The following is a 53,747-nucleotide window of genomic DNA, read 5'->3' as shown; positions in this document are numbered from 1 at the left end:
CACGCTTGCCTCGATCACCTGGCCGAAGGCAGGCATTTCCACGCTGATAACCAGCGCCTGCATGGCTGTATAGGTATAGAGCCGTTCTCCGAACATGATCTGCTTGGCACCATCGATGATGATGCAGAGCGCCGGCCGGTAGATCGCAGGCTTTGGCATGGTCAGCGTGGAAGAACGCATCAGGTAGAAGCCGGGCAGGGCAGTTGCAAACAGCCCGTCGCCGCCACCGTGGCTGTCCATGTACTGGTTGAGTACAGTCTTGATTTCATTGGACATCGTCATTCTCCGGGTAGCGGCCTTTGCCCGCTATCCTACTCCGTAGACCGGAGGCGACAACCTATCTGGAGGAATAGGCAAGAAGTTCGAGGCTTTCGGCATTCAAGAAAAGGGGTGTCAGGACCTAGATTCCAGTCATCCGAACAAGGAGTAACTGAGATGACCGATCAGAACACGAATTCGAAAATCGCAATCGTCACCGGCGGCAGCCGCGGCCTCGGCCGCAACACCGTCGTCAGCCTCGTCCGTGATGGCGTCGACGTGATCTTCACCTATAATTCCAACCGCGCCGAGGCCGACAAGGTCGTCGCCGAGATCGAAGCGCTCGGCCGCAAGGCCGCCGCCCTGCAGCTCGATACCGGCAATGTCGCCACCTTCGATGCTTTCGTGGACAATGTCCGCTCGGTGCTGAAGGGCTGGGGCCGCGAGCACTTCAACTTTCTCGTCAACAATGCCGGAACCAGCTACCATGCCTCGATCCTGGAGACGACCGAAGAGGAAATGGACAGGCTCTACAACATCCATTTCAAGGGCGTCTTCTTCCTGACCCAGAAGCTCCTGCCCGTAATCGCCGACGGCGGCCGCATCGTCAATCTTTCCAGCGGCCTTGCCCGCGTCGCCGTGCCGGGTTCCTCGGCCTACGGCTCGCTCAAGGGCGCCGTCGAGGTGCTGACGCGCTACATGGCCAACGAACTCGGCGCCCGCGGCATCGCCGTCAACACGGTCGCACCCGGCGCCATCGCCACCGATTTCAGCGGCGGCATGGTGCGCGATAATCCGGAAATCAACCGCAGGGTCGCTTCGATGACGGCACTTGGCCGTGCCGGCGTGCCCGATGATATCGGCCCCATGATCGCCTCGCTGCTGACGGAAGCCAACCGCTGGGTCAACGCCCAGCGCATCGAGGTCTCCGGCGGCATGGCGCTCTGAGTTCTTGCTGGATGGAGGGTTGGCGGGCTTGGCTCACGCATTGGCCGCCAGCGGCTTTTCCGTCCAGCTCTCGGTCCACAGCGCGCGCAGACCGTCGCCTTCACCCTTGAAGAAGACGTCGGCTTCGGCACAGGCCTCCACCCGGTCGCCGCGGAAATTGCGGATCGCTTGCCTGAGTTCGCACCAGGCAACGATATTGGCGGTTTGGGAATAATAGATCAGCGCGATCGGGCGGATCATCCGCTCGGTCGTGCGTCCCATTTCGTCGCGATAGTTGAGCGTGAGTTTGCGTTCGTCGCGGATCGCACGGCGCACAATGGCAAGGTCGACGCCTGCAGGCGCCTGGGCGACCGTGCCCCAGGCAAACAGCGCCTTGTTCTCCATCGCCTGGCGCAGCGGTGCGGGTACTGCGCCGGCAAGCTTCTGGTTGACGCGCCGGGCGGCAAGCTTCAGCTCTTCGTCGCCGGTGCGCTCCAGGAGCGCCAGGGACAGCACGATCGCTTCCGTCTCTTCGATCGAAAACATCAAAGGCGGCAGATCGAAGCCCGGCCGCATGATATAGCCAATGCCGCGCCCGCCCTCGATCGGCACGCGCATCGCCTGTAGCGCAGCGATGTCGCGGTAGATCGAGCGCACCGTCACCTCCAGCCTCTCGGCCATGACGGCTGCGGTCATCGGCTTCTTCGCCAGCCGCAATATCTGGATGATCTCGAAAAGCCTGGAGGCCTTGCGCATTTGTCGCCCTTTCTCCAACGCTCCTGACAATACACTGTCAGTTGGCTTCCCGTATAGAGCCATCTATCGGATTGAAATTGATGAATTTCCTGAAAAATCGCACGAAAATACAGGATGGACAACTGACATGAATTACCACGAAAGCCTCTGGCTCTACTTCACCCTTCTCTTCGGCATCATCATCGTGCCCGGCATGGACATGCTCTTCGTGCTCGCCAACTCGCTGACCGGCGGCACCAAGCGCGGGCTGGCCGCCACCAGCGGCATCATGCTCGGCGGGGCCGTGCATTCGGCCTATGGTGCGGCGGGCGTCGGCATTCTCGTCGCCATGCTGCCGCAGACCTTCAACGTGCTGCTCTTTGCCGGCGTCGCCTATATGATCTGGATTGGCATTTCGCTGATGCGCAGCTCGATCAAGGTCGAGGCGGTCGGCCCCGGCACGGCGCGTTCCACCTGGAAGGCGTTCCGGCAGGGCGCGGTCACCTGCCTCGTCAATCCCAAGGCCTATATCTTCGTGCTCGCCGTCTATCCGCAATTCATAAAGCCGGAATATGGGCCGATCTGGCTGCAGGGGTTGATAATGGGCATCATGACCGTGCTCACGCAGCTCGCCGTCTACGGAACGCTCGCGATGACGGCCGGCCGCAGCCGCGATCTCCTGGTTTCCAACCCGAAGACGACTGCCGTCATCGGCCGTCTCGCCGGCCTGCTGCTGGTCGTCATCTCCGCGATCAGCCTCTGGCAAGGGTGGAAGACAGCCTGATCTTGCCTATTTTTATCACATTGTTTTTATGAGGATCCGGCTAAACGTGACTATGCGAGCACATGGATTTTGTCATGATCCCGGTGCAAATTGCCCTCGACCGGCTTCGCCGGTGGAACAATGGAGAGAGAATCATGAATTGGAAAACAGTTGCGGCGGCTGTTGCGTTCGCCGGCATTGCCCTCGGTTCGGCCATGGCCGTCGACGGCACGCATGACGCACGTATTGGAATGATGAAGCAGATCGGTGGCGCAGCAGGCGCGCTGTCCGCCATCGCCAAGGGCACCAAGCCGTATGATGCGGATGCCGTGAAGACGGCGCTGACGACGATCGCCACCACGGCGAAGGCCTTCCCGGACCAGTTCAAGCCGGGCACCGAGACGGGCGACGAGGAAGCAAGCCCGAAGATCTGGGAAAACATGGATGACTTCAAGGCACGCGCCGCGAAGCTGTCTGCCGACGCCGAAACCGTGCTCGCCCAGCTTCCGGCTGATGCCGCCGGCGTCGGCGCTGCGCTGAACACGCTCGGCGGCAATTGCGGTGGCTGTCATCAGCTCTATCGCATCAAGAAGGACTAGGCGATAGAGCTATTCCCGTATGATCTCGCGATCCGCATCGGCCCTTGCCGCCGGTGCGGATCGCCTTATTCTCCCCGGCAGCGGGGCCGGGGCCGGCAAACCCGGGAATGTCCCTTGATATCGACAGTAAGGAGAGGCGGCGCATGGTCCGCAGGTTCATCCGCTTTGTGCTCTGTCTCATCGGCATCGTCGTGATCGGCGGCGCAGCCTTCTACTTTATCACCGCGCCCGATCCGCTGCCGGAAAGCCATTGGGCCAATCTCGGCGCGCCCGACGTTGCGAATGGCGAGAAGGTGTTCTGGGCCGGCGGCTGCGTCAGCTGTCATGCCGCGCCCGGTGCGAAAGACGATGCGAAGCTGACGCTGACCGGCGGTCTCGCCCTGACGAGCCCCTTCGGCACCTTCCATGTGCCCAACATTTCTCCGGATGAACAGGCCGGGATCGGCCGCTGGACGCTGGCCCAGTTCGGCAATGCCATGAAGCGCGGCGTCGGCCCCAATGGGCAGCATCTCTACCCGTCCTTCCCCTACGGCTCCTATACGCGCATGAGCGACAAGGACGTCAACGATCTCTTCGCCTATCTGAAAACGCTGCCGAAGAGCAGCAACGTCGCACCGCCACATGAACTGCCGTTCCCGTTCAACATCCGCCTGGCGCTCGGTGGCTGGAAACTCCTCTATTTCAACGACCAGCCGCGCGTCGTGCTCGCCAATGCCGACGACAAGCTCAAGCGCGGCCAGTATCTGGTCGAGGGCCTCGGCCATTGCGGCGAATGCCACACCCCACGCGATTTCCTCGGCGGCTTCGTCCGCGATCAGTGGCTCGCCGGCGCGCCGAACCCGGAAGGCAAGGGCCGCATACCCGATATCACGCCGGGCTCGAAGAGCGTCGGCTCCTGGAGCGAGGCCGACATAACCAACTACCTTCAGACTGGCTTCACCCCGGATTTCGACTCCGCCGGTGGCCAGATGGTCGACGTGCAGCAGAACATCGCCCATCTGCCGCAGTCCGATATCGAAGCGATCGCAGCCTATTTGAAGGCCGTGCCGAGCAAGTAGCGTCTGCCTGGGGCAAGCGCCGCAAGCCACACTGCCACCATGAAGCACCCGACCCTTGAGGAAACAGACGCTGCGATTGCTCGCATGCAGGACCGGCTTGCCGCGCGCAATGCCGTTCTTGCGCGCTGGTTTTCCGACACACTTGCTGTCATGGAAGCAAAAATCGCGAGCCGCCTCGATGATCCCGGCGATCTGGCGCAGGCAAGGGCTGCGGCCTTTTTGTTTGTAAAGAGGGCGCTTCACCAATGGGCGAGCCGCCCGGTGCATGAGGTGGCGCCCGGAGACAGCCTCCCGAAAGAGGCTCGACGGCTCAAATGATTGGCATGCTTGCTAGCGCTCAGGCCGCCTTCGGCTGATGCTCCGCACCAAAGATCTGCACATAGGTGTCGAGCTCTTCGCTGCCGAAGCCGAGTGCCCGGTAGATCTCTGCCGTAAAGGTAATCGGCGCCGAACCCGGCGCAGTGACGATCATGCCGGAGCGAACTGCCTGCGGTCCCTCACGGTAATGCGCTTGGCCATGATAGCCCTCGGCGCCGGCGAGGAGATCGGGGGCGTTGCTGGTATGGGCAACCTGGTCGAGAGCACCGGCACGCGCCAACGCCAGCGTCCCGCCGCAGATCGCAGCGGTGAGCTTGCCGCGTGCGATGAAGTCGTTGATCACGGGCGAAAGGTCGGGCGTCTTTTCTGTCTCCCAGATGGTGCCGCCGCAGATGACCAGCGCATCGAAGGCGTCGCCATGCAGGTTCTCGGCTACCGCATCGGGTGCCACTCGCATGCCGCCCATGGAGCGCACTTCCGCGCCGCCGGGACTTGCCGTCACCACATCGAAACCGAAATGGGTGCGGGCGGAGGCAGCAAGCTGCCCCACTTCCCAGTCCGCGAAGCCTTCGGTCAGAACCACCGCCAGTCGGGTCATGCTTTCCTCCCTTGCAAGATGGCCGAGCGGCTGTAGCCACTTACGACAAAGCCTGCATATAGCGCATGCCGGTGACCGGGCGAGGGGTGAAATCCATCTGTTCGTAGAATCGGTGCGCCTTGAGATTGCCGGTCGCAGCGCTGACGGAGAGGTAATCGCAGCCCGCAATACGTGCCGTTTCGCGGGCGCGGTCGACGAGAAGCTGGCCTGTGCCATGGCCGCGATGGCCATCGCGTACGAAGAGGTGATGCAGATCCATGCCGCGCTTGCCCTCCTGCGCCCTGTAGAGTGGAACGAGGATGGCGTAGCCGATCAGCCCGTCGCTACCATCAGCGACGAGGGCCGAAATCCACGGCGTCGGGCCGAAGAGATCGCGTTCGAGCTGTGCAGGTGTGGAAGCCGAGATGTCGCCGTGATGGGCGGCAAGCAGGCCGATCATTTGGTGGAGTTCGGATATGTCGCGGGGTTTGGCGGCGCGGATCGTCACGACCGGCGGTCGCATGAGCGATATTTCGCTGTCTTCGATTTCAAGCATGGTCTTCGCGTCCTTTTTGAGTTTATGCCGCCAGGACGCTGCTGATACAACAAAGCCGCCTGACGGCGGCTTGTTGACATTATGATCTGTCTCGGCCGCCCTTTACAGGTACAGCCAAAAATACGAGCGGTTATGGTGCGCGTTCTTGATCATGCGCCATACATTCTCCGAAACCGCCCGTTTGTCAATGGCAGATGCAGGCCAATCAGGCCGCACTGGCGGGTATGGCACAGACACCTGCCGCGCAGCCTTCAGCCTTGTCACTGGGCGCCGCCGCTGGAATGGGTGCCGCCAGCGCCATGCCGATGCGCGTGCCGAGAGCGATATCGTCTTCGACCCCGAAGGCATGATGCAGGATAGCACCATCGCGGCCGATCAGGACCGAGGAGGGCGTTCCCCTGAAACCATAGCGGCGCATCGTCACCGGTATGTCGGAACGCCCGTCCGCCTGATCGACACCGATTGGCGCGGTCAGCCGATATTCATGGATGAAAGCCCTGAGCACGGTTGGTGTCATCGCTTCGTGATGCTCGAAGACCGTGTGCAAGCCGATGACTTGAAGATCCGTGTTGGCGAAGATGCGCTCGATGCGGCGCACTTGCGGCAGGCTTTCGGCCACGCAGCCGGGGCAGAGCAGCTGGAAGCTGTGCAGGTAAATCACCTTGCCACGCAATCCGGCGATGGAGAGCGGTTGAGGCGTGTTGAACCATTCGCTGACGGAAAGTTCCGGTGCGAGTGTCAGATCGGACATGTCGAAATCCTTGGTCGTTGGGCAGGCCTTCGCATCATCAGTTGCATCCGGGGCGCAATGGGATAATCCTGCCTGGCGTTTTCTTTCTCTATTTGCCTGGAGAGAGGAAAGAGCCGGTCCGGCGATGGCAGTCGACGGACCGGGCACGCGGGTTGTGAAAATCGCCTTGTCGCCCTTGGTGACAATCTGCGTTTCAATGATGTCGAACGAGGCCCTCACGCTCTTCGACGGCTCGGCCGTGACGGGATGGGCCACGGCTGAGCCGAGCCAAAGCGACAGCGTTCCGGCGATGGCTGCGCCGGTGATCAACTGCCTTAACATTTTGGACTTCCTTCTCTTTCTAGGTTGCCTGGAGAGTGCGCCTATCCTTTTTCAAAGGCGTCCCAGGTGGCAGCCCGGGTTGCCGGATCGGCGGTTTCATGGTCACGGCAGTCGATGCGCAGTTCATTCCTGCCGAAGGCCGCGTTCACGAAATTGCAGTGGTGCGGTTTGGCAGCACCAGAATGCTGGTAGGGGCGGAAGTAGCGACAGCTCGTGCACATCCGCTGGATCGGTATGGCGTTTGCCTCCTGCAGATGCCGGATCATCTTGACGAGTGACAGCAGCAGGCTCTCCTGTTCGCTCGCGGAGAGCGAACGGGCGGCCTCCATCGCCGCCGTTTCGATCGGCGAAACGGAGCCGAGCGCTGCCGTTCCCTCGACCGTGATGCGGATCGCGGTGGCGCGCTTGTCGTCGGGAGCGCTCGCCTTGGCGACGAGCCCCTTGCGCTCCAGTGCCGCAATCGAATCCGTCGCCGTCGGCTGCGAGACGCCGAGATGCGCCGCAATCTCCTTCACCCGTGCGCCATTGCGACCGGCGAGAAATTCGAGGATCGCAAGCTGCGTCGGCTTCAGCCCGGCCTTTTCGGCCTTCGACCATTCGTCGCTGCGCATTGCGATTGCGATGCGCGACAGGCCTTCGCTGATGCGGTTGTCGATCGATGTGGGGTCTTTAGGCGTTTCCATGCACGTAATATATAGGAGTCCTATGTAATTTCAAGGACAATTGCGCTGTATTGCCGCTTTCGTTTTTCGGGAGGGTAATATAGGGTACCCCCCTATCCTACATTAGAGACTGCCATGTCCCATACGACCCATCAGAAGAAGAAACTCATCGCCCGTGTCAGTCGCATCCGTGGCCAGCTCGAGGCGGTCGAGCGCGCGCTGGAGGGCGAGCGTCCCTGTGGCGAGATCCTCCAGCTTCTCGCCTCCGTGCGCGGCGCGCTGACGGGGCTGACGGGCGAGGTGCTGGACGACCATTTGCACGAACATGTGCTGCATGCCGCCGACGAGAAGGCGAGGGCGGAGGCAGTCGAAGAAATATCGGAAGTCTTGCGAACCTATATCCGCTGAACCGGATCGATAAGGAGCTGGCGATGAGTGCCGGAACGAATACCCATGGACATGAGCATATCTTCCTGGGGCAGGACCATGCCCGGAACGAACACCGCATCTGGCTGGTGATCGCGCTGACGGCGGTCATGATGGTCGTCGAAATCGGCGCCGGCACCATTTACGGCTCGATGGCCCTGGTGGCCGATGGCTGGCATATGTCCACCCATGCCAGTGCGCTGCTCATCTCTGCGCTCGCCTATCTCTTCGCCCGCAAGCAGGCCCGCAACCCGCGCTTCACGTTCGGCACCGGCAAGCTCGGCGATCTAGCCGGTTTCGCGAGTGCCATCATTCTGGCAATGATCGCGCTGCTGATGGGGTGGGAAAGTTTCCTGCGCATCACATCGCCCGTGCCGATCAGCTTCAGCCAGGCGATTGCCGTCGCCGTCATCGGCCTTGCCGTCAACCTCGTCAGTGCCTGGCTCCTCAGCGGTGGCGGCCACGACCACCACCATCACGGTCACGGGCATGATCACCATCACGATCATCATCATGCCCATGGCCATGATCACCATGGTCATGCGGATAACAATATCCGCTCCGCCTATATGCACGTCATCGCCGACGCGCTGACCTCGGTGCTCGCCATCGCCGCGCTCACCTTCGGTAGCCTTTATGGCTGGCTCTGGCTCGATCCTCTGATGGGCATTGTCGGCGCTCTCATCATTGCGCAATGGTCCTGGGGTCTGATGAAATCGTCCGGAGCTGTGCTGCTTGATGTGCTCTCCGAGGGTGAGACGCTGCCGGATGAGATCCGCGGCGCAATCGAAGGAGACGGCGACAGCATCACCGATCTGCATGTCTGGCAGGTCGGTCCCGGCCACCATGCAGCGATCGTCGCCGTAATGACACCACAGCTGCGCGACACCGCTTTCTACAAGGAGAGGCTCGCGAGCCTGGACGAGTTGTCGCATGTGACGGTGGAGGTCACGCACGCTGCCTGATCCCGCCAAAAAGCCGAGATGCCGCCGCAATCGGGCCTTACGCCTGTGATCCTGATTCCCCGGAGGTCTTCATGAATCACAGCCTCACCCGCCGCAGCTTCATGGGCTCCGCCTTGCTGCTGCCTGCATTGGGCTTTGCCCCTCTCGCACGCGCTGAGCAGCARGACGCCGATATCGACAAGCGGCTTGCAGCACTGGAAGCGCGCATTGGCGGGCGTCTCGGGGTCTCCGTTCTCGACAGCGACACGAATGTTTCCTTCGGCTATCGCGGCAGCGAGCCCTTCGCCATGTGCAGCACCTTCAAGGTTCTGGCCGCCGGCCTCGTTCTTGCCCGTGTCGACAAGGGCGATGAGAGCCTCGACCGGCCCGTCAAATACGGCAAGGAAAAGCTTGTCACCTATTCCCCCGAGACCGAAAAGCATGCGGGCGGCGACGGCATGACGATGGCCGAGATCTGCAAGGCCGGCATTACACTGAGCGACAACACTGCCGGTAATCTGATGCTGGAAAGTTTCGGCGGCCCGGCTGCACTTACCGACTGGCTGCGCTCGATCGGCGACGGCACGACAAGACTCGACCGCATGGAAACCGCACTGAACGAGGCCGCGAAAGGCGATCCGCGCGACACCACGACGCCGGATGCAATGCTCGATTCACTCGGCAATATCGCTCTCGGCTCGGTTCTGGCAGAAACCTCTGCAAATCAGCTGGTCGACTGGATGATTGCAAACACGACCGGCGGCGCGCGCCTGCGCGCAGGCCTGCCCAGCGACTGGAAGATCGGCGACAAGACTGGAACAGGCGACAACGGTTCGGCCGGTGATATCGCCATCATCTGGCCGCCGAAGCGCGGCCCCATCGTCGCCGCCGTCTATATGGCGGAAACGACGGTCAAGATGGACGAATTCAATCCCGTCTTCGCCGAAATCGGCAAGATGATCACTGAGATGGTGTAGGCCGCCAACAGCGTCGCGGTCGGTCGGACTCAACGAAAAAACCGCAGCCCGGTTCGCGGCCTGCGGCTTTCGAAAGATTTAGGTGATCGATCGGCAACTATCAGCCGTTTTCGGCCTAGTCGGTGGACTTCGTATTGCTTGCCTGCGCAGTCGCAGGATCAGTGGTGCCGTCTCCACCGCCTTCGATGCCGGCGAGCTCGCGCTTGATCTGCTCGGCGATTTCCTTCTCTATCGCCGCGCGCTCGTCGGCAGGCATCGCCTTCAGATCGTCTTCGGTGAGATTATGGGCTGCCAGATAGCGGGCGCGGATGAATTCTTCCGGCGTCATGCTGCTCCAGTCGGAGAATTCGTCGACCAGGCTCTTATGTGCTGCCTTGGCTTCCATTTCTGCATCAGAGGGTTGGTTGATATAGGTCTCGTTGCCGGCCTGCACCGCCCACATCGTATTGGCGATGGACGGCGGGGTGGTGCTCGGCTGCAGGCCGGCGCCGGACTGGTTGCGCGTGCTGCCGCCAAATTCCTCGGTCTGCTTGTTCTTGGATTTGCCCTGCTCGAAGAGCGAGCCGAGGCCAGAGTAAATTGAGAGGTTGCTACCGATTTCCATGAAAAATCCCCCTGAAAAACCGGCTGCACCATTCTCCCCGGAGCCTGTCTGAGGCTTGCGTCTCTGCCAGAGGGCGAGCAAATCTTTGGCCACCGCTTAATCCAGCAGGAAATCGATCATCGTCCTCGTCGCGGCCGAGAGACGGCGATGCGGCGCGTAGACCAGCGAAAAAGGGCGCGAGCGCCCGCTGATGTCAGGGAGAATCTCGATCAGGCTGCCGCGATCGATCCTGTCGCGAACGATGAAGTCGTAGCTCTGGCAGATGCCCATGCCGGCTTCGGCCAGTGATACGACGCCCAGCACATCGTCGTGGATCTCGATCGTCCCCTCCGGCGTCCAGTCCGTCTCCGCGCCATCGATTCGAAACAGCCATGGCGCCGGCCTGCCGGTGCTCGGCATGAAAAACGGCAGGCATCTGTAGCCTGCCAGGTCTTCGATCGTCCGGGGCGTGCCCGTGCGCTTGAGATAATCAGGCGAAGCGACGAGCCGCAGCGGCGCGTCTTCCAGCTTGCGGCCGACAAGCCCGCTGTCCGGCAGCGGCCCGAGGCGGATTGCCAGATCGTAGCCTTCGGCGACCAGATCGACATTTCGGTTGGTGATGCTGACTTCGACATGCACATGCGGATGGGCAGCACAGAAGCGCGTCAGTTTCTCCGGAAGCCGGAAATGGCCATAGGTGGTGGAAACGCTGAGACGAACGCGGCCGCTAAGCGCTCCGTCCTGTCCCTGAATGGCGCGCTCGGCATCTTCGATCAGCGAGAAGGCCGCTCGCGTCTGCTCCAGATAAGCGCGGCCGGCCTCGGTGAGGCTGAGCCGCCGCGTCGTGCGCCGCATGAGCTGCGCACCAAGCCGCGTCTCCAGCCGCGTGATCGCCCGACTGAGCACCGAAGGCGTGGTTGCAAGCGCGATCGCGCCACCGCTGATCGAGCCTTTTTCCACCACGGTGACGAAGGCTTCCACATCGCCGAGATGATCGAAACGCCGCATGATTATAACCTTTTAAGAACAGATGATTTCCACCGGTGCTGCTTTATCCTCTCTGAAGGAGATAATAAACCTTTGTCATCGAATGCATCACGGCTTTCGCAAGCCGATCAAACATCAGGAGAAAGCGATGACATCCGCAACAAAGCCCGTACTCTTCGTTCTGACCAGCCATGGCGTCAAAGGCGACAGCGGTCAGCCGACCGGCTTCTACCTCGGTGAAGTAACACACCCGCTGGCTGTCCTCGATGCGGCCGGCATCAAGGTCGAGTTTGCCTCGATCGAGGGCGGGGAACCGCCGGTCGATGGCCTCGATCTCGAGGATGCGACGAATGCCCGTTACTGGAACGACGAGACATTTCGCCATGCGATCCGCGGCACGGCAAAGCTCGTTGATATCGATCCTATCAACTATTCGGCGATCTTCTTTGCTGGCGGCCACGGCGCCATGTGGGATCTGCCGGAAAGCCCTGCTGTGCTTGACGTTACGCAGAAGATCTTCGAAACCGGCGGCATCGTCGCGGCGGTCTGCCACGGTCCGGCAGCGCTGGTAAACGTCAAGCTCAGCGACGGCAGCTATCTCGTTTCCGGACGCAACGTCAGTGCCTTCACGGATTCCGAGGAGCGGGCGGTCGGTCTCGACAAGACGGTTCCGTTCCTGCTCGCCAGCACGCTCATCGAACGCGGCGCCAGCCATCATCCGGCGCCGGATTGGAATGCCAAGGTCGTGGTTGATGGCAGGCTCGTTACAGGCCAGAACCCGCAATCTGCTACCGGTGTCGGCGAGGCGATCCGCGACCTGCTCACCGCCTGACAGTTGCCAGAGCACCGGCCCAATATCAGCGGGCCGGTCCAGTCGTTATGGTAGCGTGTAGGCGATCACATAATCGCCCGGCTTGGTGCCAACAGAACCATGCCCGCCGGCGACCATGACGACATATTGCTTGTTGTCATCGGTCGTATAGGTCATCGGCGTTGCCTGTCCGCCGGCCGGAAGACGTGCTTCCCAGAGCTGGCGTCCGTTCGTCACGTCATAGGCGCGCAGATAGTTGTCGACGGCAGCACCCAGGAAGGCGACGCCGCCCTTGGTCACCATCGGCCCGCCGATGCCGGGCACGCCAACCTTGAAGGGAAGAGGCAGCGGCGTCATGTCGTGCACCGTCCCGTTCTTGTGCATATAGGCGATGCGGCCCGTGCGCAGATCCACGCCAGCGACATAGCCCCATGGCGGCGCCTGGCAAGGGATCTGCAACGGCCCGAGGAACGGACCCATGAACACACCGTAGGGCGCGCCGTCATTGCGGTTGAGGCCCTGTTCGCTTCCCTTCTCATCCTGCCCGCGCGGCGGAATATCGGCGGCCGGCACCAGGCGCAAGGTGAAGGCGAGGTAGGTCGGCATGCCGAACATAACCTGCCGCTCGGGGTCGACAGCGACGGAGCCCCAGTTGAAGGTGCCGAAATTGCCGGGATAGACGATCGTTCCCCGCAGCGACGGCGGCGTGTAGCGGCCCTCATATTTGTAGCGGTGGAATTCGATGCGGCAGGCAAGCTGGTCGAACAGCGAGACACCCCACATATCCTTTTCCTGCAGTGGCTCCGGCGAGAAGGTGAGATCGGAGATTGGCTGCGTCGGCGCCGTGTGATCCTCCGGGATAGCGCCACCAGGCGCCGGGATTTCCTTGAAGGGAATGATCGGCTGGCCGGTGCGCCGGTCGAGCACGTAGATATCGCCCTGCTTGGTGGATGCCACCAGCGCCGGCACCGCCGTTCCGTCCTGTTTCGTCAGATCAAGCAGCACCGGTTGGGCAGGGACGTCCATGTCCCAGAGATCGTGGTGGACGAATTGCTGCACCCAGCGCAGCTGGCCTGTATTGATGTCGAGCGCCACGACCGAAGAGGAGAATTTCTCGACATCGGCGCTGCGGTTCATGCCGAGCTGGTCCGGCACCTGATTGCCGAGCGGGATATAGACCATGCCGAGTTGGTCATCGACGCTGAAGACCGACCAGCTGTTCGGCGAATTCGTCGTGTAATGCTGCCCCTCGGGCAGCGGCGTCGTCTGGTCCGGATTGCCGGAGTCCCAGTTCCAGATCAGCGCGCCGCTGTTGATGTCATAGGCGCGGATGACGCCGGACTGTTCTTTCGTCGAATAATTATCGTTGACCGCCCCGCCGATGATGATCTTGCCCGCAACAGCGACCGGCGGCGAGGTGGAGTAATAATAACCGGCCGGATTATACTGCATGCCGGCCTGTAGCTGCAGCACGCCCTGTTCGGCAAAACTGGTGCAGACCTGCCCGTTGGTCGCATCGAGCGCGATCAGCCGTGCATCCGAAGTCGGCAGGTAGACGCGCTCCTTGCAGGGCTGGCCGGCCGGCGTGGCCTCATCGCTGTAATAGGTGACGCCACGGCAGGTCTGGTGTTGCCGGTCCGGGTTCATGCCGGAATTGGCGTCATATTTCCATTTCTGCTGGCCGGTCTTGGCATCGAGCGCGATCGCCCAGTTGTGCGGCGTGCAGAGATAGAGCGTGTCGCCCACCTTCAGTGGCGTCACCTGATAGGTCGTTTCCCCGACATCGTCAGGCCGCTTCACGTCGCCGGTCTGGTAGCGCCAGGCCTCTTTCAGGGTGGAGACATTCTGTGCAGTGATCTGGTCGAGCGGCGAATAGCGCTGGCCATAGGGCGTGCGGCCATATTGGTGCCATTCGCTATCGGGCACATTGCCGCCGAAGGCTGGCGTTGTGGCAACCGTCTGTATCGGCAGATCGCCCGCGAGATCATGCGGATCCGTCGTTATCGAATAGGCAGCGACGATGATGGCAGCGATGACCGGAATGGCGAGCGGCCAGGGATTGGCGCCGTAATAAGTGCCGGTCGGGCTGCGAAAGCCGAGCGGCCGGCGGATCCAGGGCGTCAGCAGCCAGATCCCGAAGAGGATGATGAGGCCGCCGCGGGGACCAAGCTGCCACCAGTCGAACCCCACCTCCCAGATCGCCCAGGCGAGTGCAACGACCACGAGCACCGCATAGACCCAGAGCGCCACGGCCTTACGCATGAGAAGCAGGCCTGCCGTCAGCAGGAACATCAGCCCCGCGAAGAGATAGAAGATGCTGCCGCCGAGCGTGACGAGCCAAAGCCCGCCGGTGCCCAGCGCCAGTCCAAAAATGATGAAGAGGATGGAGGTAATGACGATTGCCATAAGGCAGTCTCCCGCTGGTTAGCCGGATCGGAGAATGGCGAAAAATATACGCCGATCAGACAGATAGAGCGGGAGGCTTACCTTTCAACCGCCACAATTGGCAGCGGTCGCGGTGTCAGGCTTTTGCAAGCTCGCGGTCGATCGCCGAGACGAGGCGGTTATCGTCAGCCGTCACGTCGGGGGCGAAACGGGCAACGACCTTGCCGTTGCGGCCGACGAGGAATTTTTCGAAGTTCCAGAGGATTTCGTTGTCGTCGGAGGCGAGACCGGCGCCCTTCAGCCGTTCGCGCATCGGTCCTTCCCCAGTCGTTTCCACGGTGGAGCTTGTCAGGTTCTTATAGAGCGGATGTTTGTCCGGCCCCTTGACGGAAATCTTGGAGTACATCGGGAAATCGACGCCGAAAGTGCTGGTGCAGAAATCGAGGATTTCCGCGTCCGTCCCCGGTTCCTGGCCTTTGAAGTTATTGGCCGGGAAGCCGGCGATGACGAAGCCTCTCTCGCGCTTGTCGGCATAGAGCTTTTCAAGCCCTTCATACTGCACCGTCAGGCCGCATTTGGAGGCGACGTTGACGATAAGCAGCACCTGGCCGCGATATTCGTTGAGCGTCGTCTCGCGCCCCTGAACGGTCTTGACCGGAATATCGAGAAGATCAGTCATCATTATCTCCCTTTAGTATGACCCAGTTGATATCGACTTGTCGGAAATCAGGTTCCGCAGAAGGTCTGGAGCACCCGCTCTTCGGGCTTCGGCGGGTCCATATAGGCCGCAAATGTTGGCTGCTCGTCATAGGGGTGCGAAAGAACTGTCAGCAGCGCCTCGAACAGCGAGAAATCGCCGTCCTGAACGGCCGCCTCGATCGCCTGCTCGACCCGATGGTTGCGCGGAATGAAGGCCGGGTTGACCTGCTTCATCGCGGCAGCCCGATCACTGGGCGTCTGCGGATCGCGCGAAAGCCGTTCGCGCCAGCGCGTCAGCCATTCGGCAGTGGCAGTCGGCTCCCGGAAACTCGAGGCGAAGACAGCCTCCGCCGTCTCATCGCCTGCCAGGATTGAAAGCCGCCGGAAGGTCAACGTGAAATCCGCGTTCTCAGCCTGCATCAGCGCCAGTAACGACTGGATCAGTTCCAGATCGTCATCCTCAGCTGCGCTCAGGCCAATTTTGCCGCGCATGCACTGCAGCCAGAAGGCGTGGAAACGCTCGCCATAGGCCTTGATGATGGCATTGGCATGCTCGATCGCCTTGTCCTTGTCGGCATCGATCAGCGGCAGCAGCGCTTCGCCGAGCCGTGCCAGGTTCCATTGCCCGATACCCGGCTGATTGGCATAGGCGTAGCGCCCGTGCTGGTCGATCGACGAGAAGACCTTCATCGGATCATAGATATCCATGAAGGCGCAGGGACCGAAATCGATCGTCTCGCCCGAGATCGTCATATTGTCGGTATTCATCACACCATGGATGAAGCCGACCTGCAGCCAGCGCGCGATCAGCGCCGCCTGCCGGTCGCAGACAGATTCGTAGAGCGCGAGATAAGGATTCTCCGCCGCCTTCAGCTCGGGATAGTGCCGTTCGATGACATGATCGGCGAGCGCCTTGATGCCATCCTCGTCACCACCAGCGGCAAGATACTGGAAGGTGCCGACGCGGATATGGCTTGCCGCGACGCGCGTAAAGACGGCGCCCGGCAATATCTCCTCACGCCGCACGCCTTCGCCTGTCAACACGGCAGCAAGCGCCCGCGTGGCGGGAATGCCGAGCGCAAACATCGCCTCGCTGATGATATATTCGCGCAAGACTGGGCCAAGCGCCGCCCGCCCGTCACCACGGCGGGAAAAGGGCGTCTGTCCCGCACCCTTGAGCTGAATGTCGCGGCGCTCGCCGCTACGGTCGATCACTTCGCCGAGCAGGATCGCCCGCCCGTCGCCGAGCAGCGGCACGAAGTGGCCGAACTGGTGGCCGGCATAGGCCATCGCCAGCGGTTCGGCGCCTTCGGGCACGAGATTGCCGGAAAAGATCGCAGCGCCATCGCGCTTCAAAATATCGACATCGAGCCCCAGTTCTTCCGCGAGCGGCTCGTTGAGCTTGATCAGCCAGGGCTCCGCTACCTGTGTCGGCACTTGCGTAGCGAAGAAGCGCTGCGGCAACCGCACATAGCTGTTGTCGAAGCTGAAGGCCGTATCCGGCCGTTTTTTCTGCAGGGCGGAGGTCATGACTAATAGGTAGGGCCGCAGGTGCGGTCACGCAAGCCGATTTTGGCCCCGAAACCATTCCCTTCACGAAGGGCAAAAAAGTGCAAGGAATGGTGATCTGCCTTTACCTCTCGGCAAAGCAGATGTGCCATAAAAGACATAGCGCCGCCATGATTGCAGGCGTATAGCAAAATCATCTCCTCTTGGCAGTTTTGCCATGTCATCCCCCGCGGCCCTGTCGCCCCGTGTGCTCCGCTGCGCCTTTGCGAGTGATCCCTGACGATGTCGGATCAGATTTATCATGCGCCGATGGTTCGGCGCGCAGCACCCAATTTCCGGGTGATCGCGATGATTGTCGCGAGTGCCATGCTCATGGAAAATGTCGACGCAACCGTGCTGGCGACCGCACTGCCGACGATGGCGCGCGATTTCGGCGTCGACGCCCCGGCCATGTCGATCGCCCTGACCTCCTATCTGCTCAGTCTGGCGATCTTCATTCCCGCCAGCGGCCGCATGGCAGACAGTTTCGGTTCGCGCACCGTCTTCCGCTCTGCGATCGCCGTTTTCGTGATCGGCTCCATCCTCTGTGCCTTCGCGCCGACCTTGCCGTTCCTCGTGCTCGCCCGCCTGCTGCAGGGCATTGGCGGTGCCATGATGATGCCCGTTGGCCGTCTGGTGCTGATGCGCAGTGTCGACCGCAAGGATATGGTCAGCGCCATGTCCTGGCTTTTGGTGCCGGCGCTGATCGGCCCGATCGTCGGCCCGCCGCTCGGTGGCTTCATCGTCACCTATCTCGATTGGCGCTGGATCTTCTACATCAACGTGCCGATCGGCATCATCGGCATGATCTTCGTGTCGATTTATATCGACGAAGTGAAGGGCAAGGCGGCCGGCCCCTTCGATACGCTCGGCTTCATCCTCTCTGGTATCTCGCTCGGCTCGATGCTTTTCGGCTTCGAATTGTCTAGCCATGAAGGGCAGGGCTCGTTCTCGATCTTCCTCATCGCCATCGGCCTGCTCTTCGGCATTGCTTATCTGCGCCATGCTCGCAAGCATCCGGCCCCGATCATGGATTTCTCGCTGATGAAGGTGCCAAGCTTCGGCACCTCGGTCATCGCCGGTTCGCTGACGCGCATCACGCAGGGCGCACAGCCCTTCCTGCTGCCGCTGCTCTTCCAGATCGGCTTCGGCCTTTCGGCAGCTGCCGCCGGCCAGATCGTCATTTCCACGGCACTCGGTGCGTTGTTCATGAAGCCTCTGGCAAAGGCCGTCTTCCGCCGCGTCGGTTTCCGCCGAAGCCTTATTATCAACGGCATTCTCGGCACGATCGGTTATGGTCTCTGCGCCGCCTTCCGGCCGGACTGGCCGATGCCGCTGATCTTCATCGCGCTGGTGCTCAGCGCCTTCTTCATGTCGTTCCAGTTCACGGCCTACAACACCATCGCCTATGATGAGATCAGCCAGGATCGGATGAGCTCGGCAACGAGCTTCTACACTACCTTCCAGCAGCTGATGCTCTCGCTCGGCATCTGCATCGGTGCACTGGCGCTGCATGCCTCCATGGCCTTCAACGGTGTCGAAACGCCCGAGCTTGGTGATTTCTCCACCGCCTTCATCGTGGTTGCGATCATTTCGATTAGCGCCACCATCTGGAACCTGCGCTTCTCACCGACCGCAGGCGAAGAGATCAGCGGCTATAAGGCCAAGCAGACAAAAGGCGCCGCAGCCGGAAGCTGAGGCGCCTTCCTCTTCGTTAGAGGCCGATAGGCTTCCGCAATCGCCGGCGCCACGATGGACGCCCCTTGCGTTGGTCCGCCTGAAGCCCGTAGGCCATGCGGCTGTCGAGGTCCTCGAAAGCTGCAAGATCCATATCCTGCAATGCCACCTCCACAACCGCCTCCGGTTCGGCTTGCGTCTGCCGCCCTGTGATCGCAAACCACAGATCACGCCAGCTGCGCTGGCGCGTCATTGCCCCCACCATCGTCACAATCATGCCCTTCCGCTCGCCCCGTCACGCCGCCTGCGGCAGGCAGGCCTCGCAGATCGCCGCAACATGGCGGTGGTCGGTGCCGCAGCAGCCGCCGAGCACCCGCACCTGCGGCATGCGGCGAAGGAGTTCGCGGTAGCGTCGGCCGAGATCGGCAGGATCCCCCGCATCCAGCACCTCGCTGTTATCGAGTTGCTCATGGCTCATGGTCGAGGCATTGGCGCGGATGCCGGAAATGCGCTTCACCCAGGCGCTGCCGTGATCGAGCGCCCCTTCGAAATGCGTCGGGTGGGCGCAATTGATCATGTAATAGGCCGGCGATCCGCCGGTCGCCGCATCCGTCGTTTCGATCGCGTCCTGAATGCTGCGGCCGGTCACCAGCCTGCCGTCAGTCTCCAGCGTGAAGGAGATCGCGCAGGGCATGCCGAGCGTTTTGGCTGCACGCGCAATGCCGATTGCCTCGTCGATGTTGGTCAGCGTGAAGGCGGCGACCATATCGGCCTCCGTGCCGGCGAAGGTCTCGATCTGGAAGGCGTGGTAGTCCTCCGCCTCGTCGGCGCTCATCACGCCCGCCTTGTAGCCGTCGCCGCGCGGGCCGATAGCGCCGCTGATGACGATTGGCTGCTCCGGCCGCTCATAGGCGTGGCGTAAGCCCACGAGAAGCTCGACGGCTTGCTCGTTTGCCGCTTGCAGCGCCTCGGTCGTATAGTTGAGCTTCTGGCCCCAGTCGGGATTGGCACGCCATGTGGCGGTGTCGAGCACGAAACCCGTTCCGTGCCGCCGGGCGATATCCAGATAGCGGCGATAGTAATTCTTCGTGCGCTCCCGTCCGTCCTCAGAAGCCAGCAATACGAAGGAGGCGAAATGCGGAAGCTCGATGCCGTCGTGGAAGATCATCGTGGTTTCCATGCCGCCATCGCTAATGAAGGTGCCGCCCTTTAGCTGCGGCAGCCCATGCCTGTACTTTGCCATTGTGAAACCTCTCCTGTCGCGGCGCCAGTAATGGCTGCCGTCGATGGTGATGTTCTGCCGCTTAATCTGATGCCAAACTAGGCGACTTGCGGTATACTACTGCGGGTTTCGAATTTTGCGGATTGAAATCAATCCCTTGCATGGGCCAATGCTGCCGGGGGCGGAGCCAGGCCCGATCTTGCTGCGCAGAAAACTGTACCGCGGGTACAGGAGGGGAACATGCGAAAGGGCGAGGAAACGCGGAATCGCATCCTTGATGTGGCAGAAGCAGCGGTCTTGCAGAAGGGTTTCGGCGGCACGTCCATTGAGGAACTGATCGTCGAGACGGGCATCACCAAGAGCGGCTTCTTTTACCACTTCAAGGACAAGAACGAGCTCGCGAAAGCGCTGCTCAACCGCTACATCGAGAACGACGAACGCATCTATGACGAGATCTTCAGCCGCGCGCGCGATCTGATGGATGATCCGCTGCAGTCCTTTCTGCTTGGCTTGAAGCTGCTCTCCGAACTGGTGGCCGACCTGCCGAACGGCCATCCGGGCTGCCTGGTGGCGACTGTCTGCTACTACGAGCGGCTCTTCGACCGCGAGATCCAGGAGACTAACCGCAATGCCGTACTCGCCTGGCGTCGCCGCTTCGGCCGCATGTTCCGCGAGATCATGGCCGTCTATACGCCACGCGAGCCCGTGGATGTCGACCAGCTCGCCGATATGGTCTCTTCGGTGCTCGAAGGCGGTATCGTTCTCTCAAAGACGCTGAAGGAGCCGAATACGCTCGCCGAACAGGTGCTGATGCTGCGCATCTTCGTAAGGATGCTCTTCCTGCCGGCCATCGAGTCGCCGCTCGTTGCCGTCAGGCACGACCAGATCTACGGCACGGTGAGGAGTGGCGGACTTTAGGTTTTGCCGTCTTCCAGCTCAGCTGCCAAGTCGGCGAGCTTGCGCACGGTGTTGAGATTGCGGGAGGTACCCGCCTTCAGCGCCGGCAGCTTCAGCTTCGATCGGCCGGAGCCGATGGGATAGTGCACATAGATCTCGCGCCCGGCCAGCTTTGCTTCCTCGCCATCGGGCGCCGCCATCTTGTCCAAGGCATCTTTAGGTGCTGCTTCCGGCAGGAAATAGACCAGCAGAAAATTGGGTTTGGCCTTGGGGAAGGGCGCGTGGGCGATGATGCCGTCAAGTTCCTTGCGGCTGCGCACCATCACGCCCGGCCTCTTGCCCAATTTCTTGCCCAGCGCGTTGTCGAGCTTCTCCTCGACTGCCTTTTCGGCCTCATCAGAGCGGAACAGGACGTTGCCGCTCTGGATGTAGGTCTTCACATCGGAAAAGCCGAGCCCCTCGCATATCGCCTTCAGCTCCGCCATCGGCAGGGAGCTCGTGCCGCCGACATTCACGGCTCTCAGCAGCGCGATATAGACGGCCATTTCTCCCTCCCTTGACTGCGTGGCGTGCGCAGGGCACGCCACATTCGGCTCCTACATCTTGCCTGCCACCTTGACCGCAAACGCATATTCGAACGCGATCTCTTCGAGCCGCTGGAAGCGCCCGGAGGCGCCGCCGTGGCCGGCATCCATATTGGTCTTCAGCAGGATGGGCGCATTGCCTGTCGTCTTGTCGCGCAGCTTGGCGACCCACTTCGCCGGCTCCCAATAGGTGACGCGCGGGTCGGTCAGGCCACCGAGCGCCAGGATCGGCGGGTAGGGTTTCGCGCCGACATTGTCATAGGGCGAATAGGCGGCGATCTGCTCGTATTCTTCGCGGCTCTCGATCGGGTTGCCCCATTCCGGCCATTCCGGCGGGGTGAGCGGCAGTGTGTCATCGAGCATGGTGTTCAGGACGTCGACGAAGGGAACGGCGGCGATGAGACCGGCGAATTTCTCCGGTGCCATGTTGGCGACCGCCCCCATCAGCATGCCGCCGGCCGATCCGCCCTCGGCGATGATGTTCGCGTAAGACGTGAACTTCTCCTGATTCAGATAATCAGCGGCAGCGATGAAGTCCTTGAAGGTGTTGGTCTTCTTGTCCATCTTGCCGTCTTCGTACCAGGCAAAGCCCCTGTCCTTGCCGCCGCGGATATGGGCGATGGCATAGACGAAGCCGCGATCGGCAAGCGACAGGCAATTGGTGTTGAAGCCGGCCGGAATGGTGATGCCATAGGCGCCGTATCCGTAGAGCAGGCAGGGCGCGGAACCATCGAGCGGCGTATCCTTGCGATAGAGCAGGGTGACCGGCACTTTCTCCCCATCCCATGCCGGCGCGAAGACGCGGCGAGTGACGTAGTCGTCAGGATTATGGCCCGATGGTACTTCCTGCGTCTTGAGCAGCGTGCGCTCGCGGGTGACCATGTTGTAGTCATAAAGCTGCGAGGGCGTCGTCATCGAGGAATACGAGAAGCGGATGACGTCGGTGTCGTATTCGGCGGCACCCGAAAGGCCGAGCGAATAGGCTTCCTCGTCGAAGGCGATTGCATGTTCTTCGCCGGTGCGGCGGTCGCGGATCATGATCTGCGGCAGGCCGTCCTTGCGCTCGAGCCACAGGAGATGGCGAGCATATGCCATGTGGCTGATGATGAGCGTGCCCGGCTTGTGCGGTACGACCTCGCGCCAGTTTTCCTTGCCCGGCTTTTCAACCGGCGCTTCCATGATCTTGAAATCCTTGGCGCCGCCGTCATTGGTGAGGATGTAGAAGACGTCGCCGCCCTCTGTCAGCGAATATTCGATGCCTTCCTCGCGCACCGCCACCAGCTTCGGCTCGGCCGTCAGGTCCTTGGTCGAAAGCAGCCGGTATTCGCTCGTTTCATGGTCGTGGATATCGATATAGATGAAGTCGTCGAGCAGCGAACCGCCGACGCCCATGAAGAAGCCGGCGTCCTCTTCCTCGTAGACCAGACGGTCGTCGCTCTGCGGCGTGCCGAGAATGTGGTGAAAAACCTTCGAGGGGCGGTGGTTCTCGTCAAGCGCCGAATAGAAGAAGCTCCTGCCGTCAGGCGCCCAGACCCCGCCGCCGCCGGTATTCTCGAGCACGTCGGACAGGTCTTCGCCGGTCGCCAGATCACGAACCCTCAGCGTGAAGAATTCCGAGCCCTTGTCGTCATAGCCCCAGATGCCGCGGCTGTGGTCCGTGCAATGGTCGAGGCCGGCGAGCCGGAAATAAGCCTTGCCGGCGGCTTCCTTGTCGCCGTCGAGAAGGATGATGCGGATCGTCTCGTCCTTTACGTTGCCATCGCGCGGAATGCGGAAATAGCGCGGCTGCTCGCCGCCGGTGACAAAGGAGGTGCCGTAGGCATAGGTCCCATCCTTCATCGGTACTGAGCTGTCGTCTTCCTTGATGCGGCCGCGCATCTCGGCAAACAGCGTCTTCTGCAGCGGCTTGGTGTCTTCCATGGCCGCATTCATGTAGCCGTTTTCGGCTTCCAGATGGGCGCGGATATCGGGGTCGAGGATGGAGGGATCCTTGAACATGGCCTGCCAGTTGTCGGCCCGCAGCCAGGCATAATCGTCGGTCCGCGTGATGCCGTGGCGCGTGTCGGAGACGGGTCTTTTTTCAGCGGCGGGCGGGACAGGCAGGTTCTTGAAAGCGGTCAAGGAAAGCTCCGTAAGGGCGGTGTCGGTGGGCAAGAGATAGAGGTGCTGCAGGTCAGGATCAAGCGTCAGCCGGTGAACCTTATTGAGACAAGATGACCGGCGCGTCGCCTTGATGTCACCACATTGTTTAAGAATGTCCGCTGGCATTGCGCGAAAATTGCACCAGCGTCGGGTCCCGGCAAGCGGTCGGCGGCAGCGTGACGAATACATAACAGTAAAGGTTTCCCCGTAATGCCGAAACGTCTGGTCCTGTTTATGTCGCTCGCGGGCCTTGCCGCCTCGTCCGCCCTTGCGGTCGATCCCGCCATCAAGAAGCAGCTCGAAAAGCTCGATCCGGCCACCCGCCTTGAGCAGAGCTGCGATACGGAAGCCATGAGCCGCRTCAACAGTGACGGCACGGGCTTCCGGCCGGACAAGGTCATCGCCTACACCTTCAAGGACCCGATCCCGAGCGATGACCGCCTCGAAGCCCCGGGCGCCGTCTTCCGCAGTAAGGGCGACTGGTATCATCTCTCCTATACCTGCATCACCGGCCCGCAGCACATCAACGTTCGCGACCTGAAGTACAAGATCGGCGACAAGGTGCCGAAGGATAAGTGGACCAAATATTATCTCTATGATTGAGCCCTTGGCCTCTTCTTTGCTCTTCCGCATTCCCGTGACAGGCACAGGAATGCGGGCAGATTGAGACATGAGCCGTCCTCGACGGGCGGCATCAGGCCACATGGCTCGGGTCCCTGTTTTGCTTTAAGCCCTGCTAAAACATCAACAGAATCTGATTGTTCATGAACCGCTTTCTTCTCGGCTACGCACTGCTGCTCGCCGCTGCCTCATCGGCTTTTGCCGCGGAAACGCCCGCCGCCGCACCTGCCCGTCCGCCGGTCGCGGCAGGTCCCAAGCTGGTAGAGCCGCACCTGCACATCGCCCGTTCCAACATATCAGGCCACGCGCGCATTGCGCTGACCTTCGATGCCTGCATGGGCGAGGCCGATGAGCGCATTGTCTCGACGCTGGTCAACGAGCGCATCCCGGCGACGATCTTCGTCACCGCCCGCTGGCTGAAGCGCAATCCGAAGGCGGTTGCCGTCTTCCTGCAGAACCCGGATCTCTTCGAACTGGAAAATCACGGCGAGAAGCATATCCCGGCAATCGACAAGCCGGTGCGGGTCTATGGCATCGCATCTGCCGGCTCGCCCGATGCCGTCAGGCAGGAAGTGGAAGGTGGTGCCGCCGCGATGGTCGCGTCGGGCATTCCGGCGCCCCGCTGGTTCCGTGGCTCGACCGCCAAGTATGATCTCTCGGCCATCGGCCAGATCCGCGCCATGGGCTACCGCATCGCCGGTTATTCCGTGAATGGCGACGGTGGTTCGCTGCTCGGTGCCGCGGTCACCGAAAAGCGCATTTCCTCGGCCAAGGACGGCGACGTCGTCATCTCCCACATCAACCAGCCGACGCATGCGGCCGGTGCGGGTGTCGCCAAGGCACTCGTCGATCTCAAGGCAAAGGGTACGGAGTTCGTCCGGCTGCAGGATGTTGCCGATACGGGCGACGACAAGACGACGGAGTAGAGCAGTTCCAGCAAAAGCGTGCAGCGGTTTTGCGTCCGGAATTGCGTGAAAACCCCGAATTGCGTGAAGACAAAGAGATAGAGCATTTTCGTGATTCGAAGAAAACGGAAATGCTCTGGAACGAAGCTTACCTCAGTTCGTCTCCGGTCCGTATCGAACCCGCCATGAAACTCCGCACAGTCGGCGCATCCCTGTCGAGAGCGAAATCCTCGAACCAGTCACGATGCATGCCGGCGAACATTGCGCCGATCATTTGCGCGGCGAGGTAGGAGAAGGTGATGCCGTTGCCGCCGTACCCATAGGCGGCATAGACGCCAGCCATCCCTGGCACCGGGCCGATCAGCGGCAGGCCATCCACCGTCTCGCCGAATGTGCCGCACCAGGCATGCTCCACCCGCGTATCCGCCCTCGGCCACAGCCGCTTCAGCTTTTCCCGGATCGTTATGACCTTCCCCGGCAGCTTGAGGTCGCGCTCTTCGGGATCGGTGGTGTCATCGTCCTCGCCGCCGACGATGATACGATTGTCATCAGTGGTGCGCACATAGAGATAGGGATGGCTGTCTTCCCAGAGCAGCATGCCGTCGCGCCAGAGGTCTTCCGGCTTCTGGGGCACGGTGGCGAGAGCCCAGCTGGAACTGGTGCGATGCAGCTTCGGCATGTCGAGGCCGGGCATGGAATAGCCGGTCGCAAGTACCACATGCCGCGCCTCGATTACATGGGCGCCGTTCGTCTCGGCCGTCACATGTCCGCCTTCGCTGTGAAGCCTGGTCACCGAGGCGTTGATCAACCGCGCACCGCGCGAAAAGGCAGTCTGCAGCAAGGCCCAGGTGAGCAGCAGCGGGTCGGCCTCCGCCGAACCCGGCGAGAGGATCGCCGCATCACGGTCGAACTCGTATTGGGTGAGGAGATCGGGATGTTCGAGATAATGGCCCGGCAATCCCGCCCGGCGGCGAAGCTGCCGTTCCTCCATCAGTTCGCGCGCACCCTCGTGATTATTGGCGAGATAGAGCGTGTTGCGTGGCTGGAAACCGCAGGTAATGCCGTGGGCCGCAATCAGCTTGGCAAGCCCTGCGACACAGGCAGCACTGCGGCGATAAATGCCGGCTGCCCGCTCGAAGCCGTAAAGGGTTTCCAGCTCACCGAGTGTGCGGTCGATCTCCCATTGCAGCATGGCCGTGCTTGCCGCGGTACTGCCGAACCCCGGCTGCTCGCGGTCGATGACGACGACCGAAAAGCCTCGCGCCGTCAGATGTTCGGCGGCAAGCGCACCGGTTATCCCCCCGCCGATGATGGCGATATCGGTCTTGAAGCTCAGTTCGAGCGGCTGATAGGCCGGCCGCACGCCGTTCCTGCCCCAGAGCGAGCAGCCGCCTACGAGTTCAGCGTGGCTGGCTTCGTTGAGATGCAGGTCGGATGCCATGGCTTGCCTCCAGTCGGTGTCGTTACTTCGGCAGCTGCGGCTGCGGTCTTTCCTCGATCACCAGTTCCTCCATGATGGTCATGGCGATGAGCGAGAGCGGCAGTGCCAGCATCGCGCCGACCGCGCCCCACATCCATGTCCAGAAGATGATCGCCAGGAAGATGACGAACGGGTTGATCTCCAGCCGCCGGCCCATGACAGCGGGGAAGATCAGGTTTTCCATCACAAGGTGAACAGTGAAGAAGGCTGCAGCAGGTATAAGACCGATAATGATGCCGTCATGGGCGATAACGCCGGCAATGGCGACCGCAACGGTCATCATCGTGATGCCGAGATAGGGAATGAAGCTCGAAAGAAAAGCAAAGAAACCCCAGAGCACTGGCATGGACAGCCCGCCCGCATAGGCGATAACAGTCATCACGACGCCGAGCGCCACATAGATCAGCGAGGCCGTGGCGAAATAGAAGCCAAGCGCCTGTTCCACAGCATTGATGACGCGGATCGCTGCCAGCCGCTGCGCCCGTTCGCGAAAGGTCATGATGATCGTCTTGCGCAGGCTCACGCGGCTTGCCAGAAAGAGCAGCAACGCCGCAAAGAAGATCAGCCCCTGCACCAGCGCCGGCGTCAGGTTTGTTGTCACGACATGCAGCACGTTTCCGGTGTTTTCGAGCAGCGCATCGATGGACATCGGCCCGCTCTGGAAGGTCGCAGGCGTGATGTGCAGCCATTCGATCCGCTCCAGATAGGGCATGACGCGCTGGGTCGTGCGCTCGATGAAATCAGGCGCTTCATTGGCAAGCATCGCCAAGGGACCGGCAAGCGAATTGGCCAGCAGGACGATGACCAGCGCGACAGCGGAGGAAAGGATCGCCGCATTGGCAAGCCGCGGCACGCCCATCTTCGAAAGCTTTTCTGCCGCCATGCCGAGGATCATGCCGACGACCACCGCGAGCGTGATGGGGATCAGAATCAGCGACATCATATAGACTGCGGCAAGCCCAAGGATGCCGAAGATGCCGATGATGGCCCAGGCCATGCTGACATCGAGCCCGTCCTTCTCGACGCGCCGCATCGGTGCCGGTGGAAGTTCTTCAGCAGCTTCTTCCTGAAGCGTTCGTGCCCATGCGCTGGTGTGGCGTTCGCCGAGGCGGATCTTGTTTGCCTGTTTCCGGATGCCGTTGGCGATTCCCATGTGCGATGTGTCCCCGAAGCCCCATTGCTCCGCCAATCAACGCGCAGGCTTGCTACAGGTTCCCCCCTGGTATCGAGGCGTCTAGGCCGTCCGCCGCCGCCCGACGAAATCCACGAAGGCGCGCAGCGGCGGCGGCATCTGGCGCCGGCTCGGATAATAGAGGTGGAAACCGGGGAAGGGCGGTGTCCAGTCATCCAGCATGCTCACCAGCCTGCCGGCGGTAAGATCTTCCGCCACGTGATAGTCGAAGAGATAGCCGATGCCTATGCCATCAAGCACGGCCCGCAGCATCAGGTCGTTGTCTGTGGTGCTGAGTGGCCCCGAGACGGCCACTTCGAGCTTCTCGTCGCCGCGCTCGAATTCCCAATGATAGAGGCTGCCATCCGTCGGCCAGCGGGAGACGACGCAAGAGTGGTCGCGCAGGTCGCGCGGTGTGTCCGGCATGCCGTGGCGCGCGATGTAGTCGGGCGAGGCGACCACGACGAGCCGCATCTCGCCGCCGAGTTTTACGCTCACCATGTCTTTTTCCACCATCTCGCCCAGCCGGATGCCGGCATCGAAACGATCGGCGACGATATCGGAGAGTTTGTCATCCACGATAATGTCCATGACGATATCGGGAAAGGCAGCATGGAAGGGCGCAATCAGCGGCGCCAGCCCGTGCGCGATCGCAACCCGCGGCGCGTTGATGCGCAACAACCCGGCCGGCGTATCGCGCAGCGCCGAAACATCCGCCACCGCCTGGTCGAGATCGGCAAGCGCCGGMAGCAGCCTTGAAAGCAGCCGTTGGCCCGCCTCGCTCGGCGCCACGCTGCGCGTCGTGCGGTTGAGCAGCCGGATGCCCATCCGTTCCTCGAGCGTGCGGATCGTCTGGCTGAGCGCGGAGGCCGATATGCCGAGCCGGGCGGCCGCACGGGCAAAATTGCCGTGCTCGGCGACCGCAGCAAAAGCCCTGAGTTCGGCATAGTCGCTGCCGCGCATTATGCTCTCGTTTCTAAAGAAGTCATGCCGATAATGTAGCATTGTTGTCAGTATCGGCAAGGCGCATCCTCTTTCTGCAACACAGGAGATTATCCATGACTGATACATTGTCCCTTGACCGCTACCGTCTCCTCGGCCGTTCCGGCCTGCGCGTTTCGCCGCTGTCGCTCGGCGCCATGACCTTCGGAACAGATTGGGGCTGGGGAGCAGATGAGCAGGAGTCCCGCCGCATGTTCGACGCCTATGTCGATCGCGGCGGCAATTTCATCGATACCGCCAATCAATATACGGGCGGCACGTCCGAAACCCTCGTCGGCCGCTTTGCCGAAGGCCGCCGCGACGAACTGGTGATTGCCACCAAATACACGATCACTTCGCGCCCCAGGGATCCGAACTCCGGCGGCAATCACCGCCGCAGCATGGTCCGTTCGGTGGAAGACAGCCTGAAGCGGCTGAACACCGATTACATCGATCTCTTCTACCTGCACGCCTGGGATTTCACGACCTCGGTCGAGGAGGTGATGCGCGGACTGGACGATCTCGTCCGTGCCGGCAAGATCGTCTATGCGGGCATTTCCGATACACCGGCCTGGCAGGTCGCGCGCATGCAGACGCTGGCAGACCTTCGTGGTTGGGCGCCGCTGGTGGCTCTCCAGATCGAATACAGCCTGATCGAACGCACGGTGGAGCGCGAACTGATCCCGATGGCCGCTGAACTCGGTCTCGGCGTCATTCCCTGGTCGCCGCTCGGCATGGGTGTCCTCACCGGCAAATATAGTCGTGCCGACCTCGATATCGGCGGTGGCACCGCAAGTGCCGTCGGCACCCGCAAGAATGTCGCTGCCGGCAACGGTTCGCTGACCGAGCGCAGCCTCGGCATCGCCGAGGTCGTAAAGGCAATCGCTGCCGAGATCGGCAAGACGCCGGCGCAGGTGGCGATCGCCTGGACGCTCACCAACCCGGCCGTAACTTCGCCGATCATGGGCGTAAAGACGATGGCGCAGCTCGAAGACAATCTCGGTGCGCTTGATGTGGTCCTGTCGGATGAGCATCGCACTCGGCTGGCCGAAGCAAGCGCCATCGTTCTCGGCTTCCCGCATGATTTCCTCGCTAAACCATTGACGCGCGGCGTTATGTTCGGCGAGGTGACCATCGAGCCCCGTCATTGAAACATGCAAACCTGAAAATGGCGCCGGAAACGGCGCCATTTGTCGTCTGGAAGTTTTGTTCCGAAAGCGCAGCCCCCGCGCGTTCCAATCGCCGTTTGTGCCGCTCCGAAGTCACCGCCCAAGCGCGATCGAAAGCGGGACGGCAATGTAGCCTGACGGCGGTGCTGTCTCCCCTCCTGATGGTGCGAGTACCGGCGGCGGCAGATTTTCATCTATTTTCGCCGGGCCGATGCGGTTCCAGTCGTAGAGGAAGATCTCCTCGTAGAATTTGGCGATCTCGGCATCATAGAAGATCAGGCTCGCATCCCGGTTGAAGCCGGTGCCGGCTGTCGTCCAGTTGTGGCTGCCCATCAGCACGGCTTCGCTGTCGATGATGATTCCCTTGGTATGGCAGTTCTTCTGCTTGCGGATCTTACTGGTATCGAAGCCGTAATCCTTGGCATTGCTGATGACGTCGCGGTCCTCGGAGCCGAAGCTGCGGAAGATGATGCGCACGTCGAGCCCGCCCTTCTGCTTTTCGAGCAGCGCATCCAGCAGACGGCGATAGTTGTCGCCCACCGTCTTGGTATTGAAGCTCTGGTTCTGGAAATAGATCCGGCTCTTGGCCGATTGAATGAACGGCAATACCACATCGAGATAGTTGTCGGGCGTCAGGATCGGCTGCACGTCGATTGTGCGCTCGCCGGTCAGCGGCTGGAAATAGTGCGGCTTCTCGGGCGCTTCGAGCGTGTCCATGGCGACGTTGGCGGGCAGGAAGACCAGTTGTTCCGACACGATGCCGGCCTCCGTTACCGTCTTGGCCTCTTCCAGATCGCGCAGAATATGATCCTCGTAGAGTTTGCTGAGCTCGGCGTTTTCAAGGATGGCATGCCATTCGCGATTGTAGAGCCGGAGAGCCGATGGAGCGTCATCCTTGTTTGTCAAAGGCGCGACGTTGGGCTGGTTGGAACTCTGCCAGTTGCCGCTCGAAAGCCACATGGCATTGTGGTCGCGCACGGCGACCTTGATATGGTAGGCGGAATCGAAGATGCCGTCCCTGCCGACGCTCGCCGGCGCGAAATCGAACTTGTTACCCTTCGCATCGCGGATCTGCGCGACCGCTTCGGCATCCGTCAGATCGCCATCATGCACCTTGCCGCCCATCTGCAGCACCATGGAGATGGTTTCGGCCTGGCCCTTGACCGCATCGAGCACGCCATTGGCGACATTCGTCGCGCCGAAATCGTACATGGCAACGACCAGCGACTTGCGGGTCTTCGCCAGGAATGGACCGAGCTGCGGCCAGCTCGCGTCAGGTCCGGTATGGATGACGAATTTGCCATTGACCGGGCGACGGGTCAGCGGCAGGTCGTCGCGCTTCTTGTAATTCGTATGCCAGCTCGGCTTCGCGGCTTCATCCATGTCAATGCCGAAGAGATCCTGCGCCGAGGCGACAGTGACGTCAGTGCGAACGCCATCGATGTAGTCCGGCAGCTTCGTGCGGCCGCGCGATTCCAGGGCGCCCAGTTCGAGCTTGCGATTGACCGCGATCACGACGGCGCGCTGATCGGTGATCTCGCCATTCTCGAAGCGATAGCCCGGCTTGATGGCAACGACGTCGTCACGGTTGGCAAACTGAGATCGCGCGCTGCGGACCGCAGCAAGTACCTGCTCCTTGGTCGGCATTGCGATCGGCGAGGGGGACGGCGGATTGGGACCGGAACCGGTCGCACTCATCACAATGGACGGCCCCGAAGGAGAGCCCGCTGGTCCGCCTGCGAGCGAAGATTGCAACGCTGCAGTGTCCAGTTCGACGGTAATCTTCAGCGGTATCGTGAATGTCACCTTGCCGCCGCCGCCGCTGCCCGTGCCGCTTTCCTCATTATTGCTCACAATGACCTCCCCGTTCAATGGCTGGAGCAGTCCTCGGGCGCGCTGCAGGCAACGCCGCAGAACGGCTGCCGGCACCGCGTCATTCTCGATGAATTCGGTTCCGCTGTAGTGAAGCCCCATCACCCTGCCAGTGCCGATGTCGAGCAACGGAGAGCCGGAATTGCCGCCGAGGGTAGAGCAGGAATGGGTGACACGGTTCTCGTCGGCGGCCAGCAGGTTGCCAACTGCAAGCCGCTTCTTGGTGAAGACGCCGCCAAAAATCTTTTCGGCAAGTCTCTGATCGGAGAAGCGGGAATCGCTGGCGGGATAGCCGATTGCAGCAACCGGCAGGTTGCGCACCGGCACCTCGGAGGCAAGGTCGAGCTTCAGACGGCCGACCGGCGAGGATTTCTGTTCCAGCTTCAGGAAGGCAACATCGGGTCCGTTTTCAGGCGCCACCCAGACGACACGTTCGATCTTCACCTCGTCGCTGGTGGCGTTACCGAATTCCTCCAGGAAGTCGATATTGACGCCGATCTCGCGGCGCGCGTCAAAGCCGATCTTGAACTTGAAGCCGGTGCCGCTTGCTTCCGCAAAAAGGTTGGCCACATGGCGGTTGGTGATGACAAGGCCGTCATCGATCACCCATGCCGTTCCGGCATAGTCGCGGTCGGCATTGGTGACGTCGACGCGGCCGATCGAAACCATCGCCCGGTCCACGTTCGCAGCGTTGTCCGTCAGGATGCGGCGCCAGGCCTTCGCTTCCTCTCGGGCGCTGTCGATGTCGACGGCATTGTTYCTGACAAGGAAAACCGGCGTACCCACGGCAAAGACGATCGTCTCCAAGTCGCCGACCGGAGGTGGGCCGATATCGACCCCTTCTTCGACGGGCTGATCTCGGTTCATCAATGCGCGCACGCCGCCGTAACGGACGTTCATCGCGCGGCCGGCTTCATCAAGCCAGCCAGGTCTTTGCGCGCTGCTCATCAGCGCGTTGATGTCCTCCTGCACACCCGCCGAGCTGGCGGCCACAACCTGCTCCGCCACCTGCCGGACGCGCTGGGAATCCTCCACTGTCATTCTGCCTCCTCCGTCCGATGGCGGACATTTCGTCGGTGTACGATGGGGATTGGCTGCGAAATCTATTGAGGGTTGTAAACTGGGAAGATACGTCCAGTTTATTACAGCCGCATGATGGCGTCGAGCCCAGCGCCTGCGCGACCGTTCGGTCGTCCTGAAAGCAAATATCGAGAATATGCCGCGACTGTTTTGGGAGTTCCTTGAAAACAGAAAGGACCGTTTCGGTGAAATACCAAAACGATCCTTTCCGAGTGCCTTAAAAGATATTCCTTCAGGCCGAGAGTGTAAGCCCGATGCCCCACGGGTCTTTCAGGAAGACGCCGCCGTCGCGCTTCTCGCTCTTGATCTCAAGCTCGTCGAGCTTGGAAACGGCTTTGTCTAGCGTTTCCTTGTCATTGAAACGGATCTTGTAGTCGGAAAGGCCGGTCATGTGGTCGGCGCGGGTGCCAGCGCCGCGGCTGTTCCAGATATTGGCGGCGAGATGGTGGTGATAGCCGCCGCTCGCAAAGAAGCTTGCGCTCGGATAACGCGCCATTACCTTCAGGCCAAGCACGTCGCGATAGAAGGCATCTGCCTGCGGAATGTCGCCGACCTGCAGATGGATGTGACCGATCGCGGTGCCGTCAGCCATGCCGGTCCAGGCATTCTCAGGCGCACTGTTGTAGAGCGCCTGCAGGTCGAGCCGCAGCGTGGCCATTTCTACCATGCCGTCCGGATGGAACTTCCAGCTTTCATGCGGACGGTCTGCATAGATTTCGATGCCGTTGCCTTCAGGATCGGAAAGGTAAATCGCCTCGCTGACCAGATGGTCGGACGCGCCCTCGAGGGTGACATTGTTGTCCGCGGCATGGCGCAGCCAGCGGACAAGTTCGGTGCGGTTTGGCATCAGGAAAGCGGTGTGGAAGAGGCCGGCGGCATTGCGGGGGGCCTCGCGCGCATTGCTATCCGTTGTCAGCGTCAGCAGCGGCAGGCCGGCAACCCCCAGAACTTCGCCGCTTGCGATCTTTTCGAGCACCGAAAGGCCAAGCATCTTCTGATAGAAACCGGAGACCGCGGCCAAGTCTTTCACGACCAGATGCGACTGGTCGATATAGGCAGGGCGCGTCAGCGCGTAAGATGGTTCTGATGCCGTCATGGAATGATCTCCTGCCCTGGAATTGAAAGGCGTACCGGCGGTGGCGGCAAATGTGCCGCCCGTAGCGAGCGCGAGGAATTTTCGCCGGTCCATTCGCCTGTAAGCTCCCCTCGGCTGCTGTACTTGATCCCAATATGGCGCATTCTCATTGTTCACAGAAGGCTCGTTTTTGACGATGAAGCGTTCTGCAAACGTTGACGATGGCTCGCGCCCCACTTGATATCAGTCAATGCGCTTTATCTATCCAGGGAGGAGGTTGATGACGAAGATCAACACCTCAAGGAGGATAGCATGTACAAGAAGATCATCGTTCCAGTTGAAATCGGCGGCATCGAAAAAGGCGAGAAGATTTTCCGCAAGGCGGCAAAGCTGCTCGACAATGGCGGTGAGATCATCCTCCTCAATGTCGTCGAGGATATTCCAACCTATGTCGCCATTGAATTGCCGGGAAATGTCGTCGAGGATGCCATGAAGGAAGGCCGCGACCGGCTGAATGAACTCGTCGCCAAGACCGGCATTCCGGCCACCGTCGAAGTCCGCAATGGCCCGCCCGCCAACGGCATTCTTGCCGCAGCGGAAAGCCATGGTGCCGATCTCGTCATGATCGCCTCTCACATTCCTGATATCTACAATTATTTCATCGGTGCCACCGCCGACCGCGTGGTGCGCCACGCCAAGTGCTCGGTGCTGGTGGATCGGTAGGACGTGAAGCTATGGATATGAAACTTCAGGAAAAGATCCTGCGCGACCGCTGGCACGAACTGACAGCGCGCCTGCGCAAGATCGACACGGACCTCGGCCGCACCAAGGCGACCGATGACGACGACCGCGCCATCGAGAACGAGAATGACGAAGTGCTGGAAGGTCTCGGCCAGGCCGGAGAGGATGAGCTGCGCGCCATCGACGCCGCCCTCGAACGTATCGCCAGGGGCACCTACGGCACCTGCGCCCGCTGCGGTGCTGCGATCTCCGAGGCCCGCCTTGCAGTGCTGCCGCAGACGCCGCTCTGCGGGGATTGCGCGGCAGGCAAGTAAGCGCGTCATCAAAACGAGCATGGCTCGTCACAAAGATTTAACCTGACGCCACCGGGCGTCCGGTTGCGCCTTTGCGAATTCAATGCGACGATCCCCTCCGCTGAGTAGGGGTGCGCGCATGGGCGAAATTAACGGCATTCGCTGGGCCTACGACAGATATGAGCTGATCGCCGACGGCATCGTCCACGGCGTCGGACTGTTCTTTGCCCTGATCGGCGTGACTGTGCTGATCTTCTACGCCACCCTCTGGAGCCCCGCCGGTGCGCTGGTTGCCGCCTGGGTTTACGGCGTCGGGCTGGTGCTGACCCTCGGCATTTCCTTTTCCTATAATATCTGGCCGGTTTCGCGCACCAAATGGTATCTGCGCCGGCTTGATCATTCGGCGATCTTCATCCTGATCGCCGCCACCTATACACCCTTTCTGGAGCGCGGCGCCGACGATCCGCTGCTGTCTGGCATGCTGGTCGTCATCTGGCTGATTGCCGCCTTCGGCATCTTCGTCAAATGTGTCTTTCCGGGCAAATATGACCGCCTGGCGATCCTGCTTTATCTCGCCATGGGCTGGAGCGGCGTCTTGGTGGCCGAGCCCGTCGCCTCGCGCATTCCCTATGCTTCCATGCTGCTGATCGTCATCGGCGGTATCATCTATTCGCTGGGCGTCATCTTCCATGTCTGGGAGAGGCTGCGCTTCCAGAACGCCATCTGGCATGGCTTCGTGGTGGCCGCCGCCGCCGTGCATTATTCGGCCGTGCTGACCTGCTTCAGCCTCTCGGTTCCCGCCTTCTGATATCTGGCGTTTACATCGGCCCGCGCCCGGCGTATGCCCCGGCAGAAGACCATTTCGAACCGGGCCTGCCAAATGACCGATACCGTTCTCATCCGAGACGCCGCCGAAGCCGATCTTCCTGCTATCAGAGATATCTACAATCACGCTGTCGAGCACACCACGGCAATCTGGAACGAAACGCTCGTCGATCTCGACAACCGGCTGGAATGGTTCAAGGCGCGCAAGGGCAGGGGCTTTCCGGTCATCGTCGCCGAAATGGACGGCAAGGTCGCCGGCTACGCCTCCTATGGCGATTGGCGCGCCTTCGATGGCTACCGCCACACGGTCGAACATTCTGTCTATGTCGACAAGGATTGCCGCGGTGCCGGCATTGGCGAAAAGCTGATGCGCGCATTGATCGAACGTGCGAGCGCCGGCAATATCCACGTCATGATCGCCGGCATCGAGGCCGAAAATACCGCCTCCATCAAATTGCACGCGAAGCTTGGCTTTCGCATCGCCGGCACATTTTCCGAAGTTGGCATCAAATTCGGCCGCTGGCTGGATCTCACCTGCATGGAATTGCGCATACCGAAAGCCTGACAGGGCCATCTCCAGATTGATTGCTGGCGGGGACTAACCATATTTTTATCGTAGTCTGCGCCTTGTAGAAATCTCTGATGGCGCGACTCGCGGAGGAGAGGTTGATGTTTGGACGCTCGGTGCTCGGTCTTTCGGCTTTTCTGGCCATGGCAGCCTATTCGCTGCCGGTAATGGCGGCCAGTTGCGGCAGCACGGCTTCGCCGGAGCTCGACTGGCAGGAGTGCAACAAGAAGAATCTGATGCTTCAGGGCAGTGACCTCCAGGGCGCCAATCTGGCCGGCACGGATTTTTCGCTGACCGATCTCGGCGGCGCCAACCTCAAATCCGCCAATGCCGAAAAGGCGACCCTCGTGCGCGCCTCGCTTGAAGGCGCTACCGTGCAGGGCGCGAACTTCGGAAAAATCGAAGCCTATCGATCGACTTTTGCCAGGGCCATCGCCGATGGTGCAAGCTTTGCCGGTGCGGAGTTGCAGCGGGCCGATTTCACCGGGGCGCAGCTGACGAAGGCCAACTTCGAGAAGGCCGAGCTGGGTCGGGCCAATTTCGACAAGGCGGTGCTGACAGGCGTCAGCTTCGCACTCGCCAATCTCTCCCGCGCCGATCTGACGGGCGCAAGCTTTGAAGGTCCGATCACCTTCGACCGAGCCTTCATGTTTCTGACCCGCATCGAGGGGCTGGATCTGTCCGCCGCTACTGGCCTGCAGCAGGCGCAGATCGACCTCGCCTGCGGCGATTCCTCGACGAAGCTGCCTTCGGGGCTTTCTGTTCCCTCAGGCTGGCCCTGCCCGCAGGAGCAGGACTAGCGCCTTTCCAGCAAAAGTTTGCAGCGGCTTTGCGTCCGGAATTGCGTGGAAACAGGGCCCTTTGGTTCAGGCGAGACGACCAACCGGAATGATCTCGCGCGACCGCGCATGGAAGGGGTTGCCTTCCCAGTCGCCATACCAGGCATCGATGGTGAGCCCGGCGTCGCTGATCATTCTCGCAAGCTTGTCGCGCGGCGTGTAGAGGATTTGCGAGCGCCCGGCGAAGTGCTCGCCGGTCGAGAGCACCCGATAGCCGTTCTCATAGGAAAGAATGCCGGTCGTCTCATCGTAATGAGACTCGTCCGAGGCCTCTATCGCACCGAGTTCCGCATGCTCGAGCTGGCGCACGCTGCTATGGCGTACGTCGCGCTCCCCGTAAAAACCGGGATTGCGCGTATCGAACACGAACCGGCCGGCAGGGCTGAGATGTGCTGCGATCGTCGCAAGGGCGGCGCGCTGGTCCTCTTCCGTCAGGAAGACCTGGAACGCGTGGCCCGTCAGCACGATGAGATCGTATCTCTTCCTGAGGCGAACGGTGCGGGCGTCACCCTCGACCCATGCCACCTTGCCGCCGCCCGGCCGCGCCCTGCCGATGTCGAGCATCGCGGCGGCAGGATCAACGCCGGTGACGTTGCGCGTCGCGGCGAGCGCTGCCGTCAGCTCGCCCGTCCCGCAGCCGAGGTCGAGCGCGGAATTGGCGCCTTCCGCCAGCTTCATGCAGAAGTCGAAATCCGGTCCCCAGCGATTGGCCGTATCGTAGAATTGTGCAAGTGAAGGATCGCGGTAGAGGGGATCGTCGGAACTCGTGCTCATGCGCCTGAATTCTTCTCGCTGATGTAGAGATAGCGTTCCACTGTCTCGCCGGCCGCATTCTGCTTGGTGAAAACCTCCCGTCGCTGATGCACCCGCCCGGCGACCTTCTGCGAGGGAAGATTTTCCAGGCTGACGATACTGACGAGGCGCGACAGTCCCATGACCGAGAAGGCATGGTCGCGGCAGGCAAGGGCGGCCTCGGTGGCATAACCCTTGCCCCAGTAATCCGGCCAGAGATGGTAGCCAAGCTCCGGCTCCATTCCGCGCGATGTGTCCTGCAGCGTGATCCCGCAATCGCCGAGCAGATCGCCGCTCTCGCGATCGATCATCGCCCAGAGACCGAAACCATTTTTCTCGTAGCTTCCGAAGGCGAGCCTGTCGAAGAAATCGCGCGTTGCTGCGGCATCCTTCACGGAAGGGTAATACCGCATGCACAGCGGATCGGCGAAGATGCGCTCGAGCGCCGGCAAGTCCGCGACGGTGATTTCGCGCAACACCAGCCGGTCGCTGCGCAGGATTTCCCGGATGATAGACATTGTTTCATCCCTCTGTCATGGAGCGTGCCTAAGCCGCGCCTACCTCTTCCTCCCGATTTATACGAGAGCTCCCGTCATGGCATCTGCAAAGATACGCGTCATCATTATCGGCGCCGGCATTGTCGGCGCTTCGCTCGCCTTCCATTTCGCCCGGCGCGGAGCCACCGTCCATCTGGTGGAGGAGAATGTGCAAGCCGGCAGCGGCGTGACGGCACGTGCCTTCGGCTGGGTGAATATCATCAACATCGCGCCGGGAGCGGTCAATTACCGCCTGGTGCAGGAAGCGCTCGCCGACTATAGCCGCCTGCAGGCCGATCTACCGGATGCCTTTGCCGCTGCACGTCCCGGCTCTCTGTTCTGGCTCAAAGGTACTGCCGAAACCGAAGCCTTTGCCGCAGCCCATCGCGCTGCAGGCACGGATGTCGAACTGGTCGATGCCGCAGCGATTGCTGCATGGGAACCCAATCTGTGTCAGCCTCCCGCCTGCGCGATCTTCTCGCCCGACGATCTAGCGCTCGACCCTGCAAGGCTGTCACGCGACCTGATCGATGCCGCCGGCGTAACCGCCACCTTTGGCCGGAAGGTCGAAAGCCTCATCCTTTCGGGCGACCGGGTGAGTGGCGTGCGTCTGGCCGATGGCGCGATCGAGGCCGATCTCGTGATCCTCGCAGGCGGAACAGCGGTCGACCGCCTAACGGAAAGCCTGGGCTTCCGAACAGGCGTCGAAGCCTCGCCCTCCATCATCCTGCGCTATGGCTGCGCGGAGCCTGTCGTGAACCGCATCCTCCGCGGCCCTGGCCTGGAAATCCGCCAGTCGGCGGACAACATGCTGCATGTCGCCAAGGGCTATATCGACGATACCTCCGAAAACGCGCCGGAAAGGGTCGGCCAGCGGATCTTGAAGGTCATGCATGAGCGCCTGCGCCTGCCCGAAGGCGTGTCGCTGGTCGAGGCGGCTGCAGGTTACCGGCCCTTCTTCTCCGATGGAATGCCGCGGCTCGGTTTCCTGCCCGGCATCGAGGGCGCCTATGTCGCCGTCGGCCATCCCGGCGTCATTCTCGCGCCACTGCTCGGCCGGCTTGCCGCCGAGCATGTAATGGAAGATCGGCGATCGCCGCTCATCCCATCCGCCGGGCTGATATGAAAAAAGCGGGCCTGGTGGGGTCCGCTTTTCTTTTACTTACAAGCCTTTACTTGCCGGGCTCGAAAACCATTGCATGCCCGTTGATACAGTAGCGCAGGCCGGTCGGCGGCGGTCCGTCAGGGAAGACGTGGCCGAGATGGGCCTCGCAGGTGCCGCAGCGGATTTCCGTGCGCACCATGCCATAGGTGGTGTCGCGGTGTTCGGTCACGGACTCCGGAGAGACCGGTTCGAAATAGCTCGGCCAGCCGCATCCTGCATCGAACTTGGTGTCGGAGCGGAAGAGCGGCGCATTGCAACTGACGCAGCGGTAGAGTCCGGTCTCGAACGAATCCCAATAGGGACCGGTAAAGGCGCGTTCGGTGCCGTGCTGGCGCGTGATGCGATACTGCTCAGGGGTCAGCAGTTCCTTCCATTCGGCATCGGTCTTGTGAATTTTTGGTGTGGTGGTCGTTTCGGCCATGGAGTGCTCCTTTCGCCGATGGGGGCAATCTCTTTCGTGCGCAAATGTGGTGCGCTGAGCACGATTGATCAAGTCTGGGATCAGGCCTCACGATCAAACCTGCCGCGTCAGGGCCCCAATTACCATCTACCCAATTCGGGGGAAGACGACGAATCACCCGTGCTTTATCTTTAGTGTGCCATTAAGCTTAATGCTGCGTGTTTCGGGGACAAACGGTGTTTCATACTCTGATGATTGTTCTGTACGGCGCAGTCGCCGCAATCGCCCTGGGCGTGACCCTGCTGGAAGGCTGGGTCAATCACGACCGCTGGACGGTGCATCGCATTGGCGGGCTGATCGCCTGCATTCTCTGGCCTTTGCCGCTTGCTTTCTTCATCCTGCACGGTTCCGTTTCCCGTCTCGTCACACGCCTTTCCTGAACTCCAAGCCTGTGAAAACCGCCGCCTGCATCCATTGCGGGTTGCCGAAATTGCTTGAGGCTATCAGCCGATTCGCCTAAGCCTTGGAAAAGGCTGCTTGCCGGCTTTCATCCGTGCTCACGGGGAGGGGACATGGCCGATGTCACGGCTCTGACATTTCTGGCCCTGTGTCTGCCGTTGATCGGCGCTCTCGCGGCTCCCTTCATCATTCGTGCCTTTGGCGCAGGCGGTGCCTGGCTGCTCGCCATCGCCCCTTTGCTCGCCTTCCTGCATTTCCTGCGTCTCGTGCCGCAAATCGCTCACGGCGAAGTCATAACCGGCGGTTATGACTGGGTGCCGGGCTTGGGCCTGCGCTTTTCCTGGTTCCTTGACGGATTGTCGCTCACCTTCGCCCTGCTCATCACCGGCATTGGCACGCTGATCGTGCTCTACGCCGGCGGATATCTGAAGGGCCATCCGGATCAGGGCCGGTTCTTCTCCTTCATCTTCCTTTTCATGGGCGCGATGCTCGGCGTCGTGGTGTCGGACAGTTTCCTGATGTTCTTCATCTTCTGGGAGCTCACCTCGATCACTTCCTTTCTGCTGATCGGCTTCGACCATGAGCGGGAGGCGGCACGGCGCGCCGCTTTGCAGGCACTCGTCGTCACCGGCGGGGGAGGGCTGCTGCTGCTGGCCGGCTTGCTGCTGCTCTGGGGACTGACAGGCGTTGCTCAGTTGTCCGAGTTGCTGCAGTTCGGCGATGTCGTCAGGGGCAGCCCGCTCTATTTCGCCACCCTGTTGCTGGTGCTCGGCGGTGCCTTCACCAAATCGGCACAGTTTCCATTCCATTTCTGGCTGCCGAATGCCATGGAAGCGCCCACACCCGTTTCCGCCTACCTGCATTCCGCCACCATGGTGAAGGCCGGCGTCTACCTGCTGATGCGGCTGAACCCGGTCATGGGCGCGACGCCCGCATGGGAGGTCCTGCTGCCCGTCTTCGGCGGCCTGACGCTCGTTACCGGCTCGGTGCTTGCGATCCGCCAGACGGACCTGAAGCTGAAGCTCGCCTACACGACCGTCTCTTCCCTTGGCCTGCTGGTGCTGCTGACCGGCTTCGGTTCGCACTCGGCCATCGAAGCGGCGGTGCTCTATCTGGTGGCACATTCGCTCTTCAAGGGCGCGCTCTTCATGGTCGCCGGTATCATCGACCATGAGACCGGCACGCGTGATATCACCCGGCTGCGGGGCCTGCGAAGGGCCATGCCGCTGACCTTCCTGATCGCCATGGCAGCTGCCCTTTCCATGGCCGGTCTGCCACCCTTCTTCGGTTTCCTCGCCAAGGAGGAAATCTACACGGCTCTCGCCAGCGGCGATCTCTATTCGATCCTCGTCACGGCCATCGCCGTCTTTGGCAATGCCCTGATGTTTGCGATCGCCTTTGCCGTGGCGCTGAGGCCATTCCTCGGCCGGCCGGTGGAAACACCGAAACATCCGCATGAGGCGCCGGTCCTGCTCTGGTTCGGTCCGGCGATCCTCGCTGTCGCAGGGCTGCTCACGGCGCTCTTTTCCGGTTTCACCCATGCCATGATTTCCTCGCCCATGGCCTCTGCCGTGGCGGGTGAAGCTACGGCCGCCATCTCCATTTCGCTGGCCCCGCATATCGGGGTGCCGCTTGCCCTGTCGCTGCTGACGATAGTGCTCGGTGTCGTTGTCTACTGGCATCTCGACCGTGCCCGCGCGCTTGTGGCCCATGCCCTGCGCTCCGCCCTTGGTCCCGATCGCGGTTTTGATCACGTCATCGCCGGGCTTGTGCGTTTCGCGCACCGCTTCATCGGCATCGTCCAGCCGAGACGTCTCGATATCTATGTCGCCTGCACCTTTGTCTGTGTGGCAGCGATGCTGCTCGTGCCGCTCGTCATCCATGACGAACTGCCGCTGGCCTTTGCCTGGCCCGCAGACCTGCGCCTGCGCGAAGCGGGCATCATGCTCATCGCCATGCTCGGCCTCGTCGCGGTGCTGATCGCCCGCGACCGGTTGACGGCTATCGTCTCGCTCGGCATTCAGGGTTTTGCTGTCGCGCTGATCTTCCTGCTCTTCGGCGCTCCGGATCTCGCTTTCACCCAGTTCATGGTCGAAACGCTCGCAGTCGTCATCCTCGCCCTCGTCATGACCCGTCTGCGCCTGTCGCCGACCGATCCGCGCCACGGCGCCCGCCGTCTCTTCGATATCGCGCTTTCACTCGCATGCGGCCTCGGCTTCGCGCTGCTTTTGATGCGCGCCACGGAGCCACCGTTCAACACGGCACTCAGCGATTTCTTCAACGCCCATTCGAAGCTGATCGCCCATGGCGCCAATGTCGTGAACGTCATCATCGTCGATTTCCGCGGCACGGACACGCTCGGCGAAATCGCCGTCGTGGCGGTGACAGGCCTCGCCATCCTGGCCCTCATCCGCATCCGCGGCAATACGGAGCGCCGGCTGGCGACGAACGATCCGGATGCGGAGGAGGCATGAGCCGGGTCTTCGCAAAACCTGTCGGCGTCGGCATCCGCCTTCTCGTGTCTGACCGCCCGGCCACGCAGAGAAGCGGAGGCGCCGCATGAACACAATCATCTTCCGCACGATCGCTCCCTTTATCACCGCGCTGATGCTGCTCTTTTCCGTCTTCATCCTGCTGCGCGGCCACAATGAGCCGGGTGGCGGCTTCATCGGCGGGCTGATTGCCGCTTCGGCTCTGGCGATCTACGGCATTGCCTTCGGCGTTGAGGCAGTACGCCGGGCGATCCGCTTCCACCCGCTGGCGATTGCCGGCTTCGGTCTGCTGCTCTCCTGCCTCGCCGGCCTGATCTCTGTCCTTTTTGCCGTGCCCTTCATGACCGGCCTCTGGGTCTATCCCGTCGTGGCAGGCGTGGAGGTGCCGCTCTCCAGCGTCGTGCTCTTCGATCTCGGCGTCTATTTCGTGGTGCTCGGCGCCGTCGCCTCGATCGCGCTGGCGCTGGAAGAAAGGGAGGTGGACTGATGGAGGCGCTCTTTGCCATCGTCGTCGGCCTGTTCTTTTCGGCCGCCATCTATCTGATCCTGTCGCGCTTCTCGATCCGTATCATGCTCGGCATCGCCATTCTCGGTAACGCCGTGAACCTGCTGATCTTCACGGCAGGACGGCTGACCCGCGTCGTGCCGCCGATCATACCCGCCGGGGCCGACATGCTGCCATCAGGTGCGGCCAATCCGCTGCCGCAGGCGCTGATCCTGACGGCCATCGTCATCTCATTCTCCTTCCTCGCTTTCCTGCTGGTGCTGACCTACCGCGCCTATCAGGAGCTCGGCACAGACGATACGACCCGCATGCACGATGCCGAACCCGAAGACCGGCCGCTGCCGCCTGTGGGGTATTGAGCATGGTTGTGCGGATGCTCACCCCCCTCTGCCCGTCGGCTATCAAGGGAGGCACCCCCTGATGGCCGCCCCCATCACCGATCTCTCTGCCGCCATGGTCACCACCCCGGTCCCGCCGGCCCACTGGCTGGCGATCCTGCCGGTCGTGCTCTGCATCAGCCTCGGCGCGCTGCTCCTGATGCTGCGGGACCTTCCCCGCCTGCAGGCATGGATCGCCGTCACCGGCCTTGCCGTCCTCCTGCTTCTCGACGCCGCTCTCCTGCGGCAGGTCGTCGAACACGGTCCGCTCACCATGGTCATGGGGCGCTGGCTGCCGCCCTTCGGTATCGCTTTCACGGTCGATATCTTCAGCGCGCTGATGGCGCTCGCCGCAGCGGTCGCTGCCCTTGCCGCCGGCATCTATGCGCTCTCGGATACCACCGAAAGCTGCCGGCGCTACGGTTTCTTCCCGCTGCTGATGCTGCTGATGGCTGGTGTCACCGGCGCCTTCCTGACCGGCGATATCTTCAACCTCTATGTCTGGTTCGAGGTGCTGCTCATCTCCTCCTTCGGCCTGCTGATCCTCGGCTCCGAACGGGCGCAGATCGATGGCGCGCTGAAATATGCGGTGCTGAACCTCATCGCCACGACGCTGTTCCTCATCGCTGTCGGCATCCTCTACGCGAGCTTCGGCACGCTCAACATGGCCGATATTGCCGAGCGGGCAGCGGGCTTGAGCGACACAGCGCCACTGATGACGCTCGCCTGCCTCTTTCTGCTCGCCTTCGCCATGAAGGCCGCGGCCTTCCCGGTGAATTTCTGGCTGCCGGCCTCCTACCACACGCCGCGCATCGCCGTTTCCGCGCTCTTTGCTGGCCTGCTGACCAAGGTCGGCATCTATGCGCTGCTGCGTGTCCTGGTCATGCTGCTGCCGGCCGAGCGCGATGAGCTCAGCCTGCTGATCGCGATCGTCGGAGCCCTGACCGTTCTCGTCGGCGCATTGGGTGCGCTCGCCGAGACCGACCTGCGTCGTCTGCTCGGCTATGTGGTGATATCAGGCATCGGCAACATGTTGGTCGGTGCCGCACTCGGCACCGCCGATGGCCTCGGCGGCGCGGTCTTCTATGCGCTGCATTCAGTGGTGCTGATGACGGCGCTCTATCTTCTGGCCGGCGAAGCGGGCAGGCGGGGCGGCTCCTTCTCGCTGGCCGCGCTCGGGGGCCTTTATCGCCAGAGCGGATGGTTTGCCGCGATTTCGCTCATGCTGCTCCTGGCCGCCTGCGGCCTGCCGCCCTTTTCCGGCTTCTGGCCGAAGGTGCTGCTGGTCAAGGCCTCGCTCGATGTCGGTGCCTGGTGGCTGGCGGGCGCGATCCTGCTCGGCGGCTTCCTGCTGACGATCGCCTGTGGCCGCGTCTTCCTGTTTGCTTATTGGCGTCCCGCCCTCCTGACGCTCCCGCCGGTGCGAACCGGCTGGACAACCGGCCTGCCGCTTGCCGCATTGACGATCCTCGTCATCGGCTTCGGCGTCCTGCCGGAGCAGTTGCTGCAGCTCGCCCGGTCGGCCGCCGACGGGCTTGCCGATCCCTCCGCCTATATCTTTTCCGTCTTTCCGGAAGGGACTATACGATGATCGTGCTGTTCCTGAGCCTGCCGCTCGCCATTGCCTGGGTCGCCGTGACCGGCAGCGCCTCGCCGCATAATTTCGTTTTCGGCCTCGTCCTGTCGCTGCTGTCGCTCGCCGTCGTGCGCGAAGCCTTTGCCGACCGTTCGCCGCCGCGCCGTATCCGCCCTTTGCATGTCCTCCTGCTCGCCGGCCTTTTCCTGAAGGAATTGGCGCTTTCCGCCTGGCGGGTGGCGCTGACGGTGCTTTCGCCGCGTATGCAGCTTACTCCCGGCATTCTCGCATTCCCGTTGACGGTGACGAGCGATTTCCAGATCACTCTGCTTGCCAATCTCATCACGCTCACGCCCGGCACACTCTCGGTCGATGTGTCAGCGGATCGGCGTACGCTCTATGTGCACGCGCTGGACTGTGCCAATCCGCTGGCCGTCAGACGCGATATTGCTGACGGATTCGAGCGCCGTATCATGGAGGCCTTCGGATGATAACGCCCGCCGCCATCGTTTCCACTGCCGCATTCGCAGCGCTTGGCATCCTCTGCGTGGCGCTCTTCATAACGGTCTGGCGGGTCATTGCCGGCCCCAGCCTGCCGGATCGCATCCTGGCGCTCGACATGCTGACAGGCATCGCCATCGGCTTCATCGCCGTCGTCGCGGTGCGCACCGGCTTCTCGCTTTACATCGATATCGCTATTGCGCTCGGCCTCGTCGGCTTTCTGGCAACCGTCGCCTTCGCCCGTTTCGTGCTCTCGCGCGGAAACGCGGGGCCTGAGACGCGAAAGAGGAGCGAATGATGATGGACTATGCGCTCGCTATAATCACCGCCGTCCTGCTGCTGGCCGGCGCCTTCTTCGCGCTGGTGGCCGCGATCGGTATCGTGCGCCTGCCGGATCTCTATACGCGCATGCATGCCGCTTCCAAGGCCGGCACGGTCGGTTCCGGCTTGTTGTTGCTTGCCGCCGGGCTTTACTCGGGCGAACTTGCTGTGCTTGCAAGAGCGCTGGCCGGTTTCCTCTTCTTCATCCTGACGGCACCGGTTTCTGCACACCTTCTTGCGAGAGCTTCGCATATATCGGGGCATTTCCCGGCTGATATCTCAGTACGTGACGATATGCGAATGCGCTGAAGGCGGGGCTACTCAGAATTTTAAGCAATTTTACGCAAACTTATGCACCGGAAGCACGAGTAAAGCTTGCTGAACTGCTGACCAATTCTTTGTGATGGATTTTTTTTCTAGGAAAATCACAATTAATAATTGGCCTTTTGCGAAAACGATGCTATTTGAAAATCCAAGTAGAGTTCTGATTGTGAATTAGAAACGTACTGCTTCCAAGTCCCTTAGCCTTGATTGCCAATGTCTAACTGGGTGACGGCCTGGAAGAATACGTAGTAGCTCACCTTCAGGCAGTATTGGTGCAGAATACGGTCTTCGGAATCTAGGGGTGGATTCCGGTTTTTCGAAACAAAGGCTGTGACCTGCTCTTTTGCTGTTTGGCTCTGCGACGAGGGTTCTTTGTCTTTTTGGGAGAAGGACCGTTTGAGCATGCTAACAGGAGAAAGAATATGACGGATATRGCGACCGGCAATGCGCCGGAGCTGCTTGTGGAACTGACGGCCGATATCGTCGCGGCCTATGTCAGCAACCACGTTGTCCCGGTCAGCGACCTGGCCAATCTGATTTCCGATGTACACTCGGCATTGAGCAACACATCCGTACCGCAGCCGGTGGCAGCGGTCATCGAAAAGCAGAAGCCCGCAGTCTCTGTCCGCAAGTCCGTACAGGACGAGCAGATTACGTGCCTGGAATGCGGCGGCAACTTCAAGTCCTTGAAGCGCCACCTGATGACGCATCACAATCTCGCGCCGGAAGAATATCGCGAGAAGTGGGACCTGCCTGCCGATTACCCGATGGTAGCCCCGGCCTATGCCGAAGCGCGTTCGCGCCTCGCAAAGGAAATGGGCCTGGGTCAGCGCCGCAAACGCGGACGCGGCTGAGTATCATACCGCTAGACGATAAAGAGCCGGGCCTGCTGCCCGGCTTTTTTGTATTTGCCGATCGTCCCTTCCGGGGATGTTCGGCCCTCGTCATTTATCTTCAAAAAAAGCGCGGCAAAAAATGTCGGCCCCGCGATTGCTCATCCGTCTCTAAAGCATGTCGCGCAAAAGTGCGCAGCGGTTTTGCGATAACGACATGCGAAAACAAAAGCCTGAAGCGTGGCAAGTGAATCTGAAAGATCGCGACACGCTTTAGGGCAATTCCAGCAAAAGTGCCCAGCGGTTATGCGTTCGGAATTGCGTGAAGCAAAGAGATTGATGACAGGCAGGCACTCATGCCGCCGCAAATAAGAGGAGAAGAGACAATGCGTGTAATGGTCATCGTCAAGGCGACAGCAGACAGTGAAGCGGGCGTCATGCCCTCGACTGAGCTTCTGGCGGCCATGGGCAAGTATAACGAGGATCTGGTCAATGCCGGCATCATGCTGGCGGGCGAAGGCCTGCATCCGTCTTCCAAGGGAAAGCGCGTTGCCTTCGATGGCCCGAAGCGTCTGGTCATCGACGGCCCCTTCGCCGAAACCAAGGAACTGATCGCCGGTTACTGGCTGTGGCAGGTCAAGGACATGGATGAAGCGCTGGAATGGATCAAGCGCTGCCCCAATCCGATGCCTGGCCCGAGCGAAATCGAGATCCGCCAGGTCTTCGAAGCTGCCGATTTCGGCGAAGCCTTCACGCCGGAGCTTGTCGAGCAGGAAGAGCGCCTGCGCGAAAAGATGGCTGACGGCAAATAATCCCATCAGGGGATATTATACTCGGGCGCCCGGCGGATTTCCTCCGGGCGCTCAGCCGTATGTGATCGCAGCTCTGTATTATACCGATCACGCGCCCTCAGGCCGCAGCGCGTACACGCGCTTCCTCGCGAATGCGGTTCACCATCGAGCGCAGCCCATTGGAGCGCTGCGAGGAGAGGTTTTCTGTGAGCCCGATCTTGGAGAAGATCTCGAAGGCATCCAGCGAAGTGATTTCGGACGCCGTCTTGCCGGAATAGGTGGCGAGCACGATAGCGACGAGGCCGCGCACGATATGCGCATCGGAATCGCCTTCGAATGTCATGACCGGATTGTCGGGATTGCCTGACGTATGCGTCACCAGCCACACCTGGCTGGCGCAGCCCATCACCTTGTTCTCGGAAGTCTTCTTTGCGTCGGCCAAATCAGGCAGCGCCTTTCCGAGTTCGATGACGTATCGGTAGCGGTCTTCCCAATCATCCAGGAAGGAGAAGTCGTCGATGATCTGGTCGAGGGTCGCCATGCTGTCAGGCCTTTCACTGTTACCGGATGATATAGGTGAAACGACCGCAGATTTGAACAGTTAAAAAGAAACGCCGTGAGGGATGGGCATCCTCACGGCGCAGCAAAGTGCTGAAATAAACAGGGCAGGCACGTCAGGCATGGGGCATCTCCGCGTCATGCGGACCACCGATGCAAGCTTGGGGGCGGGCGGATGCTCGCGAAATTCGTCAGATCGCCGGTTTCGGCGTCGGCAGCGGGATCGAGCCTGCCGGAATGGTGCTAGCCGAGATAGTACCAGTCACGACCTGTTCGGCCGAGGCACCGTCATCGACCGGCGGGCGGTAGGGCTGCGGCAGGTGCGGCATCGGCTGGTTCAGCGCGGCCTGTGCCTCGCGCACGGTGTTGGTGACGGCCTCCGGCAGGGAAGGAACGGCGAGTGCCACAGGCGCCGGCGGCGCAGCCGTCTTTGCAGAAGCCATTTTGGAGCTGTCATCCCTAAACTGGCTGTCGAGCAGTTCATAAGCGACACGGGCGCCTTCGCGGGCCCGGTAGCCGAGAGCCGTCAGGGTTTCCCCGCCCTTGGTGCAGACCTCGGGCTTTTCGGAGCACATGCCGGTCATATAGTCATAAGCGCCGCTTGCCGCCGTGAAGGCGTCGGAAAGCTGCAATTGCGGGTGGCCGGCATTGTCGAAGCTCTCCGAGCTGAAAACGGAGAGAGCGACGAGCACAAGGCCAAACCAGAATGATCCTTTGATCAGAAACCACATTGTCTTGCCCATCCTGTTTTCCCGTCCGGTCTTGTCGCCGAATCGGGCCGGTTGTCCGGTGTGTTTGCACCCTACCGCCAAGTTGCGAATGCCGCTTTTCGAAACTCACTGGCATTTGCGGCAAATTTGTCTCGAATTTTAATGATCGGTATTTTCGGGGCATTTCAGTCAAATTCTACCAGATGTCGTTAAGCATGGTGGCAGCCGCCGCCTGCAATCGTTGGGCTTTTGGCCCGCCGCTCTGCCATAAGAGTTAACGCAATGCTGAAATATGAGGAAAATCCGTCGCTTACCTGCTATTAACCACAAAATTCAAAGAGCCATGCGGATGGCCCAAAACGGGACTTTTAGCGTTTTTGGGCTGTGGAAGGCGACTTTGCCTTATCCTTTCCTTAAGCCGAGGGGGCCTATTGTCCGGGGTAATGAAAGGCCTTTTCGGGCAGGTATTGCGTGCGTGTATTGAGTGACATCGGCGGCCGGGCGACAGCCCTCGTGGACCGGGCAGCGGCAGGCTGGCTCTCCCGGACGAGCGGTGGCGAAGCTGTGCGCCAGAGTGAGCTCGCGATTCTGCGCCGCCTCGTCTTCCTGTCTTCTGCCGCTCTTATTGCCGCTCCGGTCGGCCTCTCCATCGTCACCAGCCCCGCTGTTGCACTGCCGGCCGGTGTCGCCACCGTCTGCGCCGCCTTTCTCTTTTCCGCCGTCGGCAGCATCGCGCTGGCTCGGCAGGCTATCCCCCAGCACGTGGCGGCAGCCACTGCCGACGATCTCTTCCTTGAGATGAGCCCAGGCCTCGTGCTCTTCCTCGATCCGCATGGCAGCGTGACGATGACGGGCGGCCGCGACAAGCGCGACTATCTCGCCTGGATGCGCGACCTGAAAGGCCGAGGCTTCTTCGAGCAGGTGCATGTTTCCGACCGCATTCTTTTCCTGCAGGCGCTGGATGCACTACGCCAGGGCGAGGAAAAAGCGATCGTCGATCTCAGGCTGGAGCGTCCCTCGGTCTCGCGCGATAGCAGGCAGTTCGCTTACCTGCGTATGGATATGACCGCGCGGCGCGATATCGACGGCATGCTTTCGGCCGTCGTTGCCCAGTTGCATGATGTTTCGGTAGAACAGCGGCTTCGCGCCGAGGCGCAGGCGCGCGCGACCGATGCGGAATCGGCCAATGACGCCAAATCCCGCTTCCTTGCCGCCGTCAGCCATGAGCTGCGCACGCCGCTGAACGCCATCCTCGGTTTTTCGGATATCCTGATCGGCGAATATTTCGGCAAGTTCGAGAACGAGCGTCAGCGTGAATATGCCGGCCTGATCCGTGAATCCGGCGCGCATCTGCTCTCCGTCGTCAACACGATGCTGGACATGAGCAAGATCGAGGCCGGCCGCTACGAGCTGATGCTCGAGCCTTTCGATATCGGCGCATCGATCCGCTCCTGCGAATCGATGCTGGCCCTGCAGGCCAAGAGCAAGGGTGTCACGCTGACGAACCGTGTCCAGCGCGGTATCGGAGAGGTCGTGGCCGACCAGCGCGCGCTGCAGCAGATCCTCATCAATCTCGTCGGCAATGCCGTGAAATTCACCGAAGCTGGCGGCGTGGTCACTGTCGATGCGGCCATGCGCGACGGCATTCTCAAGCTGACGGTCAGCGATACCGGCATCGGCATTCCGGCCGATAGGCTCGCCACACTCGGCCAACCTTTCGTCCAGATCCAGAATGATTATACCCGCCGATTCGAGGGCACGGGTCTTGGTCTCTCGCTGGTCAAGGGCCTAGTCGCCCTGCATGGCGGTCATTTCGCCATCGCCAGCCAGCCGGGCGAAGGCACGATCATCACCATCGAGATCGCCGCTGATGGTTCCGGCGCCTGCACCGGCGAGGATACCGGCCAGACGGGGCCCGTCGAGTTTCCGCCGCGACTGAAGGGTGCGGTGGTCGCCGTAGAACTGGAGGAGGGGCTCTTCGATGGCCGCGCGCAAGCGAAAATCGCCTAAAGGCAGGAAAGGGCGGCAGCAGCCGGGCCTTTTGATGACCGGTGTGGCGGCGCTCGGCGGTGTCGGCCTGCAGGGCGCGACCGCGCTGGGTGGCCTCGGTCTCCAGGGTGCTGGTGCGCTCGGCGGCGTCATCGGCCGCAATCCTTCCATTGCCGGCGGCACGATCGCTTTCGTCGTCATCTTCTCTTTCGTCGCCGCCAATGCGCTCTGGTATCAGCCCGGCTCGCACCCGCATCCGATCTTCCGCACGCGCGATCCGGGCGCGCCGACGGCTATCGGCTTTCGTCCGCAGGCCGAGCCGCAAGGCGATGTCACCACGTTCCGCATCGAGCGGCCGGACGATGCCAGCGCGACGACCCAGACCACGCCACCACCTGCCGTGGCCGGCCAGCAGCCGAACCAGCTCGTGATGGACATCCAGAAGGAGCTGATCCGCCGCGGTCTCTATAACGGCAATGCGGATGGCGTCATCGGCCCGCGCACCAGTGCGGCCATCCTCTTCTTCGAGGAAACGGTCGGCATGGCGCAGAGCGGCGACGCGACGCCCGAAGTGCTCGCAGCGCTCAGAACCGATGCCGCCGGCCCCTCGACCATTCCCGTCGAAAAGCCGCGGGAGGACGTGACGTCGAAGGCGACGGAGGAAGATCCGGTTGCAGCTGCCATCCGCAGCGCCGAAAAGACCGTCAAGACGGCGCCGTCTGCGCCGAGACAGGTTCCGCTGTCAGGCATTTCCAATGTCGATCTGGTGCTGAGGATCCAGAAGGGCCTCACCAACATGGCCTACGCCAATGTCGGCGTCGACGGCGTAGCGGGCGAACAGACCCGCGCTGCCATCAGACACTTCCAGAAGCACTATAATCTTCCGGAAAATGGCGAGCCGAGCGAAGCCGTGCTGAAGAAGCTCAAGGAAATTGGCGCGCTTTAAAGCAATCCCGGCAAACATGCGCAGCGGTTTTGCTCCCGGAAGAAAAGACGAACCAAAACTGGCTGCTGATGGTGACAACCCAGTCGTCAAACCTGGCGCGCAAGGGACGATGGCTGGTTCGCCAGCCGCAGGAGCCGGTAGTCCACTGTCGGCACCCGTCCTTCCACATCCACCACTTCTTCGATCGGGCCGATATTGATGGCAGCCGACGTCCGGTAGCGCTTCGGCGCAATGCCGGTCACGCGCTTGAACGCATTGCTGAAAGCGCTTTCCGAAGTATAGCCGAGTGAAAGCGCCAGCGAGGAGACGGGCATCGAGCCCTCGCGCAGCGCCCGTTCGGCAAGGCGCATGCGCCAGGCGGTGAGATAGGTGAGCGGAGCGACGCCCGCGACCGTCTTGAAGCGCAGCGCGAAGCTGGTGCGCGACATGCCGGCCGATTTCGCAAGCTCTCCAAGCTGCCAGTCATGCGCCGGGTCCGAATGCATCAGTCGCAGCGCCGGCGCAATTTTCTCGTCGCCGAAGGCGCGCAGCCAGCCGACCGTCAGCGGCTCCGATGTCATGATATGGGCGCGCAGCACCTGTACGAAGATGAGCTGCGAAAGCTGGGTGGAGGCAAGCAGTGCGCCCGGTTTACCCGCCGCCATTTCCCGCACCAGCTGATCCAGCAGCCACCGCAGCACGCCGGCCTCAGCAAGGGTCGCCCGCACATGGATGACAGGCGGCAGCACATCGAGCAGCAGCGCCGTGCCGGTTGGTCCAAGCGCGATATGGCCGCCGATATAGAGGAAATCCTCGCCCATGCCGTGCCGCGCCATGCCATTGACCTTCTTCTCCTTGAAGGTTGTGACAGCATCGGCTGGCGTCACCGCAAGATCGGTTGCCAGCACGAAGGAATGCTTGCCGTTGAGCAGCACGACGTCGCCGGCTTCGAGAAGGATCGGCTCGCTGCCATTGTCGAGCACCAGCCAGCAGCGGCCTTTGGCCACCGCGCTGATCTTGATGCGGTTCGGCTGCGGAAAGGCAAGCGCCCAGGCGCCGCCGGCAATCAGCCCGCCGGCCATCAGGCAGCGGGCATCGAGCAGATTAAGCATTTCGGAGAGGGGATCACTGGTCATCTTTGTACGATGGCGCAAGAAATCGGGATTTACAAGCATTCAGAATCCCGCTCGCGGGACATAGATGTTCTCCGACTAGAAAGGAGACATCCTATGTCCACTCCCCAAGCTCCTATAGGCTCCGCCTTCGGCGACGCTTCCACGGCGGAAGAGGTGATTGCCGGCCATGATCTCACCGGCAAGGTGGCGATCGTCACCGGCGGTTATGCCGGCCTCGGCCTCGAAACCGCCCGCGCGCTGGCGGATGCCGGCGCCAAGGTCATCGTGCCCGCCCGCAATATCGAGAAGGCGAGGGCCGCCGCTGAAGTCGTTCCGAGTCTGAAGCTCGAC

The 53,747-nt window shown here is 61.5% G+C and carries 59 protein-coding genes (2 of these 59 running past the window's edge); 33 read left to right on the top strand and 26 right to left on the bottom strand.

The annotated features are described in order from the left end of the window. Positions 1 to 276, bottom strand: partial view of an AraC family transcriptional regulator gene (locus AC1DTN_RS24005; RefSeq protein WP_439014365.1) — the start only. 639 nt of this gene lie to the left of the window's left edge; the window shows 276 of its 915 coding nt (coding positions 1-276); the start codon lies at positions 274 to 276; its stop codon lies beyond the left edge, outside the window. Between the two features lie 159 nt (positions 277 to 435). Between AC1DTN_RS24005 and AC1DTN_RS24000 the strand changes: the two genes are divergently transcribed. Continuing rightward, the gene (locus AC1DTN_RS24000) at positions 436 to 1,206 is read left to right on the top strand and encodes an SDR family NAD(P)-dependent oxidoreductase (protein WP_439014366.1); all 771 of its coding nucleotides are present in this window, start codon (positions 436 to 438) and stop codon (positions 1,204 to 1,206) included. A 33-nt stretch (positions 1,207 to 1,239) separates the two neighbouring features. Here the strand turns inward: AC1DTN_RS24000 and AC1DTN_RS23995 are convergent, their stop codons facing one another. After that, a complete protein-coding gene (locus AC1DTN_RS23995) occupies positions 1,240 to 1,941 on the bottom strand; it encodes a helix-turn-helix transcriptional regulator (RefSeq protein ID WP_439014367.1) in 702 nt (233 codons plus the stop codon). A gap of 127 nt (positions 1,942 to 2,068) precedes the next feature. Here AC1DTN_RS23995 and AC1DTN_RS23990 point away from each other — a divergent pair, with 127 nt between their 5' ends. The 4 genes from AC1DTN_RS23990 to AC1DTN_RS23975 all read left to right on the top strand — a co-directional run bounded on the left by AC1DTN_RS23990 (position 2,069) and on the right by AC1DTN_RS23975 (position 4,658). Next, positions 2,069 to 2,704 carry a LysE family translocator gene (locus AC1DTN_RS23990; RefSeq protein WP_439014368.1) on the top strand — a complete coding sequence of 212 codons (636 nt, stop codon included), beginning with the start codon at positions 2,069 to 2,071 and terminating at the stop codon, positions 2,702 to 2,704. A 134-nt stretch (positions 2,705 to 2,838) separates the two neighbouring features. After that, complete coding sequence (locus AC1DTN_RS23985) at positions 2,839 to 3,282, top strand: c-type cytochrome (RefSeq protein WP_439014369.1); 444 nt, start codon at positions 2,839 to 2,841, stop codon at positions 3,280 to 3,282. Between the two features lie 143 nt (positions 3,283 to 3,425). Further along, positions 3,426 to 4,340: a cytochrome c gene (locus tag AC1DTN_RS23980; protein ID WP_113323211.1), complete on the top strand. Its 915-nt coding sequence runs from the start codon at positions 3,426 to 3,428 to the stop codon at positions 4,338 to 4,340. Positions 4,341 to 4,379: 39 nt separating this feature from the next. After that, positions 4,380 to 4,658 (top strand): hypothetical protein, encoded by a 279-nt coding sequence (locus tag AC1DTN_RS23975; RefSeq protein WP_113323212.1) that lies wholly within the window; start codon positions 4,380 to 4,382, stop codon positions 4,656 to 4,658. A 19-nt stretch (positions 4,659 to 4,677) separates the two neighbouring features. Here the strand turns inward: AC1DTN_RS23975 and AC1DTN_RS23970 are convergent, their stop codons facing one another. The 4 genes from AC1DTN_RS23970 to AC1DTN_RS23955 all read right to left on the bottom strand — a co-directional run bounded on the left by AC1DTN_RS23970 (position 4,678) and on the right by AC1DTN_RS23955 (position 7,546). Further along, positions 4,678 to 5,256: a type 1 glutamine amidotransferase family protein gene (locus tag AC1DTN_RS23970; RefSeq protein WP_113323213.1), complete on the bottom strand. Its 579-nt coding sequence runs from the start codon at positions 5,254 to 5,256 to the stop codon at positions 4,678 to 4,680. Between the two features lie 40 nt (positions 5,257 to 5,296). Beyond that, on the bottom strand, positions 5,297 to 5,791 hold the full coding sequence (locus tag AC1DTN_RS23965) for a GNAT family N-acetyltransferase (protein ID WP_310378008.1): 495 nt from the start codon (positions 5,789 to 5,791) through the stop codon (positions 5,297 to 5,299). Between the two features lie 205 nt (positions 5,792 to 5,996). Further along, positions 5,997 to 6,863 (bottom strand): thioredoxin domain-containing protein, encoded by an 867-nt coding sequence (locus AC1DTN_RS23960; RefSeq protein ID WP_477922922.1) that lies wholly within the window; start codon positions 6,861 to 6,863, stop codon positions 5,997 to 5,999. Positions 6,864 to 6,904: 41 nt separating this feature from the next. Next, a complete protein-coding gene (locus AC1DTN_RS23955) occupies positions 6,905 to 7,546 on the bottom strand; it encodes a MarR family winged helix-turn-helix transcriptional regulator (RefSeq protein WP_439014371.1) in 642 nt (213 codons plus the stop codon). A 114-nt stretch (positions 7,547 to 7,660) separates the two neighbouring features. Between AC1DTN_RS23955 and dmeR the strand changes: the two genes are divergently transcribed. From dmeR to bla, 3 genes are all read left to right on the top strand, one after another. Continuing rightward, on the top strand, positions 7,661 to 7,933 hold the full coding sequence (gene dmeR, locus AC1DTN_RS23950) for a Ni(II)/Co(II)-sensing transcriptional repressor DmeR (protein WP_007816163.1): 273 nt from the start codon (positions 7,661 to 7,663) through the stop codon (positions 7,931 to 7,933). Between the two features lie 23 nt (positions 7,934 to 7,956). Then, a complete protein-coding gene (gene dmeF, locus AC1DTN_RS23945) occupies positions 7,957 to 8,916 on the top strand; it encodes a CDF family Co(II)/Ni(II) efflux transporter DmeF (protein ID WP_439014372.1) in 960 nt (319 codons plus the stop codon). A gap of 71 nt (positions 8,917 to 8,987) precedes the next feature. Beyond that, on the top strand, positions 8,988 to 9,872 hold the full coding sequence (gene bla / locus AC1DTN_RS23940; RefSeq protein ID WP_439014373.1) for a class A beta-lactamase: 885 nt from the start codon (positions 8,988 to 8,990) through the stop codon (positions 9,870 to 9,872). Positions 9,873 to 9,987: 115 nt separating this feature from the next. Here the strand turns inward: bla and AC1DTN_RS23935 are convergent, their stop codons facing one another. Further along, complete coding sequence (locus tag AC1DTN_RS23935; RefSeq protein WP_439014374.1) at positions 9,988 to 10,476, bottom strand: hypothetical protein; 489 nt, start codon at positions 10,474 to 10,476, stop codon at positions 9,988 to 9,990. A gap of 96 nt (positions 10,477 to 10,572) precedes the next feature. Next, entirely contained in the window at positions 10,573 to 11,463 is an 891-nt protein-coding gene (locus AC1DTN_RS23930; protein ID WP_310377985.1) for a LysR family transcriptional regulator, read from the bottom strand. Positions 11,464 to 11,590: 127 nt separating this feature from the next. On the opposite strand from AC1DTN_RS23930, the gene AC1DTN_RS23925 reads away from it, so the two are divergent. Continuing rightward, a complete protein-coding gene (locus AC1DTN_RS23925) occupies positions 11,591 to 12,274 on the top strand; it encodes a type 1 glutamine amidotransferase domain-containing protein (RefSeq protein ID WP_439014375.1) in 684 nt (227 codons plus the stop codon). 45 nt (positions 12,275 to 12,319) lie between these two features. On the opposite strand, the gene AC1DTN_RS23920 is transcribed toward AC1DTN_RS23925, so the two are convergent. The 3 genes from AC1DTN_RS23920 to AC1DTN_RS23910 form a co-directional block, all read right to left on the bottom strand. After that, positions 12,320 to 14,659, bottom strand: a complete 2,340-nt coding sequence (locus AC1DTN_RS23920; protein ID WP_477922918.1) for a glucose/quinate/shikimate family membrane-bound PQQ-dependent dehydrogenase — start codon at positions 14,657 to 14,659, stop codon at positions 12,320 to 12,322. Between the two features lie 115 nt (positions 14,660 to 14,774). After that, positions 14,775 to 15,320: a glutathione peroxidase gene (locus AC1DTN_RS23915; RefSeq protein ID WP_439014377.1), complete on the bottom strand. Its 546-nt coding sequence runs from the start codon at positions 15,318 to 15,320 to the stop codon at positions 14,775 to 14,777. 44 nt (positions 15,321 to 15,364) lie between these two features. Next, entirely contained in the window at positions 15,365 to 16,867 is a 1,503-nt protein-coding gene (locus AC1DTN_RS23910) for a protein adenylyltransferase SelO (RefSeq protein ID WP_439014378.1), read from the bottom strand. 261 nt (positions 16,868 to 17,128) lie between these two features. Between AC1DTN_RS23910 and AC1DTN_RS23905 the strand changes: the two genes are divergently transcribed. Next, entirely contained in the window at positions 17,129 to 18,583 is a 1,455-nt protein-coding gene (locus tag AC1DTN_RS23905; RefSeq protein WP_439014379.1) for an MDR family MFS transporter, read from the top strand. A gap of 16 nt (positions 18,584 to 18,599) precedes the next feature. On the opposite strand, the gene AC1DTN_RS23900 is transcribed toward AC1DTN_RS23905, so the two are convergent. Both AC1DTN_RS23900 and AC1DTN_RS23895 read right to left on the bottom strand, forming a co-directional pair. Further along, the gene (locus tag AC1DTN_RS23900; protein ID WP_439014380.1) at positions 18,600 to 18,839 is read right to left on the bottom strand and encodes a hypothetical protein; all 240 of its coding nucleotides are present in this window, start codon (positions 18,837 to 18,839) and stop codon (positions 18,600 to 18,602) included. Positions 18,840 to 18,857: 18 nt separating this feature from the next. After that, the gene (locus AC1DTN_RS23895; protein WP_439014381.1) at positions 18,858 to 19,805 is read right to left on the bottom strand and encodes a homocysteine S-methyltransferase family protein; all 948 of its coding nucleotides are present in this window, start codon (positions 19,803 to 19,805) and stop codon (positions 18,858 to 18,860) included. Between the two features lie 219 nt (positions 19,806 to 20,024). Between AC1DTN_RS23895 and AC1DTN_RS23890 the strand changes: the two genes are divergently transcribed. Beyond that, a complete protein-coding gene (locus tag AC1DTN_RS23890) occupies positions 20,025 to 20,702 on the top strand; it encodes a TetR/AcrR family transcriptional regulator (RefSeq protein WP_113323227.1) in 678 nt (225 codons plus the stop codon). Here AC1DTN_RS23890 and AC1DTN_RS23885 read toward each other — a convergent pair. After that, positions 20,699 to 21,226 carry a DUF1697 domain-containing protein gene (locus AC1DTN_RS23885; RefSeq protein WP_439014382.1) on the bottom strand — a complete coding sequence of 176 codons (528 nt, stop codon included), beginning with the start codon at positions 21,224 to 21,226 and terminating at the stop codon, positions 20,699 to 20,701. The genes AC1DTN_RS23890 and AC1DTN_RS23885 overlap by 4 nt on opposite strands. A 51-nt stretch (positions 21,227 to 21,277) precedes the next feature. After that, positions 21,278 to 23,386: a S9 family peptidase gene (locus tag AC1DTN_RS23880; RefSeq protein ID WP_439014383.1), complete on the bottom strand. Its 2,109-nt coding sequence runs from the start codon at positions 23,384 to 23,386 to the stop codon at positions 21,278 to 21,280. A 231-nt stretch (positions 23,387 to 23,617) separates the two neighbouring features. Here AC1DTN_RS23880 and AC1DTN_RS23875 point away from each other — a divergent pair, with 231 nt between their 5' ends. Next, positions 23,618 to 24,010, top strand: a complete 393-nt coding sequence (locus AC1DTN_RS23875; RefSeq protein ID WP_477922912.1) for a DUF930 domain-containing protein — start codon at positions 23,618 to 23,620, stop codon at positions 24,008 to 24,010. A 161-nt stretch (positions 24,011 to 24,171) separates the two neighbouring features. Further along, positions 24,172 to 24,954: a polysaccharide deacetylase family protein gene (locus AC1DTN_RS23870; RefSeq protein WP_439014384.1), complete on the top strand. Its 783-nt coding sequence runs from the start codon at positions 24,172 to 24,174 to the stop codon at positions 24,952 to 24,954. 127 nt (positions 24,955 to 25,081) lie between these two features. On the opposite strand, the gene AC1DTN_RS23865 is transcribed toward AC1DTN_RS23870, so the two are convergent. The 3 genes from AC1DTN_RS23865 to AC1DTN_RS23855 all read right to left on the bottom strand — a co-directional run bounded on the left by AC1DTN_RS23865 (position 25,082) and on the right by AC1DTN_RS23855 (position 28,547). Beyond that, entirely contained in the window at positions 25,082 to 26,374 is a 1,293-nt protein-coding gene (locus AC1DTN_RS23865; protein ID WP_439014385.1) for an NAD(P)/FAD-dependent oxidoreductase, read from the bottom strand. 22 nt (positions 26,375 to 26,396) lie between these two features. Continuing rightward, a complete protein-coding gene (locus AC1DTN_RS23860) occupies positions 26,397 to 27,566 on the bottom strand; it encodes an AI-2E family transporter (protein ID WP_439014386.1) in 1,170 nt (389 codons plus the stop codon). 81 nt (positions 27,567 to 27,647) lie between these two features. Next, entirely contained in the window at positions 27,648 to 28,547 is a 900-nt protein-coding gene (locus tag AC1DTN_RS23855; RefSeq protein WP_439014387.1) for a LysR family transcriptional regulator, read from the bottom strand. A 95-nt stretch (positions 28,548 to 28,642) separates the two neighbouring features. Between AC1DTN_RS23855 and AC1DTN_RS23850 the strand changes: the two genes are divergently transcribed. Next, positions 28,643 to 29,716 carry an aldo/keto reductase gene (locus AC1DTN_RS23850; protein ID WP_439014388.1) on the top strand — a complete coding sequence of 358 codons (1,074 nt, stop codon included), beginning with the start codon at positions 28,643 to 28,645 and terminating at the stop codon, positions 29,714 to 29,716. A gap of 111 nt (positions 29,717 to 29,827) precedes the next feature. On the opposite strand, the gene AC1DTN_RS23845 is transcribed toward AC1DTN_RS23850, so the two are convergent. Continuing rightward, complete coding sequence (locus tag AC1DTN_RS23845; RefSeq protein ID WP_439014389.1) at positions 29,828 to 32,647, bottom strand: phospholipase D-like domain-containing protein; 2,820 nt, start codon at positions 32,645 to 32,647, stop codon at positions 29,828 to 29,830. 271 nt (positions 32,648 to 32,918) lie between these two features. Further along, the gene (locus tag AC1DTN_RS23840) at positions 32,919 to 33,875 is read right to left on the bottom strand and encodes a VOC family protein (RefSeq protein ID WP_477922910.1); all 957 of its coding nucleotides are present in this window, start codon (positions 33,873 to 33,875) and stop codon (positions 32,919 to 32,921) included. Positions 33,876 to 34,073: 198 nt separating this feature from the next. Here AC1DTN_RS23840 and AC1DTN_RS23835 point away from each other — a divergent pair, with 198 nt between their 5' ends. From AC1DTN_RS23835 to AC1DTN_RS23815, 5 genes are all read left to right on the top strand, one after another. Further along, complete coding sequence (locus AC1DTN_RS23835) at positions 34,074 to 34,484, top strand: universal stress protein (RefSeq protein WP_007821491.1); 411 nt, start codon at positions 34,074 to 34,076, stop codon at positions 34,482 to 34,484. An 11-nt stretch (positions 34,485 to 34,495) separates the two neighbouring features. Next, positions 34,496 to 34,816: a TraR/DksA family transcriptional regulator gene (locus AC1DTN_RS23830; RefSeq protein ID WP_477922908.1), complete on the top strand. Its 321-nt coding sequence runs from the start codon at positions 34,496 to 34,498 to the stop codon at positions 34,814 to 34,816. A 118-nt stretch (positions 34,817 to 34,934) separates the two neighbouring features. Further along, positions 34,935 to 35,603, top strand: a complete 669-nt coding sequence (gene trhA, locus AC1DTN_RS23825) for a PAQR family membrane homeostasis protein TrhA (protein ID WP_113322562.1) — start codon at positions 34,935 to 34,937, stop codon at positions 35,601 to 35,603. Between the two features lie 33 nt (positions 35,604 to 35,636). Next, positions 35,637 to 36,185, top strand: a complete 549-nt coding sequence (locus AC1DTN_RS23820) for a GNAT family N-acetyltransferase (RefSeq protein ID WP_439014391.1) — start codon at positions 35,637 to 35,639, stop codon at positions 36,183 to 36,185. A gap of 104 nt (positions 36,186 to 36,289) precedes the next feature. Further along, positions 36,290 to 36,988: a pentapeptide repeat-containing protein gene (locus AC1DTN_RS23815; protein ID WP_113322563.1), complete on the top strand. Its 699-nt coding sequence runs from the start codon at positions 36,290 to 36,292 to the stop codon at positions 36,986 to 36,988. A 66-nt stretch (positions 36,989 to 37,054) separates the two neighbouring features. Here AC1DTN_RS23815 and AC1DTN_RS23810 read toward each other — a convergent pair whose 3' ends face one another. Together AC1DTN_RS23810 and AC1DTN_RS23805 are read right to left on the bottom strand one after the other, a co-directional pair. Further along, the gene (locus AC1DTN_RS23810; RefSeq protein WP_439014392.1) at positions 37,055 to 37,801 is read right to left on the bottom strand and encodes a class I SAM-dependent methyltransferase; all 747 of its coding nucleotides are present in this window, start codon (positions 37,799 to 37,801) and stop codon (positions 37,055 to 37,057) included. Beyond that, positions 37,798 to 38,337, bottom strand: a complete 540-nt coding sequence (locus tag AC1DTN_RS23805; protein WP_310377939.1) for a GNAT family N-acetyltransferase — start codon at positions 38,335 to 38,337, stop codon at positions 37,798 to 37,800. Before AC1DTN_RS23805 ends, AC1DTN_RS23810 begins: the two co-directional genes overlap by 4 nt. 76 nt (positions 38,338 to 38,413) lie before the next feature. Between AC1DTN_RS23805 and AC1DTN_RS23800 the strand changes: the two genes are divergently transcribed. After that, on the top strand, positions 38,414 to 39,481 hold the full coding sequence (locus AC1DTN_RS23800; RefSeq protein ID WP_310377937.1) for an NAD(P)/FAD-dependent oxidoreductase: 1,068 nt from the start codon (positions 38,414 to 38,416) through the stop codon (positions 39,479 to 39,481). Between the two features lie 46 nt (positions 39,482 to 39,527). Here the strand turns inward: AC1DTN_RS23800 and msrB are convergent, their stop codons facing one another. After that, positions 39,528 to 39,941 carry a peptide-methionine (R)-S-oxide reductase MsrB gene (gene msrB, locus AC1DTN_RS23795; RefSeq protein WP_113322566.1) on the bottom strand — a complete coding sequence of 138 codons (414 nt, stop codon included), beginning with the start codon at positions 39,939 to 39,941 and terminating at the stop codon, positions 39,528 to 39,530. 215 nt (positions 39,942 to 40,156) lie between these two features. Between msrB and AC1DTN_RS23790 the strand changes: the two genes are divergently transcribed. The 10 genes from AC1DTN_RS23790 (at position 40,157) to AC1DTN_RS23745 (ending at position 48,120) form a co-directional block, all read left to right on the top strand. Next, entirely contained in the window at positions 40,157 to 40,360 is a 204-nt protein-coding gene (locus AC1DTN_RS23790) for a hypothetical protein (protein WP_113322567.1), read from the top strand. A 132-nt stretch (positions 40,361 to 40,492) separates the two neighbouring features. Further along, positions 40,493 to 42,853: a putative monovalent cation/H+ antiporter subunit A gene (locus tag AC1DTN_RS23785; protein WP_477922903.1), complete on the top strand. Its 2,361-nt coding sequence runs from the start codon at positions 40,493 to 40,495 to the stop codon at positions 42,851 to 42,853. Positions 42,854 to 42,938: 85 nt separating this feature from the next. Continuing rightward, complete coding sequence (locus AC1DTN_RS23780; protein WP_310377932.1) at positions 42,939 to 43,358, top strand: Na+/H+ antiporter subunit B; 420 nt, start codon at positions 42,939 to 42,941, stop codon at positions 43,356 to 43,358. Then, positions 43,358 to 43,735, top strand: a complete 378-nt coding sequence (locus tag AC1DTN_RS23775; RefSeq protein ID WP_310377930.1) for a Na+/H+ antiporter subunit C — start codon at positions 43,358 to 43,360, stop codon at positions 43,733 to 43,735. The genes AC1DTN_RS23780 and AC1DTN_RS23775 overlap by 1 nt, the downstream gene beginning before the upstream one ends. A gap of 61 nt (positions 43,736 to 43,796) precedes the next feature. Continuing rightward, positions 43,797 to 45,344: a Na+/H+ antiporter subunit D gene (locus AC1DTN_RS23770; protein WP_477922901.1), complete on the top strand. Its 1,548-nt coding sequence runs from the start codon at positions 43,797 to 43,799 to the stop codon at positions 45,342 to 45,344. Next, positions 45,341 to 45,820, top strand: coding sequence for a Na+/H+ antiporter subunit E (locus AC1DTN_RS23765; RefSeq protein WP_310377925.1), 480 nt, complete (start codon positions 45,341 to 45,343; stop codon positions 45,818 to 45,820). Before AC1DTN_RS23770 ends, AC1DTN_RS23765 begins: the two co-directional genes overlap by 4 nt. Then, complete coding sequence (locus AC1DTN_RS23760; RefSeq protein WP_310377923.1) at positions 45,817 to 46,128, top strand: cation:proton antiporter; 312 nt, start codon at positions 45,817 to 45,819, stop codon at positions 46,126 to 46,128. The genes AC1DTN_RS23765 and AC1DTN_RS23760 overlap by 4 nt, the downstream gene beginning before the upstream one ends. After that, the gene (gene mnhG / locus AC1DTN_RS23755; protein WP_007821521.1) at positions 46,128 to 46,460 is read left to right on the top strand and encodes a monovalent cation/H(+) antiporter subunit G; all 333 of its coding nucleotides are present in this window, start codon (positions 46,128 to 46,130) and stop codon (positions 46,458 to 46,460) included. The genes AC1DTN_RS23760 and mnhG overlap by 1 nt, the downstream gene beginning before the upstream one ends. A gap of 437 nt (positions 46,461 to 46,897) precedes the next feature. Beyond that, positions 46,898 to 47,329, top strand: a complete 432-nt coding sequence (locus AC1DTN_RS23750) for a Ros/MucR family transcriptional regulator (protein WP_477922899.1) — start codon at positions 46,898 to 46,900, stop codon at positions 47,327 to 47,329. 365 nt (positions 47,330 to 47,694) lie between these two features. Beyond that, positions 47,695 to 48,120: a YciI family protein gene (locus AC1DTN_RS23745; RefSeq protein ID WP_113322572.1), complete on the top strand. Its 426-nt coding sequence runs from the start codon at positions 47,695 to 47,697 to the stop codon at positions 48,118 to 48,120. 97 nt (positions 48,121 to 48,217) lie between these two features. On the opposite strand, the gene AC1DTN_RS23740 is transcribed toward AC1DTN_RS23745, so the two are convergent. Both AC1DTN_RS23740 and AC1DTN_RS23735 read right to left on the bottom strand, forming a co-directional pair. After that, positions 48,218 to 48,640 (bottom strand): SufE family protein, encoded by a 423-nt coding sequence (locus tag AC1DTN_RS23740; protein ID WP_310377918.1) that lies wholly within the window; start codon positions 48,638 to 48,640, stop codon positions 48,218 to 48,220. A 208-nt stretch (positions 48,641 to 48,848) separates the two neighbouring features. Next, entirely contained in the window at positions 48,849 to 49,388 is a 540-nt protein-coding gene (locus AC1DTN_RS23735) for a DUF5330 domain-containing protein (RefSeq protein ID WP_310380014.1), read from the bottom strand. A 450-nt stretch (positions 49,389 to 49,838) separates the two neighbouring features. Between AC1DTN_RS23735 and AC1DTN_RS23730 the strand changes: the two genes are divergently transcribed. Together AC1DTN_RS23730 and AC1DTN_RS23725 are read left to right on the top strand one after the other, a co-directional pair. After that, positions 49,839 to 51,377: a sensor histidine kinase gene (locus tag AC1DTN_RS23730; protein WP_310377916.1), complete on the top strand. Its 1,539-nt coding sequence runs from the start codon at positions 49,839 to 49,841 to the stop codon at positions 51,375 to 51,377. Further along, the gene (locus AC1DTN_RS23725; RefSeq protein ID WP_439014395.1) at positions 51,349 to 52,302 is read left to right on the top strand and encodes a peptidoglycan-binding domain-containing protein; all 954 of its coding nucleotides are present in this window, start codon (positions 51,349 to 51,351) and stop codon (positions 52,300 to 52,302) included. The genes AC1DTN_RS23730 and AC1DTN_RS23725 overlap by 29 nt, the downstream gene beginning before the upstream one ends. A gap of 86 nt (positions 52,303 to 52,388) precedes the next feature. On the opposite strand, the gene AC1DTN_RS23720 is transcribed toward AC1DTN_RS23725, so the two are convergent. Next, positions 52,389 to 53,456, bottom strand: coding sequence for an AraC family transcriptional regulator (locus AC1DTN_RS23720; RefSeq protein ID WP_439014396.1), 1,068 nt, complete (start codon positions 53,454 to 53,456; stop codon positions 52,389 to 52,391). A 54-nt stretch (positions 53,457 to 53,510) separates the two neighbouring features. Here AC1DTN_RS23720 and AC1DTN_RS23715 point away from each other — a divergent pair, with 54 nt between their 5' ends. Continuing rightward, positions 53,511 to 53,747: the beginning of an oxidoreductase gene (locus AC1DTN_RS23715; protein WP_477922894.1), read on the top strand. Its footprint extends 738 nt past the window's final position; only the first 237 of its 975 coding nucleotides appear in the window; its start codon is at positions 53,511 to 53,513; its stop codon lies beyond the right edge, outside the window.

This window comes from Rhizobium sp. 01T444 (assembly GCF_056398305.1).
The sequence above is the reverse complement of the archived record's forward strand: the minus strand, read 5'-3'. Positions and strand labels throughout refer to the sequence as shown.

Bases quoted from the DNA above. Each gene is read 5' to 3' on its own strand.
- AC1DTN_RS24000 (WP_439014366.1), top strand. From the start codon at position 436: ATGACCGATCAGAACACGAATTCGAAAATCGCAATCGTCACCGGCGGC.
- AC1DTN_RS23995 (WP_439014367.1), bottom strand. From the start codon at position 1,941: ATGCGCAAGGCCTCCAGGCTTTTCGAGATCATCCAGATATTGCGGCTG.
- AC1DTN_RS23990 (WP_439014368.1), top strand. From the start codon at position 2,069: ATGAATTACCACGAAAGCCTCTGGCTCTACTTCACCCTTCTCTTCGGC.
- AC1DTN_RS23985 (WP_439014369.1), top strand. From the start codon at position 2,839: ATGAATTGGAAAACAGTTGCGGCGGCTGTTGCGTTCGCCGGCATTGCC.
- AC1DTN_RS23980 (WP_113323211.1), top strand. From the start codon at position 3,426: ATGGTCCGCAGGTTCATCCGCTTTGTGCTCTGTCTCATCGGCATCGTC.
- AC1DTN_RS23975 (WP_113323212.1), top strand. From the start codon at position 4,380: ATGAAGCACCCGACCCTTGAGGAAACAGACGCTGCGATTGCTCGCATG.
- AC1DTN_RS23970 (WP_113323213.1), bottom strand. From the start codon at position 5,256: ATGACCCGACTGGCGGTGGTTCTGACCGAAGGCTTCGCGGACTGGGAA.
- AC1DTN_RS23965 (WP_310378008.1), bottom strand. From the start codon at position 5,791: ATGCTTGAAATCGAAGACAGCGAAATATCGCTCATGCGACCGCCGGTC.
- AC1DTN_RS23960 (WP_477922922.1), bottom strand. From the start codon at position 6,863: ATGTTAAGGCAGTTGATCACCGGCGCAGCCATCGCCGGAACGCTGTCG.
- AC1DTN_RS23955 (WP_439014371.1), bottom strand. From the start codon at position 7,546: ATGGAAACGCCTAAAGACCCCACATCGATCGACAACCGCATCAGCGAA.
- dmeR (WP_007816163.1), top strand. From the start codon at position 7,661: ATGTCCCATACGACCCATCAGAAGAAGAAACTCATCGCCCGTGTCAGT.
- dmeF (WP_439014372.1), top strand. From the start codon at position 7,957: ATGAGTGCCGGAACGAATACCCATGGACATGAGCATATCTTCCTGGGG.
- AC1DTN_RS23935 (WP_439014374.1), bottom strand. From the start codon at position 10,476: ATGGAAATCGGTAGCAACCTCTCAATTTACTCTGGCCTCGGCTCGCTC.
- AC1DTN_RS23930 (WP_310377985.1), bottom strand. From the start codon at position 11,463: ATGCGGCGTTTCGATCATCTCGGCGATGTGGAAGCCTTCGTCACCGTG.
- AC1DTN_RS23925 (WP_439014375.1), top strand. From the start codon at position 11,591: ATGACATCCGCAACAAAGCCCGTACTCTTCGTTCTGACCAGCCATGGC.
- AC1DTN_RS23920 (WP_477922918.1), bottom strand. From the start codon at position 14,659: ATGGCAATCGTCATTACCTCCATCCTCTTCATCATTTTTGGACTGGCG.
- AC1DTN_RS23915 (WP_439014377.1), bottom strand. From the start codon at position 15,320: ATGATGACTGATCTTCTCGATATTCCGGTCAAGACCGTTCAGGGGCGC.
- AC1DTN_RS23910 (WP_439014378.1), bottom strand. From the start codon at position 16,867: ATGACCTCCGCCCTGCAGAAAAAACGGCCGGATACGGCCTTCAGCTTC.
- AC1DTN_RS23905 (WP_439014379.1), top strand. From the start codon at position 17,129: ATGTCGGATCAGATTTATCATGCGCCGATGGTTCGGCGCGCAGCACCC.
- AC1DTN_RS23900 (WP_439014380.1), bottom strand. From the start codon at position 18,839: ATGATTGTGACGATGGTGGGGGCAATGACGCGCCAGCGCAGCTGGCGT.
- AC1DTN_RS23895 (WP_439014381.1), bottom strand. From the start codon at position 19,805: ATGGCAAAGTACAGGCATGGGCTGCCGCAGCTAAAGGGCGGCACCTTC.
- AC1DTN_RS23890 (WP_113323227.1), top strand. From the start codon at position 20,025: ATGCGAAAGGGCGAGGAAACGCGGAATCGCATCCTTGATGTGGCAGAA.
- AC1DTN_RS23885 (WP_439014382.1), bottom strand. From the start codon at position 21,226: ATGGCCGTCTATATCGCGCTGCTGAGAGCCGTGAATGTCGGCGGCACG.
- AC1DTN_RS23870 (WP_439014384.1), top strand. From the start codon at position 24,172: ATGAACCGCTTTCTTCTCGGCTACGCACTGCTGCTCGCCGCTGCCTCA.
- AC1DTN_RS23865 (WP_439014385.1), bottom strand. From the start codon at position 26,374: ATGGCATCCGACCTGCATCTCAACGAAGCCAGCCACGCTGAACTCGTA.
- AC1DTN_RS23860 (WP_439014386.1), bottom strand. From the start codon at position 27,566: ATGGGAATCGCCAACGGCATCCGGAAACAGGCAAACAAGATCCGCCTC.
- AC1DTN_RS23850 (WP_439014388.1), top strand. From the start codon at position 28,643: ATGACTGATACATTGTCCCTTGACCGCTACCGTCTCCTCGGCCGTTCC.
- AC1DTN_RS23840 (WP_477922910.1), bottom strand. From the start codon at position 33,875: ATGGACCGGCGAAAATTCCTCGCGCTCGCTACGGGCGGCACATTTGCC.
- AC1DTN_RS23835 (WP_007821491.1), top strand. From the start codon at position 34,074: ATGTACAAGAAGATCATCGTTCCAGTTGAAATCGGCGGCATCGAAAAA.
- AC1DTN_RS23830 (WP_477922908.1), top strand. From the start codon at position 34,496: ATGGATATGAAACTTCAGGAAAAGATCCTGCGCGACCGCTGGCACGAA.
- trhA (WP_113322562.1), top strand. From the start codon at position 34,935: ATGGGCGAAATTAACGGCATTCGCTGGGCCTACGACAGATATGAGCTG.
- AC1DTN_RS23820 (WP_439014391.1), top strand. From the start codon at position 35,637: ATGCCCCGGCAGAAGACCATTTCGAACCGGGCCTGCCAAATGACCGAT.
- AC1DTN_RS23815 (WP_113322563.1), top strand. From the start codon at position 36,290: ATGTTTGGACGCTCGGTGCTCGGTCTTTCGGCTTTTCTGGCCATGGCA.
- AC1DTN_RS23810 (WP_439014392.1), bottom strand. From the start codon at position 37,801: ATGAGCACGAGTTCCGACGATCCCCTCTACCGCGATCCTTCACTTGCA.
- AC1DTN_RS23805 (WP_310377939.1), bottom strand. From the start codon at position 38,337: ATGTCTATCATCCGGGAAATCCTGCGCAGCGACCGGCTGGTGTTGCGC.
- AC1DTN_RS23800 (WP_310377937.1), top strand. From the start codon at position 38,414: ATGGCATCTGCAAAGATACGCGTCATCATTATCGGCGCCGGCATTGTC.
- msrB (WP_113322566.1), bottom strand. From the start codon at position 39,941: ATGGCCGAAACGACCACCACACCAAAAATTCACAAGACCGATGCCGAA.
- AC1DTN_RS23785 (WP_477922903.1), top strand. From the start codon at position 40,493: ATGGCCGATGTCACGGCTCTGACATTTCTGGCCCTGTGTCTGCCGTTG.
- AC1DTN_RS23780 (WP_310377932.1), top strand. From the start codon at position 42,939: ATGAACACAATCATCTTCCGCACGATCGCTCCCTTTATCACCGCGCTG.
- AC1DTN_RS23775 (WP_310377930.1), top strand. From the start codon at position 43,358: ATGGAGGCGCTCTTTGCCATCGTCGTCGGCCTGTTCTTTTCGGCCGCC.
- AC1DTN_RS23770 (WP_477922901.1), top strand. From the start codon at position 43,797: ATGGCCGCCCCCATCACCGATCTCTCTGCCGCCATGGTCACCACCCCG.
- AC1DTN_RS23765 (WP_310377925.1), top strand. From the start codon at position 45,341: ATGATCGTGCTGTTCCTGAGCCTGCCGCTCGCCATTGCCTGGGTCGCC.
- AC1DTN_RS23760 (WP_310377923.1), top strand. From the start codon at position 45,817: ATGATAACGCCCGCCGCCATCGTTTCCACTGCCGCATTCGCAGCGCTT.
- mnhG (WP_007821521.1), top strand. From the start codon at position 46,128: ATGATGGACTATGCGCTCGCTATAATCACCGCCGTCCTGCTGCTGGCC.
- AC1DTN_RS23745 (WP_113322572.1), top strand. From the start codon at position 47,695: ATGCGTGTAATGGTCATCGTCAAGGCGACAGCAGACAGTGAAGCGGGC.
- AC1DTN_RS23740 (WP_310377918.1), bottom strand. From the start codon at position 48,640: ATGGCGACCCTCGACCAGATCATCGACGACTTCTCCTTCCTGGATGAT.
- AC1DTN_RS23735 (WP_310380014.1), bottom strand. From the start codon at position 49,388: ATGTGGTTTCTGATCAAAGGATCATTCTGGTTTGGCCTTGTGCTCGTC.
- AC1DTN_RS23725 (WP_439014395.1), top strand. From the start codon at position 51,349: ATGGCCGCGCGCAAGCGAAAATCGCCTAAAGGCAGGAAAGGGCGGCAG.
- AC1DTN_RS23720 (WP_439014396.1), bottom strand. From the start codon at position 53,456: ATGCTTGTAAATCCCGATTTCTTGCGCCATCGTACAAAGATGACCAGT.